The sequence below is a fragment of the Kitasatospora xanthocidica genome (assembly GCF_014656195.1).
GTDB lineage: Bacteria > Actinomycetota > Actinomycetes > Streptomycetales > Streptomycetaceae > Kitasatospora > Kitasatospora xanthocidica.
On record NZ_BNBY01000008.1, the window covers coordinates 1 to 57,330 of the forward strand.

General features: G+C 72.6%; 53 protein-coding genes and 2 tRNA genes (1 of these 55 only partly in view). 46 read left to right on the forward strand and 9 right to left on the reverse strand.

Going from position 1 to position 57,330, the window contains the following annotated elements; genetic code table 11:
• Window positions 1-207: 207 nt before the first annotated feature.
• On the reverse strand, window positions 208-621 hold the full coding sequence (locus IE332_RS16205; protein ID WP_030056266.1) for an SsgA family sporulation/cell division regulator: 414 nt from the start codon (window positions 619-621) through the stop codon (window positions 208-210).
• A gap of 195 nt (window positions 622-816) precedes the next feature.
• On the opposite strand from IE332_RS16205, the gene IE332_RS16210 reads away from it, so the two are divergent.
• The 3 genes from IE332_RS16210 to IE332_RS16220 all read left to right on the forward strand — a co-directional run bounded on the left by IE332_RS16210 (window position 817) and on the right by IE332_RS16220 (window position 1,712).
• Window positions 817-1,281, forward strand: coding sequence for a TIGR02611 family protein (locus IE332_RS16210; RefSeq protein ID WP_189916587.1), 465 nt, complete (start codon window positions 817-819; stop codon window positions 1,279-1,281).
• A 78-nt stretch (window positions 1,282-1,359) separates the two neighbouring features.
• Window positions 1,360-1,431: transfer RNA gene (locus IE332_RS16215), tRNA-Val, on the forward strand.
• Window positions 1,432-1,640: 209 nt separating this feature from the next.
• Window positions 1,641-1,712: transfer RNA gene (locus tag IE332_RS16220), tRNA-Val, on the forward strand.
• A gap of 80 nt (window positions 1,713-1,792) precedes the next feature.
• On the opposite strand, the gene IE332_RS16225 is transcribed toward IE332_RS16220, so the two are convergent.
• On the reverse strand, window positions 1,793-2,560 hold the full coding sequence (locus tag IE332_RS16225; protein WP_189916589.1) for a 3'-5' exonuclease: 768 nt from the start codon (window positions 2,558-2,560) through the stop codon (window positions 1,793-1,795).
• A gap of 168 nt (window positions 2,561-2,728) precedes the next feature.
• On the opposite strand from IE332_RS16225, the gene IE332_RS16230 reads away from it, so the two are divergent.
• From IE332_RS16230 to IE332_RS16245, 4 genes are all read left to right on the forward strand, one after another.
• Window positions 2,729-3,283, forward strand: coding sequence for a DUF4365 domain-containing protein (locus IE332_RS16230; RefSeq protein WP_189916592.1), 555 nt, complete (start codon window positions 2,729-2,731; stop codon window positions 3,281-3,283).
• Between the two features lie 34 nt (window positions 3,284-3,317).
• A complete protein-coding gene (locus IE332_RS16235; RefSeq protein ID WP_189916594.1) occupies window positions 3,318-4,481 on the forward strand; it encodes a hypothetical protein in 1,164 nt (387 codons plus the stop codon).
• A gap of 88 nt (window positions 4,482-4,569) precedes the next feature.
• Window positions 4,570-6,549, forward strand: a complete 1,980-nt coding sequence (thrS, locus tag IE332_RS16240; protein WP_189916596.1) for a threonine--tRNA ligase — start codon at window positions 4,570-4,572, stop codon at window positions 6,547-6,549.
• 146 nt (window positions 6,550-6,695) lie between these two features.
• Window positions 6,696-7,256, forward strand: a complete 561-nt coding sequence (locus IE332_RS16245) for an HIT family protein (protein WP_189916598.1) — start codon at window positions 6,696-6,698, stop codon at window positions 7,254-7,256.
• A gap of 77 nt (window positions 7,257-7,333) precedes the next feature.
• On the opposite strand, the gene IE332_RS16250 is transcribed toward IE332_RS16245, so the two are convergent.
• A complete protein-coding gene (locus IE332_RS16250; RefSeq protein WP_189916600.1) occupies window positions 7,334-8,980 on the reverse strand; it encodes an AbeC-like domain-containing protein in 1,647 nt (548 codons plus the stop codon).
• Between the two features lie 281 nt (window positions 8,981-9,261).
• On the opposite strand from IE332_RS16250, the gene IE332_RS16255 reads away from it, so the two are divergent.
• On the forward strand, window positions 9,262-9,612 hold the full coding sequence (locus IE332_RS16255; protein ID WP_373313743.1) for a thiol-disulfide oxidoreductase DCC family protein: 351 nt from the start codon (window positions 9,262-9,264) through the stop codon (window positions 9,610-9,612).
• 32 nt (window positions 9,613-9,644) lie between these two features.
• Here the strand turns inward: IE332_RS16255 and IE332_RS16260 are convergent, their stop codons facing one another.
• Complete coding sequence (locus tag IE332_RS16260) at window positions 9,645-11,693, reverse strand: elongation factor G-like protein EF-G2 (protein ID WP_189916604.1); 2,049 nt, start codon at window positions 11,691-11,693, stop codon at window positions 9,645-9,647.
• 277 nt (window positions 11,694-11,970) lie between these two features.
• Here IE332_RS16260 and pgsA point away from each other — a divergent pair, with 277 nt between their 5' ends.
• From pgsA to IE332_RS16340, 16 genes are all read left to right on the forward strand, one after another.
• The gene (gene pgsA / locus IE332_RS16265; RefSeq protein WP_189916606.1) at window positions 11,971-12,618 is read left to right on the forward strand and encodes a phosphatidylinositol phosphate synthase; all 648 of its coding nucleotides are present in this window, start codon (window positions 11,971-11,973) and stop codon (window positions 12,616-12,618) included.
• A 16-nt stretch (window positions 12,619-12,634) separates the two neighbouring features.
• Window positions 12,635-13,597 (forward strand): phosphatidylinositol mannoside acyltransferase, encoded by a 963-nt coding sequence (locus IE332_RS16270; RefSeq protein ID WP_229928644.1) that lies wholly within the window; start codon window positions 12,635-12,637, stop codon window positions 13,595-13,597.
• 90 nt (window positions 13,598-13,687) lie between these two features.
• On the forward strand, window positions 13,688-14,872 hold the full coding sequence (locus tag IE332_RS16275; RefSeq protein WP_189916608.1) for a glycosyltransferase family 4 protein: 1,185 nt from the start codon (window positions 13,688-13,690) through the stop codon (window positions 14,870-14,872).
• A gap of 102 nt (window positions 14,873-14,974) precedes the next feature.
• Window positions 14,975-15,343: a 5-carboxymethyl-2-hydroxymuconate Delta-isomerase gene (locus IE332_RS16280; RefSeq protein WP_189916610.1), complete on the forward strand. Its 369-nt coding sequence runs from the start codon at window positions 14,975-14,977 to the stop codon at window positions 15,341-15,343.
• Window positions 15,344-15,431: 88 nt separating this feature from the next.
• A complete protein-coding gene (locus tag IE332_RS16285; protein WP_189917272.1) occupies window positions 15,432-15,932 on the forward strand; it encodes a hypothetical protein in 501 nt (166 codons plus the stop codon).
• A 128-nt stretch (window positions 15,933-16,060) separates the two neighbouring features.
• Complete coding sequence (gene pdxS, locus IE332_RS16290) at window positions 16,061-16,972, forward strand: pyridoxal 5'-phosphate synthase lyase subunit PdxS (RefSeq protein WP_189916612.1); 912 nt, start codon at window positions 16,061-16,063, stop codon at window positions 16,970-16,972.
• A gap of 103 nt (window positions 16,973-17,075) precedes the next feature.
• The gene (gene pdxT, locus IE332_RS16295; protein WP_189916614.1) at window positions 17,076-17,699 is read left to right on the forward strand and encodes a pyridoxal 5'-phosphate synthase glutaminase subunit PdxT; all 624 of its coding nucleotides are present in this window, start codon (window positions 17,076-17,078) and stop codon (window positions 17,697-17,699) included.
• A 110-nt stretch (window positions 17,700-17,809) separates the two neighbouring features.
• The gene (locus IE332_RS16300) at window positions 17,810-18,568 is read left to right on the forward strand and encodes a YebC/PmpR family DNA-binding transcriptional regulator (RefSeq protein ID WP_189916616.1); all 759 of its coding nucleotides are present in this window, start codon (window positions 17,810-17,812) and stop codon (window positions 18,566-18,568) included.
• Window positions 18,569-18,713: 145 nt separating this feature from the next.
• Window positions 18,714-19,319, forward strand: a complete 606-nt coding sequence (gene ruvC, locus IE332_RS16305) for a crossover junction endodeoxyribonuclease RuvC (RefSeq protein WP_189917274.1) — start codon at window positions 18,714-18,716, stop codon at window positions 19,317-19,319.
• On the forward strand, window positions 19,316-19,927 hold the full coding sequence (ruvA, locus tag IE332_RS16310) for a Holliday junction branch migration protein RuvA (RefSeq protein WP_189916618.1): 612 nt from the start codon (window positions 19,316-19,318) through the stop codon (window positions 19,925-19,927). Before ruvC ends, ruvA begins: the two co-directional genes overlap by 4 nt.
• Window positions 19,928-19,982: 55 nt before the next feature.
• Window positions 19,983-21,053: a Holliday junction branch migration DNA helicase RuvB gene (gene ruvB, locus IE332_RS16315; RefSeq protein WP_189916621.1), complete on the forward strand. Its 1,071-nt coding sequence runs from the start codon at window positions 19,983-19,985 to the stop codon at window positions 21,051-21,053.
• Between the two features lie 260 nt (window positions 21,054-21,313).
• On the forward strand, window positions 21,314-21,721 hold the full coding sequence (gene yajC / locus IE332_RS16320) for a preprotein translocase subunit YajC (protein ID WP_189916623.1): 408 nt from the start codon (window positions 21,314-21,316) through the stop codon (window positions 21,719-21,721).
• Window positions 21,722-21,870: 149 nt separating this feature from the next.
• Window positions 21,871-23,712, forward strand: a complete 1,842-nt coding sequence (gene secD / locus IE332_RS16325; protein WP_229928645.1) for a protein translocase subunit SecD — start codon at window positions 21,871-21,873, stop codon at window positions 23,710-23,712.
• 4 nt (window positions 23,713-23,716) lie between these two features.
• Window positions 23,717-24,805, forward strand: a complete 1,089-nt coding sequence (secF, locus tag IE332_RS16330) for a protein translocase subunit SecF (RefSeq protein WP_189916625.1) — start codon at window positions 23,717-23,719, stop codon at window positions 24,803-24,805.
• Between the two features lie 27 nt (window positions 24,806-24,832).
• Window positions 24,833-25,384 carry an adenine phosphoribosyltransferase gene (locus IE332_RS16335; protein ID WP_097238690.1) on the forward strand — a complete coding sequence of 184 codons (552 nt, stop codon included), beginning with the start codon at window positions 24,833-24,835 and terminating at the stop codon, window positions 25,382-25,384.
• A 169-nt stretch (window positions 25,385-25,553) separates the two neighbouring features.
• A complete protein-coding gene (locus IE332_RS16340) occupies window positions 25,554-27,989 on the forward strand; it encodes a RelA/SpoT family protein (RefSeq protein ID WP_189916627.1) in 2,436 nt (811 codons plus the stop codon).
• Window positions 27,990-28,072: 83 nt separating this feature from the next.
• Here IE332_RS16340 and IE332_RS16345 read toward each other — a convergent pair whose 3' ends face one another.
• A complete protein-coding gene (locus IE332_RS16345) occupies window positions 28,073-29,302 on the reverse strand; it encodes a DUF349 domain-containing protein (RefSeq protein ID WP_189916629.1) in 1,230 nt (409 codons plus the stop codon).
• Window positions 29,303-29,566: 264 nt separating this feature from the next.
• Window positions 29,567-30,412, reverse strand: coding sequence for a peptidylprolyl isomerase (locus IE332_RS16350; protein WP_189916631.1), 846 nt, complete (start codon window positions 30,410-30,412; stop codon window positions 29,567-29,569).
• Window positions 30,413-30,645: 233 nt separating this feature from the next.
• Here IE332_RS16350 and IE332_RS16355 point away from each other — a divergent pair, with 233 nt between their 5' ends.
• From IE332_RS16355 to rpsD, 8 genes are all read left to right on the forward strand, one after another.
• The gene (locus IE332_RS16355) at window positions 30,646-31,353 is read left to right on the forward strand and encodes an MBL fold metallo-hydrolase (RefSeq protein WP_189916633.1); all 708 of its coding nucleotides are present in this window, start codon (window positions 30,646-30,648) and stop codon (window positions 31,351-31,353) included.
• An 11-nt stretch (window positions 31,354-31,364) separates the two neighbouring features.
• The gene (hisS, locus tag IE332_RS16360) at window positions 31,365-32,627 is read left to right on the forward strand and encodes a histidine--tRNA ligase (RefSeq protein WP_189916635.1); all 1,263 of its coding nucleotides are present in this window, start codon (window positions 31,365-31,367) and stop codon (window positions 32,625-32,627) included.
• Window positions 32,624-34,414, forward strand: coding sequence for an aspartate--tRNA ligase (gene aspS, locus IE332_RS16365; RefSeq protein WP_189916637.1), 1,791 nt, complete (start codon window positions 32,624-32,626; stop codon window positions 34,412-34,414). Before hisS ends, aspS begins: the two co-directional genes overlap by 4 nt.
• A 97-nt stretch (window positions 34,415-34,511) precedes the next feature.
• Window positions 34,512-35,018, forward strand: coding sequence for a GNAT family N-acetyltransferase (locus IE332_RS16370; protein WP_189916643.1), 507 nt, complete (start codon window positions 34,512-34,514; stop codon window positions 35,016-35,018).
• A 170-nt stretch (window positions 35,019-35,188) separates the two neighbouring features.
• Window positions 35,189-36,007, forward strand: coding sequence for a polyphosphate kinase 2 (ppk2, locus tag IE332_RS16375; RefSeq protein WP_189916649.1), 819 nt, complete (start codon window positions 35,189-35,191; stop codon window positions 36,005-36,007).
• 134 nt (window positions 36,008-36,141) lie between these two features.
• Window positions 36,142-36,759 (forward strand): hypothetical protein, encoded by a 618-nt coding sequence (locus tag IE332_RS16380; protein ID WP_189916652.1) that lies wholly within the window; start codon window positions 36,142-36,144, stop codon window positions 36,757-36,759.
• A gap of 32 nt (window positions 36,760-36,791) precedes the next feature.
• A complete protein-coding gene (locus tag IE332_RS16385; protein ID WP_229928647.1) occupies window positions 36,792-38,222 on the forward strand; it encodes a replication-associated recombination protein A in 1,431 nt (476 codons plus the stop codon).
• A gap of 320 nt (window positions 38,223-38,542) precedes the next feature.
• Window positions 38,543-39,157, forward strand: a complete 615-nt coding sequence (gene rpsD / locus IE332_RS16390) for a 30S ribosomal protein S4 (RefSeq protein WP_063346792.1) — start codon at window positions 38,543-38,545, stop codon at window positions 39,155-39,157.
• 99 nt (window positions 39,158-39,256) lie between these two features.
• Here rpsD and IE332_RS16395 read toward each other — a convergent pair whose 3' ends face one another.
• Complete coding sequence (locus IE332_RS16395; RefSeq protein WP_189916654.1) at window positions 39,257-39,583, reverse strand: tetratricopeptide repeat protein; 327 nt, start codon at window positions 39,581-39,583, stop codon at window positions 39,257-39,259.
• 81 nt (window positions 39,584-39,664) lie between these two features.
• The gene (locus IE332_RS16400) at window positions 39,665-41,893 is read right to left on the reverse strand and encodes an ATP-binding protein (protein WP_189916656.1); all 2,229 of its coding nucleotides are present in this window, start codon (window positions 41,891-41,893) and stop codon (window positions 39,665-39,667) included.
• A 220-nt stretch (window positions 41,894-42,113) separates the two neighbouring features.
• Here IE332_RS16400 and IE332_RS16405 point away from each other — a divergent pair, with 220 nt between their 5' ends.
• From IE332_RS16405 to mltG (IE332_RS16425), 5 genes are all read left to right on the forward strand, one after another.
• Window positions 42,114-42,593 carry a DUF948 domain-containing protein gene (locus IE332_RS16405; protein ID WP_189916658.1) on the forward strand — a complete coding sequence of 160 codons (480 nt, stop codon included), beginning with the start codon at window positions 42,114-42,116 and terminating at the stop codon, window positions 42,591-42,593.
• A gap of 5 nt (window positions 42,594-42,598) precedes the next feature.
• Window positions 42,599-43,018, forward strand: a complete 420-nt coding sequence (locus IE332_RS16410) for a DUF6167 family protein (RefSeq protein ID WP_189916660.1) — start codon at window positions 42,599-42,601, stop codon at window positions 43,016-43,018.
• A complete protein-coding gene (alaS, locus tag IE332_RS16415) occupies window positions 43,018-45,687 on the forward strand; it encodes an alanine--tRNA ligase (RefSeq protein WP_189916662.1) in 2,670 nt (889 codons plus the stop codon). Before IE332_RS16410 ends, alaS begins: the two co-directional genes overlap by 1 nt.
• Window positions 45,687-46,172, forward strand: a complete 486-nt coding sequence (gene ruvX / locus IE332_RS16420; RefSeq protein WP_189916664.1) for a Holliday junction resolvase RuvX — start codon at window positions 45,687-45,689, stop codon at window positions 46,170-46,172. Before alaS ends, ruvX begins: the two co-directional genes overlap by 1 nt.
• A gap of 138 nt (window positions 46,173-46,310) precedes the next feature.
• Window positions 46,311-47,594: an endolytic transglycosylase MltG gene (gene mltG / locus IE332_RS16425; RefSeq protein ID WP_189916666.1), complete on the forward strand. Its 1,284-nt coding sequence runs from the start codon at window positions 46,311-46,313 to the stop codon at window positions 47,592-47,594.
• A 184-nt stretch (window positions 47,595-47,778) separates the two neighbouring features.
• Here the strand turns inward: mltG (IE332_RS16425) and IE332_RS16430 are convergent, their stop codons facing one another.
• Window positions 47,779-48,345 (reverse strand): hypothetical protein, encoded by a 567-nt coding sequence (locus IE332_RS16430; protein WP_189916668.1) that lies wholly within the window; start codon window positions 48,343-48,345, stop codon window positions 47,779-47,781.
• Between IE332_RS16430 and mltG (IE332_RS16435) the strand changes: the two genes are divergently transcribed.
• The 9 genes from mltG (IE332_RS16435) to IE332_RS16475 form a co-directional block, all read left to right on the forward strand.
• Window positions 48,319-49,710 (forward strand): endolytic transglycosylase MltG, encoded by a 1,392-nt coding sequence (gene mltG, locus IE332_RS16435; protein ID WP_189916676.1) that lies wholly within the window; start codon window positions 48,319-48,321, stop codon window positions 49,708-49,710. The two genes, IE332_RS16430 and mltG (IE332_RS16435), sit on opposite strands and share 27 nt — an antisense overlap.
• Window positions 49,711-49,744: 34 nt before the next feature.
• Window positions 49,745-50,575: a shikimate dehydrogenase gene (locus tag IE332_RS16440; RefSeq protein WP_189916678.1), complete on the forward strand. Its 831-nt coding sequence runs from the start codon at window positions 49,745-49,747 to the stop codon at window positions 50,573-50,575.
• A 242-nt stretch (window positions 50,576-50,817) separates the two neighbouring features.
• A complete protein-coding gene (aroC, locus tag IE332_RS16445; protein WP_189916680.1) occupies window positions 50,818-52,002 on the forward strand; it encodes a chorismate synthase in 1,185 nt (394 codons plus the stop codon).
• A complete protein-coding gene (locus IE332_RS16450; protein WP_189916682.1) occupies window positions 51,999-52,520 on the forward strand; it encodes a shikimate kinase in 522 nt (173 codons plus the stop codon). Before aroC ends, IE332_RS16450 begins: the two co-directional genes overlap by 4 nt.
• Complete coding sequence (gene aroB / locus IE332_RS16455; protein WP_189916684.1) at window positions 52,513-53,604, forward strand: 3-dehydroquinate synthase; 1,092 nt, start codon at window positions 52,513-52,515, stop codon at window positions 53,602-53,604. Before IE332_RS16450 ends, aroB begins: the two co-directional genes overlap by 8 nt.
• An 8-nt stretch (window positions 53,605-53,612) precedes the next feature.
• Window positions 53,613-54,041, forward strand: a complete 429-nt coding sequence (gene aroQ, locus IE332_RS16460) for a type II 3-dehydroquinate dehydratase (RefSeq protein ID WP_189917278.1) — start codon at window positions 53,613-53,615, stop codon at window positions 54,039-54,041.
• Between the two features lie 71 nt (window positions 54,042-54,112).
• Window positions 54,113-55,027, forward strand: coding sequence for an AAA family ATPase (locus IE332_RS16465; protein WP_373313745.1), 915 nt, complete (start codon window positions 54,113-54,115; stop codon window positions 55,025-55,027).
• 102 nt (window positions 55,028-55,129) lie between these two features.
• Window positions 55,130-55,939, forward strand: a complete 810-nt coding sequence (locus tag IE332_RS16470) for an Fpg/Nei family DNA glycosylase (protein ID WP_189916688.1) — start codon at window positions 55,130-55,132, stop codon at window positions 55,937-55,939.
• 72 nt (window positions 55,940-56,011) lie between these two features.
• Window positions 56,012-57,330 carry the 5' portion of an AAA family ATPase gene (locus IE332_RS16475; protein WP_189916690.1) on the forward strand. 688 nt of this gene lie beyond the right edge of the window, so the window shows 1,319 of its 2,007 coding nt (coding positions 1-1,319); its start codon is at window positions 56,012-56,014; its stop codon lies beyond the right edge, outside the window.

Consider the following 57,330-nt stretch of genomic DNA (forward strand, 5'->3'; position numbering starts at 1 on the left):
GGGCCGGCCACCCGCTTGGGTGGCCGGCCCCGATGCCGGGCGCTCGCGGTGCCGCGGACCCGCTCCGGTGGGAGCGGGCCGTCCACCGGCCCCGAGACCGCGTCGTGCGCGGCTGAGTCCGCTGCCGTGCCCCCGAGTAGGACGGCTGCGATGACGGCAGGGGGTGCGGCCCCGCCGTCGGCGGGGCTTGACCGCCTCCGGTCGAGTTCAGCTTTCGGCGAGGATGTGGGACAGCTCCCGGTCGAGGTCGAAGTGGCGGTGTTCGGTGCCGGGTGGCACCGCGGCGTCCGTCCGCTTGAGGAACGACTCAAGCGCGCGGGCAGGGGCCTCCAGCAGCGCTTCTCCTTCCGGAGAGCTCAACGCGATGCAGACCACCCCTTGCCCGTGACTGCGCGACGGCCACACCCGGACGTCGCCGGTACCGGTGGGTCGGTGCAGCCCCTCCGCGAGGAGATCTCGGGCGAACACCCACTCCACGGTCTCGTCGGCGCCCGTGTGGAACGTGGCGTGCACGGCGTAGGGGTCGGCGGTGTCGTAGCGCAGGCCCGCGGGGACGGGCAGTGAGGACTCGCTGGACACGATGAGGCGCAGGTGCAGCTCGCAGCTGACCGTGGTGTTCATAAGCGCCATGGCCTTTCGCTCAGTGTGCGCTCGGGGAATCGCACGTCGGCGAACGGACCATCCCACCCCCAAGACCGATGTAAACCCCTCTGTCCCGATTCGGGCGCGAGTCGTACCCCTTACGGCGCATTGCGGAATCGTCCCGGTGCGGCCGGGCCGGGCATTACCGAGGCACTTCTTGGTTAGTTTCCTGGCATGACTGTGCGAAACGACAAGACGGGCGGGAACACGAGAACGGGTGAAGGTCTCCATCCGGATGACGCGGCGGGCGCGGGCGCGGGCGGACGGGCGGCCGGCTCCCGGGCCCCGGCCTTCGTGCGCCGCTCCCCGGCGCTGCACCGGGCCTGGCAGGCGGCGGTCTTCCTGGCCGGCCTGGTGGTGGTCGGGCTCGGGGTGGTCATGCTGCCGATGCCCGGCCCCGGCTGGGTGGTGATCTTCCTGGGCATGGGGATCTGGGCCACCGAGTTCGCCTGGGCCCGGCTGGTCCTGAGCTGGACCCGCCGCAAGGTGGCGGAGGCGGCCCAGCGGGCCCTGGACCCCAGGGTGCGCCGCCGCAACCTGACGATCACCGCGATCGGGCTGGCCGTCCTCGCCGGCGCGGGCGGCTGGTACTTCGCCCGCTACGGCCTGGCCGTCCCCTGGCGGCTGAGTGAGAGCTGAGCGGCCGGGCCCGGGCCGGGGGAGCCGGGAGGGTGTTCGGACCACCCTCCTGGATGCGGTAATGTTTTCCCTGCACCCGGGCGATTAGCTCAGCGGGAGAGCACTTCGTTCACACCGAAGGGGTCACTGGTTCGATCCCAGTATCGCCCACCGGAATGCATTGTGATACGTGAGGCCCAGCCGATTATCGGCTGGGCCTCACGTGTATTTCCGGAATCCGCCTGAAGGGCCGTCGGTAATCGCCTGAGGCACAGTCACCTTCCGCGCCCGGCGCGAGTTCTGCGGATGCGTCGGCGCACCCCCGGAAGGGCGAGTTGTACGACGACCCCCGAATGGTGCTAGAGTTCATCTCGTTGCCCGGGCGATTAGCTCAGCGGGAGAGCACTTCGTTCACACCGAAGGGGTCACTGGTTCGATCCCAGTATCGCCCACCGGACAGCACGCAGGCCCTGACCAGGAAATCGGTCAGGGCCTGCGGCGCGTTCGGGCCCGATGCCGTCGGAACCGCCCGCTACGCCGCCGCCTCGCAGCCGTGCTCCGGCTCCAGCCGGCGCCCGCAGCCGCACCGGGCCGGCCGCAACGGCCAGGAGAGGTCCACCCGCTCCGCCACCCCCGAGCGGTCGAACCAGCTCTGCAGCCCGCGCGCCTGCGCCGCGTGCCAGACCGCCTGCCGCAGGTGCAGCTCCGCCGCCGTCAGTTCGCCGAGCGCCGCCGGGTAGCGGGCGCCTATTCGGCGGGTCAGCGCCAGCGCCGCCGCCGCGTCCGCCGCCGCCTCGTGCGCCCCGGTCAGCTCCACCCCGTAGTGGGCGCACAGGTCGGTCAGCGTCCGGCGGCCCTTGCGGTAGCGGTCCACGTGCTTGTCCAGCACCCGCGGATCCAGCACCAGCAGCCCGGCCGCCTCCAGGCCGCCGATCAGCGTCAGCCCGTGGTGCCGGCGCAACTCCCGGTCCAGCAGCGTCAGGTCGTACGGCGCGTTCATCACCACCACCGGACGGCCGGCCCGCGCCTGCGCCGCCAGCGCGCGGGTGACCTCCGCCACCACCGTGCGGGCGGGCCGGCCGTGCAGCCGGACCTGTTCGTCGGTGATGCCGTGCACCGCACGGGCGCCGTCCGGGATCGGGACGCCCGGATCGGCGAGCCAGGTGGTGGTCCGCACCGGTGCGCCCGGGGCGAGTTGGACGACCAGGGCGGCAGAGACGATCCGGTCGTTCTCCACGTCCACGCCGGTGGTCTCGGTGTCGAAGGAGGCGAGTGGGCCGGTGTACCAGTGCTGCTGCATGACTGCCCCTCAGGCGTGCGTTCCGCGCCCGGTTGATACCCGGTTCTGACGCTCCTTCAACCCGTTTGGCCCAGGCGGGACCGGGGATCCTGCCCTTGACTGTCCCGTTCGAATCGACCCGCCCGTTCGAATCCGGACGGGCCCGGAGCCGGGGGAGGCGACGGGGCGATGGCACTGACACAGCCGCAGCCCGACGAGGCGGCGGCCGTCCTGCGGGGGAACCTCGCGGTCACCGCCTGCATGGAGACGCTGCAGGTCGGCTACCTGCACGCGGTCGCCGCGGCGGCCGGCTGCTCGCTCTCCCAGCCGTTCCCGGACAACGGCATCGACTGGCAGGTCAACCACGGCTCCCGGGCGCACGAGGTGGACGACGAGGTCACCATCAAGATCCAGCTCAAGGCCACCCAGCAGATCGCCCCCGACCCGGCCGGCCGGTTCTTCAGCTTCACCCTGGACAACGACCACCTGCGCAAGCTCGCCCGCTCCCGGGTCGCCGTGCCCCGGATCCTGGTCGTGATGCTGCTGCCGAGCCGGGTCGACCACTGGCTCCGGGCCCGCCCGGACGCCCTGGAGCTGCGGCACTGCTGCTACTGGGTCAACCTGGCCGGCCACCCGGTCACCGGACAGCGGCGCACCAACGTCCGGGTGCCCACCGACAAGGTCTTCGACGACCGCGCGCTCTGCGACATCATGGCCCGGGTCGGCGCGGGTGGAAGCCCGTGACCGCGCCCGGCCCCCACAGCGAGGAGCCGACCCCATGACACCGTCGTACGAACCGGGCGAGCCGCCCCGGGCCCTGCCCGACCCGGCCACCGTGGACCCCGCGGTGCTGGCCACCCTGCTCGCCCGGCACGGCTGGGTCCGCCGGGGCGGCCCGGCCGCCCGCTACGGCCGCTGGACCCCGCCCGACGGCGAACCCGGCACCAGCCTCCTGGTCCCGGCCGGGGAGGGATTCGACGACGCCGTCGACCTCCTCGCCGACGCCGTCACCGCGCTCTCCCGCTCCCGCACCCCCTCCGCCCGCTCGATCCTGCTCGCCCTCGCCGTGCCGGGCGACGAACTGCGCTGGCGCCGCGAAGCCCCCGGCCCCGCCGAGGCCACCCCCTGGGACGACGCCGAGCGGCTCCGGCAGGCCGCGCGCGGGATGCTCGCCGCCGGGGCCAAGGCCGCCCGCACCAGGGCCGCCTACTTCGGCGCCCGGCTGGACGGCCCCGCCGGGGACTTCCTGGACCGCGTCCTCGTGGTCGAACAGGGCGCCGCCCTCACCGCCTACACCCCCGCCCCCGAGGGCCGGGCCGCCGTCACCACCCTGGTGCGCGCCCTGGAGGCGCTGCGCGACGCGGTCGACTACCGCCGGGTCAGCGGCGGGCCCGAGGCCTTCGAGAACGCCGTCCAGGCCGGGGTCAGCCGGGAGCTCGTGCAGTCCGTCGAGGAGCTCGTGCGCGGTACGACGGCGGCCCGGCTCACCGTCGCCTGGTCGCCCGCCGCCGGGACACCGGGCGGCTTCGGGGACCGCCGGGTCGTCCTCGACTTCTCGCCCGGCGACCTGCCCGCCCTCACCGAGGCCGCCGAACTGCTGGAACGGATCGAACCCGCGGTCGCCGTCACCGTGGTCGGCGTGGTCACCCGGCTCAAGCGCGCCGACCCGGCCGGACCGGGCTCGGTACGGCTGCGGGTGCTCGGCGGCGCCGAGGTCCGCGAACTCAAGCTCCGGCTGCCCGACCCCGACTACCGGCTCGCCGCCGAGGCCCACCTGGCCGGCCTCCCGGTCCGGGTCTCCGGCCGGCTGGAGCGGCACGGCGGCTTCCGCCGGTTGACCCGCCCGCACGGGCTGGAGCTGTGCGGCTGGGAGGAAGGGGACCGCGAGCGACTGCTGAAGGCGCTCGGGGAGGGGCCGGAAGAAGGGGGAGCAGGGGCGTAGGTGGACGGCGGGGGCGGCGCTCTCGGTACCATCGTCACGCGCAGCGCAGTGTTGCGTCCTCTGAAATCCAGCACGTCAGGAGAGACCGGTGACGGACGTCCGGGTAATCATCAGCCGCGAACCCGATCGGGAAGAGCGCGTGGTGACGACGGGCACCACGGCCGCCGAGCTCTTCGCCGACGACCGCTCGATCATCGCCGCCCGCGTCGGCGGCCAGCTCAAGGACCTCGCCTACGCCGTCCAGGACGGCGACGAGGTCGAGCCGGTCGAGATCGGCAGCAAGGACGGCCTCGACATCCTGCGCCACTCCACCGCGCACGTCATGGCCCAGGCCGTGCAGCAGCTCTACCCCGAGGCCAAGCTGGGCATCGGCCCGCCGGTCAAGGACGGCTTCTACTACGACTTCGACGTCGAGAAGCCCTTCCACCCCGATGACCTCAAGGCCATCGAGAAGAAGATGCAGGAGATCATCAAGCGCGGGCAGAAGTTCTCCCGCCGCGTGGTCACCGACGAGTCCGCCCGCGAGGAGCTGGCCGCCGAGCCGTACAAGCTCGAACTGATCGGCCTCAAGGGCTCCGCCGCCACCGCCGGCGAGGGCGCCGACGTCGAGGTCGGCGCCGGCGAGCTCACCATCTACGACAACCTGGACGCCAAGAGCGGCGAGCAGTGCTGGGGCGACCTGTGCCGCGGCCCGCACCTGCCCAGCACCCGCCACATCCCGGCGTTCAAGCTGATGCGCAACGCGGCCGCCTACTGGCGCGGCAGCGAGAAGAACCCGATGCTCCAGCGCATCTACGGCACCGCCTGGCCGACCAAGGACGAGCTCAAGGCCCACCTCGACTTCCTGGTCGAGGCCGAGAAGCGCGACCACCGCAAGCTCGGCAACGAGCTCGACCTCTTCTCCATCCCCGAGGAGATCGGCTCCGGCCTCGCCGTCTTCCACCCCAAGGGCGGCATCATCCGCCGGGCCATGGAGGACTACTCGCGCAAGCGGCACGAGGAAGAGGGCTACGAGTTCGTCTACACCCCGCACGCCACCAAGGGGAAGCTCTTCGAGAAGAGCGGCCACCTCGACTGGTACGCGGACGGTATGTACCCGCCCATGCAGCTCGACGAGGGCGTGGACTACTACCTCAAGCCGATGAACTGCCCGATGCACAACCTGATCTTCGACGCGCGCGGCCGCTCGTACCGTGAACTGCCGCTGCGCCTCTTCGAGTTCGGGACGGTGTACCGCTACGAGAAGTCCGGCGTGGTGCACGGCCTGACCCGGGCCCGCGGCTTCACGCAGGACGACGCCCACATCTACTGCACCCGCGAGCAGATGGCGGAGGAGCTCGACTCCACGCTGACCTTCGTGCTCAACCTGCTCCGCGACTACGGTCTGACCGACTTCTACCTGGAGCTGTCGACCAAGGACGAGCAGAAGTTCGTCGGCAGCGACGAGACCTGGGAGGAGGCCACCGCCGTCCTGGCGGCCGTGGCCGAGAAGCAGGGCCTGCCGCTGGTCCCGGACCCGGGCGGCGCGGCCTTCTACGGCCCGAAGATCTCGGTGCAGGCGCGGGACGCCATCGGGCGCACCTGGCAGATGAGCACCATCCAGCTCGACTTCAACCTGCCCGAGCGCTTCGATCTCGAGTACACCGCGGCGGACGGCTCGCGCCAGCGGCCGGTCATGATCCACCGCGCGCTGTTCGGCTCGATCGAGCGCTTCTTCGCGGTGCTGCTGGAGCACTACGCCGGCGCCATGCCGCCGTGGCTGGCCCCGGTCACCGTGACCGGCATCCCGATCACCGACGAGCACGTGCCGTACCTGCTGGAGGTCGCGGCCGAGCTGAAGAAGCAGGGGATCCGGGTCGAGGTGGACACCTCGGACGACCGGATGCAGAAGAAGATCCGCAACGCCCAGCGCAGCAAGGTGCCGTTCATGCTGATCGCCGGCAACGACGACGTCGAGGCGGGTGCGGTCTCCTTCCGCTACCGCAACGGCGAGCAGAAGAACGGCGTCCCGCGTGACCAGGCGATCGCCGAGATCGTGGACGCTGTGGCGCGCCGTATCCAGGTGTGACGTGGTCCCCGCATCAGCGGGGGTGGCCCGGACCCGGTCAAGTACGTGGGTTGGGACGACACGTAGGCCCCGCCCACGCGGGGGTGCGCGGGGCAGGCTCTCGATGAGTCTGCCCCGCGCGGCTTTGCATCCACCGTCGGGCGAATATGCTGATCAGCATGACGACTGAGCCGGAACTGCAGCGGGGCGTCGGGGAGCCGGACGGCTTCCGCCGCCTGTGGACCCCCCATCGGATGGCGTACATCCAGGGTGAGAACAAGCCCACCGGCCCGGCTCCGGACGACGGTTGTCCGTTCTGCTCGATCCCGTCGCTGAGCGACGAGGACGGGCTGGTCGTCGCCCGGGGGAGCGCCGTGTTCGCGGTGCTGAACCTGTACCCGTACAACGGCGGGCACCTCATGGTGGTCCCGTACCGGCACGTGGCCGACTACACCGAGCTGGACGGGGCGGAGACGGCCGAGCTGGCGGACTTCACCAAGAAGGCGATGACGGCCCTGCGGGCGGCCTCCGGGGCGCACGGGTTCAACATCGGGATGAACCAGGGCACGGCGGCCGGTGCCGGGATCGCGGCGCACCTGCACCAGCACGTGGTGCCGCGCTGGGGCGGGGACACCAACTTCATGCCGGTGGTCGGCCACACCAAGGTGCTGCCGCAGCTGCTGGCGGACACCCGGAAGATGCTGGCCGAGGTCTGGCCGCAGGGCTGACCCGGAACGTGCGCGAAGGGGCCCGTCACCGAGGAGATCGGTGGCGGGCCCCTTCGTCCGTCCGGCGCCGGCCGGGCTCAGCCGGCGTTGAAGGTGTCTACGTCGTACGGCCGGGGGCTCTGCGCCTCGGACTTGATGATCGAGGTGCGGGTCTTGAAGAAGCGGTCGGCGTCGAGGTCGTGCTCCCTGAGGAACTCCAGGGTGGCGGTGTGGACGGCGTTGAGCACCGGGACGGAGGCGTTCATGGCGTTGTCGACCATGGAGCGGTTGTCCCAGGCGCGGCCGGCCCAGACGTGCCGCAGACCGAACGGTTCGGGCAGGCCGAGCCCGCCGCCGAGCCAGCCGAGCAGGCCGGGCATCCGGTAGAAGGGGGCGCGGACGGCCTGGCGGACGACCTCGTCGTTGTCGATCAGGGGGAGCTTGATGGTGCGCTCCTCCCAGAACTTCACGGTCTTGGAGACCGTTTTCTCCTTGTCCTTCGGCTTGTCGAAGAAGACGCCCTTGACCGGGCCGAGCGCGTAGCCGGCGACCGAGATGTTCAGCACGTCGGCGAGCAGGGTCACCGTGATGGTGAAGGTGAGGACCAGCTTGCCGTCGTGGGTGATGAACTGGGTGGCGAGGTAGTGCCGGGGGCCGCCGGAGAAGGTCTGCTTGTCGGCGATGCTCTGGACGGCGAAGTCGCGCATCCGGTCGCCGTCCATGTCGGCGTTGCCGGGGCGGCTGATCTCGTCGGCGCCCTCGCCGATGTCGAAGACCACCCACTGCTTGATGGTGACGTTGGGCATGCCGCTGTTGGCGACATGGCTGATTCCGAGGCCCTTGAGGTGGGAGGAGATCCGGCGGATCAGGTCCCAGGGGTGGAAGGCCCGGAAGTCGGCGTGGCCCTCGGCGGGGTGGAGGGTGTCGGCGAGGCGCCACTCGCCCCAGCGGCGGCCGGCGCCGAGGATGCCCTTGGGGCCGGCGTAGTGGTGGACGTTGGTCTCCTGCTCGCCGTCCAGGCGGCCGAGCTTGTCGCGCAGCGCGGTGGCCTTCTTGTCGAGGTCGTCGCGGGGGACGGCCTTGGCGACGGTGGCGGCGACGGCGGAGCCCTCGACCAGGGACTGCCAGCGGCCCCGCAGGTCCTTGGCGGAGCGCTCGACGATCCGGCGGGCGAGGTACCAGCCGATGACCGGGGCGAGCATGGTGACCCGCAGGTAGACGCCGAGGACGCCGGCGGCCGGCGGGCGCAGCACCAGGAAGACGGCGAGGGCGGCGGTCAGGGCGAGCACGATTCCGCCGTAGGCCGCGGCGTTCTTGGGGTTGTCCCGTTTGAGCCAGGCGCGCACCTGGAAGGCGGCGAGCCAGAGCAGGGTGCCGGGGAGGAAGAGCGCGCCGGTGACGAGGGTGACGGTGGTGAGCTGCCGGTCACGGGTGTTGCGCAGTTCCTCGGCGGCGAGGCAGTGTTCGACGACCTGGCGGGTGTCGACGCCGAAGGCGGGGACGATGGGTTTGCGCTCCCCGCCGAGGGCGCGCGAGACCAGGGCCTTGCTGAAGGCCTCGCCGAGGTTGGGGCGGAAGAGGGCGAAGCGGCCCTTCTTCTCCTTGGCGTCGGTGACGGCCGTGACGAAGCCGCCGATCTCGCCGTCGCGGTACGCGGCCGAGGAGAGCGCCTGGGTGACGGCGGTCTGCGGGCCGGCGTCGGTCCGGGGTATCTGCGCACCCGGGGTCATGTCGAGTGTGGTCACGGTGGCGTCCCCTCCTCCCCTTGTCAGCGGCAGGTTACCGTGCTGCGGCACCCCCGCGCGGATGATCGTCTGAAGTACCGTCACGATCGAGCCGCACCGGGCCCGGGAGGCATGATGCCCATGTTCGGGCAGGTCGATACCCGCGGGAGCGGGTCGGTGTGGGGTGGAGGAGGATGGTGGGTGGAGGCGAGGAAAGGGGAACCGCTGTGAAGGATCCGGTGCTGGTCTTCGACGGGGACTGCGCGTTCTGTTCGTCGTGCGTGCGGTGGGGGGAGCGGTACTTGAGGCAGACCTTGGCCTCGGGGGGCTGGGAGCCGGTGGCGTTCCAGTTCGCGGACCTCGACGCCCTGGACGCGCGGGCCGGCGGCCGGGGTGAGGTGTCGGCGGAGCGGGCGGAGCGCGAGGTGCTGTGGGTGACGCCGGCCGGGCGGGTTTACGGGGGCGCGCAGGCGGTCGCGCGGCTGCTGATGCGCTCCGGCGGGGTGTGGGCGTACCTGGGCGCGGTGTTGACGCTGGCGCCGGTGCGGCCGGTGGCGGGTCTGGCCTACCGGTGGGTGGCGCGCAACCGGCACCGGATGCCGGGGGGTACGGCGGCCTGTGCGCTGCCCGACCGCGGCGTCGGCCGGGCGTAGGTGCGGGTAAGTCCGGTCGTCCGTACGGTCGTTCAGCCGGTGTGGCGCTCGGCCAGGGCGGCCGGCATGGGTTCGTGGCGCAGGTAGGCGCGGGTGAACTCGGCGGTGCCGTGGGTGAGGGCGCGCAGGTCGACCGGGTAGCGGGTGAGTTCGAGCTCGGGGACCTCGGCGCGCAGCAGGGTGAGGCCGGGGCCGCCGGTCTCGGTGCCGAGGACGCGGCCGCGCCGGGCGGAGAGGTCGCCGAGGACGGCGCCGAGGTAGTCGTCGGGCGCCAGGACGCTGACGGCGGCGACGGGTTCGAGCAGGCGGATGACGGCGTGTTCGGCGGCGTCGCGCAGGGCGAGGGCGGCGGCGTTCTGGAAGGACGCGTCGGAGGAGTCGACGGAGTGGGCCTTGCCGTCGGTGAGGGTGACCCGGACGTCGACGAGCGGGTAGCCGGTGGAGACGCCCTTGGCGAGCTGGGCGCGGACGCCCTTCTCGACCGAGGGGATGAAGTGCTTGGGGACGGCGCCGCCGACGACGTGTTCCTGGAACTCGAAGCCGGAGCCGGCCGGGAGGGGTTCGACCTCCAGGTCGCAGATGGCGTACTGGCCGTGGCCGCCGGACTGTTTGACGAGCCGGCCGTGGCCGGCGGCGGCGGTGCCGAAGGTCTCGCGCAGGGCGACCTTGGGTTCGACGGTGTCGACGTGGACGCCGTGGCGGCTGCGCAGCCGGTCGAGGACGACTTCGGCGTGGGCCTCGCCGGTGCACCAGAGGACGAGCTGGTGGGTGTCCGGGTTCTGTTCGAGGCGTAGCGCCGGGTCCTCGGCGGCGAGGCGGGTGAGGGCCTGGGAGAGCTTGTCGTCGTCGGCCTTGCTGTGGGCTTCGACGGCGATCGGGAGCAGCGGCTCGGGGAGGGTCCAGCCGTCGAGTTCGACGGGGTGTCCGGGGTCGTGGACGGTGTCGCCGGCCCGGGCGGTGGTGAGTTTGGCGGCGCAGACGAAGTCGCCGGCGACGGCGTGCGGGACGGGGCGCTGGAGTTTGCCGAAGGGGCTGGTGAGCGCGGTGACGCGTTCGTCGCCGTTCTGGTCGGCGGTGTGGGCGGGGCCGACGAGGTGGATCTTGGTGTCGGGGCGCAGGGTGCCGGCGTACACGCGCAGCAGGCTGATCCGGCCCACGTAGGCGTCGCCGGTGACGCGGACGACCTGGGCGGCGAGCGGGGCGTCGGGGTCGCAGTCGGGGCCGGGGCGGGTGCGTTCGGTGGGGTCGGGGAAGGTGTGCGCGATGAGGTCGAGGAGTTCGGCGGCGCCGAGGCCGTTGTCGCTGGTGGGGACGGCGGGGTGGAGGGCGCAGTCGAGGACTTCGCGGCGCAGGCCGGCTTCGAGGGAGTCGGCGTCGAGGGTGTCGCCGGCGAGGTAGCGCTCCATGAGGGTGTCGTCCTGGCCGGAGATGGCCTCGACGAGGCTGTCGTGGGCGGGGCCGGTGTCGGGGAGCGGGGTGGCGTCGCCGTAGGTGTCGCCGGTGAGCAGGTCGACGCTGCCGTCGGGCCGGCCGTCGTGGAGGACGGGCAGGAACAGCGGGCGGAGGGTGTCCGGGCCGAGTTCGAAGGCGTCGTGGCAGGTGGTGAGGATGTCGTCGAAGCCGGTGCGGGCGAGGTCGAGCTTGGCGACGGCGATGGCCCGGGGGATGCCCTCGGCGGCGCATTCGCGCCACAGGGCGCGGGTGGGGGCGGTGACCGGGTCGGTGGCGGAGACGACGAAGACGGCGGCGTCGGCGGCGTGCAGGGCGGCGCGCAGGTCGGCGCCGAAGTCGGGGTGGCCGGGCGGGTCGATCAGGTTGATCTTGACGCCCTTCCATTCGAGCGGCAGGAGCGCGAGCTGGACGGAGCGCTGCTGCTGGTGCTCGATGGGTTCGTGGTCGGAGACGGTGGTGCCGTCGGTGACGCGGCCGGCGCGGCCGGTGGCGCCGGCGGCGTGGGCGAGGGATTCGGCGAGGGTGGTCTTTCCCACACCGCTGGAGCCGATGAGGACGACGTTGCGCAGGTCCCGGGGGCCGGTGACGGCGGGCGCCTGGCCGGCTCGTGCCGTGCTGCGGTCGGGCATCGGGGTCTCCTCCCGTAGCGCCGAGGCTGTCCATCGCAGTCTAGGGTCGGGTCCTGTCCGGGCGCGTGCCGTGCGGCTGACCGGGGTACGTGTCGTACGGCCGGCCGGTGACCGTACGTGTGCGTGTCGTGGCGGGGCGGCGTCCGGCGGTGCGTGCGGTCGAGCGTGTCGTCGGCGTGGCTACGATGGGTGCGCCGGGCGGGCTGATCCGTCGGGCCGTCTGCCGCGTGTGTTGCGCCAGGCGGGTATCTGGAAGATCGGGGCGGCTGGGAAGGCCATGCTCAACAAATACGCGCGTGCCTTCTTCACACGTGTTCTGACCCCGTTCGCCGCGTTCCTGATCCGGCTGGGCGTGAGCCCGGACGCCGTGACGCTGGTCGGTACCGCCGGTTCGGTGGCCGGTGCGCTGGTGTTCTTCCCGCGTGGGGAGTTCTTCTGGGGCACCATCACGATCACGCTGTTCATCTTCTCGGACCTGGTGGACGGGAACATGGCGCGGCAGCTGGGCCGGAGCAGCAAGTGGGGGGCCTTCCTGGACTCCACGCTGGACCGGGTCGCGGACGCGGCGATCTTCGGCGGCCTGGCCATGTGGTACGCGGGCAAGGGCGACAACGACCTGCTGTGCGCGGTGTCGATCTTCTGCCTGGCGAGCGGCCTGGTGGTGTCGTACACCAAGGCGCGGGCGGAGAGCCAGGGCCTGCCGTGTGACGTGTCGGGGCTGGTGGAGCGGGCCGAGCGGCTGGTGGCCAGCCTGGTGGCGGCCGGTGTCGCGGGTCTGCACACGTTCGGTGTGCCGTACGTGGAGTGGCTGCTGCCGGTGGCGCTGTGGCTGGTGGCGGTGGGCAGCCTGGTGACGGTGTTCCAGCGGATGCTGACCGTGCGCCGCGAGGCGTTCGAGGCCGACCGAGCGGCGGCCGGGAGCTGATGGGGGGCGTCCTGCGGTGACGGACCGACTGGTGTACTGGGCGTACGCACTGGGCTGGGGGCTGTTGAAGCACCTGCCGGAGCGGGTGGCCCGGGGCCTGTTCGACCGGCTGGCGGACTACGCGTGGCGCAAGCGCGGCAAGCGGGTGCTGCAGCTGGAGGCGAACCTGCGCCGGATCCGTCCGGGCTTGGACGAGGCCGGGCTGCGGTCGCTGTCGCGGGCCGGGATGCGGTCGTACCTGCGGTACTGGATGGAGTCGTTCCGGCTGCCGGTGTGGAGCCGGGAGCGGGTGGCCCGGGACGTGCGGGTGGACGGCTTCGAGCACCTGCGGGGGGCGCTGGAGTCCGGTCGCGGCGCGGTGATAGCGCTGCCGCACATGGGCAACTGGGACCTGGCCGGTACCTGGGTGGCGCAGCAGGGCTACCCGTTCACCACGGTCGCGGAGCGGTTGAAGCCGGAGCGGCTGTTCGACCGGTTCGTGGCGTTCCGGGAGGGCCAGGGCATGGAGGTCCTGGCGCTGACCGGTGGTTCGGTGAACGTGATCGGCACGCTGGCGCGGCGGCTGCGCGAGGGCCGGCTGGTCTGCCTGGTGGGGGACCGGGACCTGTCGGAGGCGGGCATCGAGGTGACCTTCTTCGGTGAGGCGACCCGGATGCCGGCCGGTCCGGCGGCGCTCTGCCAGCGGACCGGGGCGGCGCTGCTGCCGGTGACGCTCTGGTACGAGGGCCCGGTGCTGCGGGCGCTGATCCACCCCGAGGTGACGGTGCCCGAGGAGGGCGACCGCAAGGAGCGGACCCGGGCGATGACCCAGGCGATGGCCGGGGTGTGGGAGCGGGGGATCCGCGAGTACCCGCAGGACTGGCACATGCTGCAGAAGTTCTGGCTGGCCGACCTTCCGGCCCGTGAGACGGTGGAGGAGCCCGCCGCGGTGCGCGCGGAGGCGGCGCCGGAGCCCGCGGCCGAGGCTTCCGGGTCCTGAGTCCGACCTGTCCTGAGCCCGTGCCGAGCCCCGTGCTGAGCCCGACCCGTCCTGAGCCCGTACGACCGTCCGAAGGAGCTTGAGGTATCCGTGAAGATCGGCATCGTCTGCCCGTACGACTGGGACGTCCCCGGTGGGGTGCAGTTCCACATCCGGGATCTGGCCGAGCACCTGATCGGCCTGGGGCACCAGGTGTCGGTGCTGGCGCCGGCCGAGGACGACGAGGCGCTGCCGCCGTACGTGGTCTCGGCCGGGCGGGCGGTGGCGGTGCCGTACAACGGGTCGGTGGCCCGGCTGAGCTTCGGCATCCTGTCGGCGGCGCGGGTGCGGCGGTGGCTGCACGACGGGCGCTTCGACATCCTGCACGTGCACGAGCCGGCCTCACCGAGCCTGTCGATGCTGGCGGCCTGGTCGGCGACCGGGCCGATGGTGGGGACGTTCCACACCTCCAACCCGCGGTCGCGGGCGATGATCGCGGCCTCGCCGATCCTGCAGCCGGGCCTGGAGAAGATGCGGGCCCGGATCGCGGTCTCGGAGTACGCCCGGCGCACCCTGGTGGAGCACCTGGGCGGGGACGCGGTGGTGATCCCCAACGGCGTGGACGTGGGCTTCTTCGCGGAGGCCGAGGCGGACGAGCGGTGGACGGGCCACGCGGCGAAGGGCGAGCCGGGCACGATCGGCTTCATCGGCCGGATCAACGAGCCGCGCAAGGGCCTGCCGACGCTGCTGGCGGCGCTGCCGAGGATCCTGGCGGAGCGGCCGGGGGTGCGGCTGCTGGTGGCGGGCAAGGGCGACGAGGAGGAGGCCGTCGCGGGCCTCGCGCCGGAGGTGCGCCGGCAGGTGGAGTTCCTCGGCATGGTGAGCGACGCGGAGAAGGCCCGGCTGCTGCGCAGCGTGGACCTGTACGTGGCGCCGAACACCGGTGGTGAGAGCTTCGGGATCATCCTGGTCGAGGCGATGTCGGCGGGCGCCCCGGTGCTGGCGAGCGATCTGGACGCGTTCAAGCAGGTGCTGGACGGCGGGGACGCCGGCGAGCTGTTCCCGGTGGAGGACGCGGACGCGCTGGCCCGTACGGCGCTGCGGCTGCTGGGTGATCCGGCGCGGCTGGAGGAGCTGCGGAAGGCGGCTTCGCGGCACGTGCGGCGGTTCGACTGGTCGACGGTGGGCGCGGACATCCTGGCGGTGTACGAGACGGTGACGGCCGGGGCCGCGGCGGTGGTCGAGGAGGACGTGCGCAGCGGGCGGCGCGGCCGGTTCGGGCTGGCCCGGGACTGATCCGGTGGCCGCCGGCCGGTCGCGGCGGGGTCGGCCTCGGCCCGGCTGTAGGTGGGGTTAGGGTCGGGCGCGACCATACCGCCTGACCGCATGGGGGAACCGATGCCGCAGATCTCCGTGGACTACTCGGCCGGCCTGGCCGGCACCTTCGACCGCCGGGCGCTGGGCCTGGCGATCAACCGGCTCGCCGAGGAGACGATCGACGCGAAGCCGGAGTCCTGCAAGACGGTGTTCCGGCCGAGCGAGGAGCTGGTGGTCGGGACCAGCGGGATGAGCGGGGACGTCCAGGTGTTCGTGGAGTTCCAGATCTTCCCGGGGCGCTCGCCGGAGGCGAAGGCCGCGCTGGCCGAGGGCGTGCTGAAGCTGGTGGCCCGGTACGTGCGGCCGCGGCCCGGTGCCCGGCTGTTCAGCGCGGTGGACATCGCGGACATCGACCGGGACTGCTACCGCAACGCGGTGGTGCTGGGCTGACGCCGGTCGGGGCGGCCGGTGACACCCGGTAACGTAGCGGCCCGTGACTACCTGGATCTGGGCCGGCGTGGCCGTGGTGCTCTTCGGCATGTACCTGAGTTGGACGGCCGGCCGGCTGGACCGGCTGCACGCCCGGATCGACGCCGCGCGGGCGGCGCTCGACGCGCAGCTGGTCCGCCGGGCGTCGGTGGCGATCGAGCTCGCGACGTCCTCGCTGCTGGATCCGGCGGCCTCGCTGCTGCTGCTGGACGCGGCGCACGCGGCCCGGCAGGCCGAGGACGAGCACCGCGAGGTGGCGGAGAGCCAGCTGAGCCTGGCGCTGCGGGCGGTGCTGGAGGAGCCGGAGCAGGTGGCGGCGCTGGTGGCCGAGCCGGGCGGCGAGGAGGCGGTTCGTGAGCTGACGGCCGCGGTGCGCCGGGTGCCGATGGCCCGCCGGTTCCACAACGACGCGGTGCGGGCGGCGCGGGCGGTGCGCGAGCACCGGCTGGTGCGGTACTTCCGGCTGGCGGGGAAGGCGCCGTTCCCGATGGCCTTCGAGATGGACGACGCTCCGCCGCCCGCTCTCACGCCCGAGGGGGCGCCTGCTTAGGGTGGCCACGGATACGGCCCGTTTGTCGTGTCCCGTCGTCCTGGCTGGACTCGGTGGCGCATGGATGGGCCACCTGTTCCGCCTACCATAGGGCGATAGCACTGGTTCATCTTCGAGTGAGGTCTCACGTGTCCACCACCCCCACCACCGCAGACCAGCCGCAGATCGGCACCGCCCGGGTCAAGCGGGGCATGGCCGAGCAGCTCAAGGGCGGTGTGATCATGGACGTGGTCAACGCCGAGCAGGCCAAGATCGCCGAGGACGCCGGCGCGGTGGCCGTCATGGCGCTCGAGCGGGTTCCGGCCGACATCCGCAAGGACGGCGGCGTGGCCCGTATGTCCGACCCCAACATGATCGAGGAGATCATCGAGGCGGTCTCCATCCCGGTGATGGCCAAGTCCCGCATCGGCCACTTCGTCGAGGCCCAGGTCCTGCAGTCGCTCGGTGTCGACTACATCGACGAGTCCGAGGTGCTGACCCCGGCCGACGAGGTGAACCACTCGGACAAGTTCGCCTTCACCACCCCCTTCGTGTGCGGCGCCACCAACCTGGGCGAGGCGCTGCGCCGCATCGCCGAGGGCGCGGCCATGATCCGCTCGAAGGGCGAGGCCGGCACCGGCAACGTCGTCGAGGCCGTCCGCCACCTGCGCCAGATCAAGAACGAGATCGGCCAGCTGCGCGCCCTGGACAACAACGAGCTGTACGCCGCCGCCAAGGAGCTGCGCGCCCCGTACGAGCTGGTCAAGGAGGTCGCCGAGCTCGGCAAGCTGCCGGTCGTGCTGTTCTCCGCCGGTGGCGTGGCCACCCCGGCCGACGCCGCGCTGATGCGCCAGCTGGGCGCCGAGGGCGTCTTCGTCGGCTCCGGCATCTTCAAGTCGGGCGACCCGGCCAAGCGCGCCGCCGCCATCGTGAAGGCCACCACCTTCTTCGACGACCCGAAGGTCATCGCGGACGCCTCCCGCAACCTGGGCGAGGCCATGGTCGGCATCAACTGCGACACCCTGCCGGAGACCGAGCGCTACGCCAAGCGCGGCTGGTAGTCGCCCCGCAGGTTCCGAGGGCACGGGCCCGCCGCAGCGTTCCGGCGCTGCGGCGGGCCGCGCCACGTAGTCCCGTAGTAACGATCGATTGAGGTTGAAGACCGTGAGCACTCCAGTCATCGGCGTCCTCGCCCTGCAGGGCGACGTCCGCGAGCACCTGGTGGCGCTGGCCGAGGCCGACGCGCTCGCCCGTCCGGTGCGCCGGGCGGAGGAACTGGCCGAGGTCGACGCGCTGGTGATCCCCGGCGGGGAGTCCACCACCATGTCCAAGCTGGCGCTGCTGTTCGGCGTGATGGACCCGGTGCGCGAGCGGGTCGCCGCCGGCATGCCGGTCTACGGCACCTGCGCGGGCATGATCATGCTGGCCGACAAGATCCTGGACGGCCGCGAGGACCAGGAGACCGTCGGCGGCATCGACATGACGGTGCGCCGCAACGCCTTCGGCCGCCAGAACGAGTCCTTCGAGTCCGGGATCGCCTTCGCGGGCCTGGACGACGCGCCGGTGCACGGCGTCTTCATCCGCGCCCCCTGGGTCGAGGCGGTCGGCGCGGGCGTCGAGGTGCTGGCCGAGCTGCCCGCCGCGGACGGTCCGGACAGCCGGATCGTGGCCGTGCGCCAGGGCAACCTGCTGGCCACCTCCTTCCACCCGGAACTGACCGGCGACCACCGGGTGCACGCGTACTTCGTGCGGATGGTCGAGGAGCACCTCGCGGCGGCCGCGCGCTGACCCGCACCGGGCGCGCCATCACCGCGTGCTGACCGTGTGCGCCTCACCGGTGACGACACCGGTAAGATCTCATCTGTTCATTTCCCTTTGGCGACGTAAAGGAGCTGGCGATGTCCGGCCACTCTAAGTGGGCTACCACCAAGCACAAGAAGGCCGTGATCGACGCCAAGCGCGGCAAGCTCTTCGCCAAGATGATCAAGAACATCGAGGTGGCGGCGCGCACCGGCGGTCCCGACCCGGCGGGCAACCCGACCCTGTACGACGCCATCCAGAAGGCGAAGAAGAGCTCGGTCCCGATCGACAACATCAACCGCGCCGTCAAGCGCGGTGGCGGCCTGGAGGCCGGCGGCGCCGACTACCAGACCATCATGTACGAGGGCTACGGCCCGAACGGCGTCGCCGTCCTGATCGAGTGCCTCACCGACAACCGCAACCGCGCGGCCTCCGACGTGCGCGTCGCGATGACCCGCAACGGCGGCTCGATGGCCGACCCGGGCTCGGTGTCGTACCTGTTCGCCCGCAAGGGCGTCGTCATCGTCCCCAAGGCCGACGGCGTGGACGAGGACAAGCTCTTCGAGGTCGTCCTGGACCAGGAGCCCGAGGAGATCAACGACCTCGGCGACACGTTCGAGATCGTCTCCGAGGCCTCCAAGATGGTCGCCGTGCGCACCGCGCTGGTGGACGCCGGCGTCGACTACGACTCGGCCGAGGCCAACTTCCTCCCGAGCATGCAGGTCGAGCTGGACGTCGACGGCGCCCGCAAGATCCTCAAGCTGATCGACGCCCTCGAGGACAGCGACGACGTGCAGAACGTCTTCGCCAACTTCGACATCTCCGACGAGGTCGGTGCGCAGCTCGACGCCGAGTAACGGCACGAGTGGTCGTTCTCACTGCCCGGCCCGGTGGTCCCAGGACCGCCGGGCCGGTGTCGTCGGCCGGGTTGTCGGACCCGGGCGGTAGCCTGCGGAAGTTCACCCGCCACAGCCGGCGGGTCACGGGAGGCGGGGCGAAGTGGTGCGGGTACTGGGTGTGGACCCGGGGCTGACCAGGTGCGGGGTCGGCGTGGTCGAGGGCGCGCCGGGCCGGCCGCTGCGGATGGTCGGGGTCGGGGTGGTGCGCACGCCCGCCGACGCCGAGATCGGTCAGCGGCTGGTCCAGGTCGAGCAGGGCATCGAGGCCTGGCTGGACGAGCACCGGCCCGACCTGGTCGCCGTCGAGCGGGTCTTCGCCCAGCACAACGTGCGCACCGTGATGGGGACGGCCCAGGCCAGCGCGGTGGCGATGCTCTGCGCGACGCGGCGCGGCATCCCGGTCACCCTGCACACCCCCAGCGAGGTCAAGGCGGCCGTCACCGGCTCCGGCCGGGCCGACAAGGCGCAGGTCACGGCCATGGTGCAGCGGCTGCTGCGGCTGGACGCGCCGCCCAAGCCGGCGGACGCCGCGGACGCGCTGGCGCTCGCGATCTGCCACATCTGGCGCGGCGGGGCGACCAACCGCCTGGAGGCCGCCGTCCTGGCGGCCCGCGCCACGTCCGGGTCCGCCACGTCCGGGTCCGCCACGTCCGGGTCCGCTCCCCGTTCCACCCCCCGATCCACCCCCGTGAGAGGAACAGTCCGGTGATCGCCTTCGTGCAAGGGCCCGTGGCGGCCGTCGCCGCCGGTACGGCGGTGGTCGAGGTCGGCGGGATCGGGATGGCCGTGCAGTGCACCCCGAACACCCTGGCCGGTCTGCGGCTGGGCGAGCCGGCCCGGCTGGCGACCTCGCTGGTGGTCCGGGAGGACTCGCTGACGCTCTTCGGTTTCGCGGACGACGACGAGCGCGCCGTCTTCGAGATCCTCCAGGCCGCGCCGGGCGTCGGCCCCAAGCTGGCGCAGGCGATCCTCGGCGTGCACAGCCCGGACGCGCTGCGGGCCGCGATCGCGGGCGGCGACGAGAAGGCGCTGGTCGCGGTCCCCGGCATCGGCAAGGCGAAGGCCGCCAAGCTGCTGCTGGAGTACAAGGACAAGCTGGGCGCCCCGCACGGCGCGGTGCCGGCGCAGAAGCCGATCGCGAGCGGCCCGGCGCCGTGGAGCGAGCAGCTGCACTCCGCGCTGACCGGCCTTGGCTACGCCCCGCGCGAGGCGGACGAGGCGGTCGCGGCCGTCGCCCCGGAGGCGGAGGCCCAGCAGACGCCGGACGTCGGCGCCCTGCTCCGGCTCGCGCTGCGCGGTCTCAACCGCGCCCGCTGACGCCATCTGACGATCTGTCCGTTTGTCGACTCTGAGGACTCGGGAGCCCGCAACGATGTACGACTCGGAACCCGCCGACCGGCTGGTGACGGCCGCCGCCGACGGTGAGGACCAGGCGGTGGAGGCGGCGCTGCGCCCCAAGCTGCTGGACGAGTTCATCGGCCAGGAGCGGGTGCGCGAGCAGCTGTCCCTGGTGCTCCAGGCCGCCCGCAAGCGCGGCAGCGCGCCCGACCACGTGCTGCTGAGCGGTCCGCCCGGGCTGGGCAAGACCACCCTGTCCATGATCATCGCGGCCGAGCTGGGCGCCCCGATCCGGATCACCTCCGGCCCGGCCATCCAGCACGCGGGCGACCTCGCGGCGATCCTCTCCTCGCTGACCGAGGGGGAGGTGCTCTTCCTCGACGAGATCCACCGGATGTCCCGGCCCGCCGAGGAGATGCTCTACATGGCGATGGAGGACTTCCGGGTCGACGTGATCGTCGGCAAGGGGCCGGGCGCCACCGCCATCCCGCTGGAGCTGCCGCCCTTCACGCTCGTCGGCGCCACCACCCGGGCCGGCCTGCTGCCGCCGCCGCTGCGCGACCGCTTCGGCTTCACCGGCCACATGGAGTTCTATGCCCCGGCCGAGCTGCAGCGGGTGGTGCACCGCTCGGCCGCGCTGCTGGACGTGGAGATAGACCCGGCCGGTGCCGCCGAGATCGCCGGGCGTTCGCGCGGCACCCCGCGGATCGCCAACCGGCTGCTGCGGCGGGTCCGCGACTACGCGCAGGTCCGGCACGACGGCCTGGTCGACGCCGAGATCGCGGCCCAGGCGCTGGCCGTCTACGAGGTGGACGCCCGCGGCCTGGACCGGCTGGACCGCGCGGTGCTGGACGCGCTGCTGCGGCTGTTCGGCGGCGGGCCGGTCGGTTTGTCGACACTGGCCGTCGCGGTGGGCGAGGAGTCCGAGACGGTCGAGGAGGTGGCCGAGCCCTTCCTGGTCCGCGAGGGACTGCTCGCCCGGACCCCGCGCGGCCGGATCGCCACCGCCGCGGCCTGGCAGCACCTCGGCCTGACCCCGCCGGTCCAGACCGCCCGGGGCACAGTTCCGCCCCAGCCGGAGCTGTTCCCGGCCGACGAAGGTTGACCGCCATCGGCTGAACGGGTGAGACGGGGCCGTACGTTCCCGCCCGGTGCGGTCGGCGCACGGCATGGGGGAGCCGGGAAGGGAGCCCGGGGAAACTGTGCAGGCGGAGGGTCGCCACTTTCGGCGGCAGGATGCGATGCTTGGCGTTGTCCGATCAGTTCGGGGTTGCATAGACTCCGCCGGACCGCCCCTCTCACCTGACGGGCCGACCCATACCACACAGGCCGCCGGCCGGCGGCCCGTAAAGGACCCTGGCTGCAGTGAACCTCATCATCCTTCTCCTCCCGATCATCGCGATCGTGCTCATGTTCCGGTCGCAGAAGAAGCGCCAGCAGCAGCAGCAGAGCATGCAGACCTCGCTGGAGCCCGGGGCGGGAGTGCGCACCATCGGCGGTCTGTATGCCCAGGTGAAGGCGGTCAATGACGAGACCGTCGAGCTGGAGATCGCGCCCGGCGTGGTCACCCACTTCACCAAGAGCGCGATCGCGGCCGTCCTGGACCCCCAGGAGTACGACGCGATCATCAACGGTCGCCCCGCCGACGACGAGCTCCCCGAGCCGGAGGCCGAGGACGCCGACGCCGAGCCGGTCGAGGACAAGCCGCTGACGCTCACCAAGGACAGCGCCGCGAAGGGCGACGTCGAGGGCGGGGCTCCCGCGAGCAAGTAGTACGGACGGGCAACCCGCCCGGCCGCGCGGCAACAGTTGCCGCGAGCCCACAGGACCTCAGGGCCGCAGCACCGCCGGACCCCTGTCCCGCCACGAGCCGGACGGGGGTCCGGTCGGGGAAGTGGCATGGACAGGGAGAAACGAGCAAGGTGGCAACACCCAAGTCGCGCCCGCGCGACGGCTACCCAGGGCGGGCGCTGGCCCTCATCCTGGTCGTCACCGTCGGACTGGTCGCCCTCATGTTCGGGACGGGCAACACCAAGCCCCGGCTCGGGATCGACCTCGCCGGTGGCACCAGCATCACGCTGACCGCGAAGTCGACCGACCCCAAGGCGATCAACAAGTCCAACATGGACATCGCTACCGGGATCATCGAGCGCCGCGTCAACGGCATGGGTGTCTCCGAGGCGGAGGTCCAGACCCAGGGCGACAACACGATCATCGTGAACATCCCCAAGGGCGGCGACCGGCAGAACGCGGCGGACCAGGTCGGTACCACCGCCCAGCTGTTCTTCCGCCCGGTCCTGGCCGTGGCCCCCAGCGGCGTCACCGCCCCGGCTCCCACCGGCACCCCGTCCGCGGGCGCCACCGGCACCCCGTCGGCGACCCCGTCGGCCGGTGCCACTCCGTCGGCCACCGCCGGCGCCTCCGCGCCCGGCTCGCCGTCCGCGTCCGCGAGCGCCACCAAGCAGGGCCGCACCGTCGGTGAGGCGCTGGCCGCCGAGGGCACCAGCCCGTCGCCCGCCGCCACCGGCGCGAGCACGGCCCCGTCCGCCGCCGCCACCGGCAGCGCCGCCCCGGCCGCCACCGGCGCCCCGAGCGCCCCGGCGACCCCGCCGGCCGCCGCCGACCTCAGCGCCGCGATGACCCAGGGCACCGTCCCGCCGGAGCTGGCCGCCGCGTTCGCCGCGGTCGACTGCTCCAAGCCCGAGGTCCGCGCCGCCCAGACCGGTCCCGAGGACAAGGCCGTCATCGCCTGCTCCCAGAAGCCCGAGAACGGCTACTACGAGAAGCTGGCGCTCGGCCCGGTGGCCGTGAAGGGCAAGGACGTCTCCAAGGCCCAGCCCAGCCTCGACACCCAGACCGGCGCCGGCTGGCAGGTCCAGCTGCAGTTCAACGGCACCGGCACCGACGCCTTCGCCAAGGTCACCGGCCAGCTGGCCACCCAGGCCCCGCCGACCAACCAGTTCGCCATCGTGCTGGACAACCAGGTCGTCTCGCACCCGCAGGTCAACGGCTCGATCCCGGGCGGCAGCGCGGTCATCACCGGTCGCTTCACCCAGACCGAGGCGCAGGACCTGTCCAACGTGCTGGGCTACGGCGCCCTGCCGCTGGAGTTCGCCAAGAGCGACATCACCACCGTCTCCCCGGCGCTCGGCAGCGACCAGCTCAAGGCCGGCCTGGTCGCCGGCCTGATCGGCATGGTGCTGGTCGTCGCCTACTCGCTGATCTACTACCGCGGCCTCGGCCTGGTCTCGATCGCCGGTCTGATCGTCTCGGCGATCATGACCTACTCGATCATGAGCCTGCTCGGCGGCGGGATCGGCTTCGCGCTGAACCTGCCCGCGGTCTGCGGCGCGATCGTCGCGATCGGCATCACCGCGGACTCCTTCATCGTGTACTTCGAGCGCATCCGCGACGAGGTCCGCGAGGGCGCCCCGCTGCGCCCGGCGGTCCAGCGGGCCTGGCCGCGCGCCCGGCGCACCATCCTGGTCTCGGACTTCGTGTCCTTCCTCTGTGCCGCCGTGCTCTACGTGGTCTCGGTCGGCAAGGTCCAGGGCTTCGCGTTCACCCTGGGTCTGACCACGGCGCTCGACGTCGTGGTGATCTTCCTCTTCACCAAGCCGCTGATCACGCTGCTGGCCCGCCGGAAGTTCTTCCTCAACGGTCACCCGTGGTCCGGCCTGGACCCGAAGCGGCTGGGCGCCCGCCCGCCGCTGCGCAGCAGCCGTCGTCGTAACCCCTCCTCTGCCGCCGTGAAGGAGGCCTGACACCGTGTCGCGCTTCTCCAACCTGGGACACCGGCTCTACCAGGGCGAGGTCAGCTTCGACTTCGTCGGCCGCCGCAAGCTCTGGTACTCCATCTCCGGCGTGATCGTGCTGGTCGCGGCGATCGGCCTTGCCATGGGCCTGCACCTGGGCATCGAGTTCAAGGGCGGCTCGGTCTACACCGTGGCCAAGCCCGGCCTGACCGTCTCGCAGGCGCAGGAGAAGGCCGACCAGGTCGTCTCCTCGCACCCGCTGGTGCAGTCCACCGACAACGGCAAGATCCGCATCCAGGTCAGCACCGAGGAGCCGAAGAGCTCGGACGAGGTGCGCTCGCAGCTCGCCGAGAAGATCGGCGTTCCGCTGGACACCGTCGAGGCCCAGGTGATCGGCCCCAGCTGGGGCAAGCAGATCTCCAGCAAGGCCCTCACGGGTCTGATCATCTTCATGATCCTGGTGACGGTCTACCTGGCGATCGCCTTCGAGTGGCGGATGGCGGTGGCCGCCCTGGTCGCCCTCATCCACGACCTCCTGATCACCATCGGGGTCTACGCCCTGGTGGGCTTCGAGGTCACCCCCGGTACGGTGATCGGCTTCCTGACGATCCTCGGGTACTCGCTCTACGACACGGTCGTCGTCTTCGACACCGTGAAGGAGAACACCAAGGGGCTCACCAAGCAGAACAAGCTCACCTACAGCGAGGCGGCCAACGCGGGCCTCAACCAGACCCTGGTGCGCTCGCTCAACACCACCGTGGTGGCGCTGCTGCCGGTCGCCGCGCTGCTGTTCATCGGTGGCGGCATCCTGGGCGCCGGCACCCTGAACGACATCTCGCTCGCGCTCTTCATCGGCCTCGCGGCCGGTGCCTACTCCTCGATCTGCGTCGCCACCCCGCTGCTGGCGCAGCTCAAGGAGGAGCAGCCGGAGATGAAGGCGCTGCGCAAGCGGGTCCTGCAGCACCGGGCCGCCGCCGACAAGGTCGAGGACGCGGTCGCCGGTGACGAGCTCGCGGACGAGGGCCAGCCCGCGGGTATGGTCGGTCAGCGTGGCCGTGCGGCCGGCACCCGTGCCAAGGGCCGTCCGTCCACCAAGCGCTGACCCGTACCACGACCCCGAGGACTCACCGTGACCACCGCCGACATCGCCCTGGCCGAGCTGCTGAACAGCCGGATCCGGGACGTTCCGGACTACCCGAAGCCGGGCGTGCTGTTCAAGGACATCGCGCCGCTGCTCGCCGACGCCGAGGCCTTCGGCGCCCTGACCCGGGCGCTGGCGGACCGGGCGAAGGAGCTCGGGGCGACCAAGGTGGTGGGCCTGGAGGCGCGCGGCTTCGTGCTGGCGGCTCCGGCGGCCTTCGCGGCCGGGCTCGGCTTCGTGCCGATCCGCAAGCAGGGCAAGCTGCCCGGCGAGGTGTTCCGCCGCTCGTACGAGCTGGAGTACGGCTCGGCGACGCTGGAGGTGCAGTGCGACGCCTTCGCGCCCGGTGAGCGGGTGCTGGTGGTGGACGACGTGCTGGCCACCGGCGGGACGATCGGGGCCTCGCTGGACCTGGTCAAGGAGGCCGGCGCCGAGCTGGCCGGCGTCGTGGTGCTGATGGAGCTGGGCTTCCTGGACGGCCGCGAGCGGCTGGCCGGGCACCTGGCCGGCGCTCCGCTGGAGACGCTGGTCACGGTCTGAGGCACCTGCGCGGAGGGCGGCGGTCGGAGCATCCGACCGCCGCCCTTCCGTTTGCGGCCCGGCCGGATGAACGCCGGGGCGCCGGGCTCGGTACCATGAAGATTCATCCCCTCCCGGTCGGGTCCTCCCGTTCGGACCGCGGCAGGGGCCGGCCCGGTGCCCCGAGGAGTTGTCCTTGCCCGACGAGGTTGTGCCCACGGCCGCAGCGGCCGCCCCCGAAGACCGTCCCGCGCCCTCGGGGGCCACCCCGGCACGTCCGGCGCCGACCTCCTCGCGTTCGCTCGCCCCGTCCGGCCGGGGCTCCACCGGTGGCATGCGCGCCCGCCTGGCCCGCCTCGGCGGCCAGCGCTCCAGCGTGCTCAACCCCGTCCTGGAGCCGCTGTTCCGCTCGATCCGGGCGAACGACCCCAAGGCCGACCCGGCGCTGCTGCGCGACATCGAGAAGGCGTACGCGGTCGCCGAGAAGTGGCACCGGGGGCAGAAGCGCAAGAGCGGCGACCCGTACATCACCCACCCGCTGGCCGTCGCGACGATCCTCGCCGAGCTCGGCATGGACGCCCCGACGCTGATGGCCGGGCTGCTGCACGACACCGTCGAGGACACCGACTACGGCCTGGAGACCCTGCGCAAGGACTTCGGCGACTCGGTGGCCCTGCTGGTGGACGGCGTCACCAAGCTGGACCGGGTCAAGTTCGGCGAGGCCGCGCAGGCCGAGACCGTCCGCAAGATGGTCGTCGCGATGGCCAAGGACCCGCGGGTCCTGGTGATCAAGCTGGCCGACCGCCTGCACAACATGCGCACGATGCGCTACCTCAAGCGGGAGAAGCAGGAGAAGAAGGCCCGCGAGACGCTGGAGATCTACGCCCCGCTGGCGCACCGGCTGGGCATGAACACCATCAAGTGGGAGCTGGAGGACCTCGCCTTCGCGATCCTCTACCCCAAGATGTACGACGAGATCGTCCGGCTGGTCGCCGAGCGCGCCCCCAAGCGGGACGAGTACCTGGCGACCGTCATCGACCAGGTCCAGACGGACCTGCGCGGCGCCCGGATCACCGCCTCCGTCACCGGCCGGCCGAAGCACTACTACTCGGTCTACCAGAAGATGATCGTCCGGGGCCGGGACTTCGCCGAGATCTACGACCTGGTGGGCATCCGGGTCCTGGTCGACACCGTCCGCGACTGCTACGCGGCGCTGGGCACCATCCACGCGCGGTGGAACCCGGTGCCGGGGCGGTTCAAGGACTACATCGCGATGCCCAAGTTCAACATGTACCAGTCGCTGCACACGACGGTGATCGGCCCCGGCGGCAAGCCCGTCGAGCTCCAGATCCGCACCTTCGACATGCACCGGCGGGCCGAGTACGGCATCGCCGCGCACTGGAAGTACAAGCAGCGCGCGGTGGCCGGGGCGTCCAAGGTCCGCACCGACACCCCGACCCAGACCCGCAAGGACGACAAGGCCGGCGCCGTCAACGAGATGGCCTGGCTGCGGCAGCTGCTGGACTGGCAGAAGGAGACCGCCGACCCGGGCGAGTTCCTGGAGTCGCTCCGCTTCGACCTGGCCAGCAACGAGGTCTTCGTCTTCACCCCCAAGGGTGACGTGATAGCCCTGCCGGCCGGCGCGACCCCGGTCGACTTCGCCTTCGCGGTGCACACCGAGGTCGGCTACCGGACGATAGGCGCCCGGGTGAACGGGCGGCTGGTGCCGCTGGAGTCGACCCTGGAGAACGGCGACGCCGTCGAGGTGTTCACCTCCAAGGCGGAGAACGCCGGTCCGTCCCGGGACTGGCTGGGCTTCGTCAAGTCGCCGCGCGCCCGCAACAAGATCCGCGCCTGGTTCTCCAAGGAGCGCCGCGAGGAGGCGATCGAGCACGGCAAGGAGGCGATCGTCCGGGCGATGCGCAAGCAGGGCCTGCCGATCCAGCGGATCCTGACCGGCGACTCGCTGGTCACCCTGGCCCACGAGATGCGCTACCCCGACATCTCCTCGCTCTACGCCGCGATCGGCGAGGGCCACGTCGCCGCGCAGAACATCGTGCAGAAGCTGGTCCAGGCGCTCGGCGGCGAGGAGGGCGCGACCGAGGACCTGGCGGAGACCGCCACCCCGACGCACGACAACCGCCGTGCGGTGCGCCGCCGGGCCAAGGGCGACCCGGGCGTGATCGTCAAGGGCGTCGAGGACGTCTGGGTCAAGCTCTCCCGCTGCTGCACCCCGGTGCCGGGCGACCCGATCGTCGGCTTCGTGACCCGCGGCAACGGCGTCTCGGTGCACCGCGCCGACTGCGTCAACGTGGAGGCGCTGAGCCAGCAGCCGGAACGCATGATCGACGTCGAGTGGGCGGCCACCCAGTCCTCGGTCTTCCTGGTGGCCATCCAGGTCGAGGCGCTGGACCGCTCCCGGCTGCTCTCCGACGTCACCCGGGTGCTCTCCGACCAGCACGTCAACATCCTGTCGGCGGCGGTGCAGACCTCCCGCGACCGGGTGGCGATGAGCCGGTTCACCTTCGAGATGGGCGACCCGAAGCACCTCGGCCACGTGCTCAAGGCGGTGCGCGGCGTCGAGGGCGTGTACGACGTCTACCGCGTCACCTCCGCGCGGAAGTGACGACGGTCTGACGGCGCGTCCGTACGGCGAAGGCCCCCGGGGAGCTCCCCGGGGGCCTTCGCCGTACGGACGGTTCGGCGGGATCAGCCGCTGAACTCCTCCTGGCTCTTGTGCGCCTGCTCCAGCAGGGTCTGCACGCCGGCCAGCTCGGACTCGAGCTTGGCCGTCCGGGAGGCGTTGCCGGCCGCGCGGGCCTTGTCCAGGTCGGCCTGGATCTTGTCGGCCTTGGCCTGGAAGAGCCCGACCATGCCGGCCGCGCGGGCCTTGGCCTCGGGGTTGGAGCGCTTCCACTCGCTCTCCTCGGCCTCGCGGATGGCCCGCTCGACCGTGTTCAGCCGGCCGTCCAGCTTCGGACGGACCTCGCGCGGCACGTGCCCGATCGCCTCCCAGCGCTCGTTGACCTCGCGCAGCGCGGCCTTGGCGGCCTTCAGGTCGGTGATCGGCAGGATCGCCTCGGCCTCGGCGGCCAGCGCCTCCTTGAGCTTCTGGTTCTCCACCTGCTCGGCGTCGCGCTCGCTGAACACCGCGGAGCGGGCCTGGAAGAAGACGTCCTGCGCGCCGCGGAACCGCGCCCACAGCTCGTCCTCGATGTCCCGCTGGGCGCGGCCGGCGCCCTTCCACCGCGCCATCAGGTCGCGGTAGGCGGCCGCGGTGGTGCCCCAGTCCGTGGACGAGGACAGCGTCTCGGCCTCGGCGACCAGCGCCTCCTTGGTCTGCCGGGCCTTGTCGCGCTCGGCGTCCAGGGTGGCGAAGTGCGCCTTGCGGTGCTTGGAGAAGACCGAGCGGGCGTGCGAGAAGCGGTGCCACAGCTCGTCGTCGCTCTTGCGGTCCAGGCGGGGCAGGCCCTTCCAGGTGTCCACCAGGGCGCGCAGCCGGTCCCCGGCCTCCCGCCACTGGGTGGACTCGGCGAGCTGCTCGGCCTCGGTGACCAGGGCCTCCTTGGCCGCGCGGGCCTCGTCCTGCGCCTTGGCGCGGGCGGCCTTGCGCTCCTCGCGCCGACTCTCGATCTCGCCGGCGAGCGTGTCCAGCCGCTTGGCCAGGGCCTCCAGGTCACCGACCGCGTGCCCCTCGACCACCTGCGCGCGCAGGTGCTCCAGCGCGGTCTGGGCGTCCTTGGCGGCCAGGTCGGTGGTGCGCACCCGCTTCTCCAGCAGGCCGATCTCCACCTCGATGCCCTGGTACTTGCGCTCGAAGTAGGCGAGGGCCTCCTCGGGCGAGCCGGCCTGCCAGGAACCCACGACGCGTTCGCCGTCGGCCGTCCTGACGTAGACCGTGCCCTGCTCGTCCACACGGCCCCACGGGTCGCTGCTCATAGCGCGTCCTCCACATGACGTCGCGCCCACGCCGGGGCGGCGCGCGACCGTCGTCCACAGTTGATGTGCGGCGGACCGATGAGTCCGCCGTCCCCGTCCGCCCTGCCCTGCTGCCGAGGGTGACGGCTGGGCGGATCCGGGCACCCTATACAACGCCAACATAGGCGACCAGGCCCGGTGCTGTCCGCATCCGGGCCGGGCGATTTCGGCCCGGGGCCGGGCGAGCGCGCCGCGCGGGACGGCTGCCGACGGCCCCGGGATCGGTCAACCCTTCGACACCGTAACGGAGTTGAAGGTCACGTCGGCCATCGGGTGGCCGTCCGGGGAGCCCTCCAGGGTGCCGGCCGCGGCGATCTTCTGCACCACGTCCAGGCCGCCGGTGATCTTGCCGAAGGGGGTGTACTTCGGCGGCAGCTTGGTGTCCTTGTAGACCAGGAAGAACTGGCTGCCGTTCGTGCCGGGGCCGGAGTTGGCCATCGCCACGGTGCCCGCCGGGTAGGTCGCGCCGTCCAGGTTCTCGTCCGCGAACTTGTAGCCCGGGTCGCCGGTGCCGCCCGGGACGGTCGCGCTGGCGGTCGGGTCACCGCACTGCAGCACGAAGATGCCGTCGGTGGTGAGGCGGTGGCACTTGGTGTGGTCGAAGTACTGCTCGCCGGCCAGGAAGGAGAACGAGTTCACCGTGTGCGGGGCCTTGGCCGCGTCCAGCGCGATCGTCACCTTGCCGCAGTTGGTGTCCAGCGCCATCGTGTACGCCGAGCCCGGCTCGATCGACATGGCCGGCTCGGCCTGCCACTTCTTGCCGTTGGGGGCGCCCGGCGCCGGAGCGGCGCAGCCCTCGACCGGCTTGCGGGTCGGGGTCGTCGGCTCGGCGGCCTTGGTCGGCGCGGCCTGCGGGCTGTTCGCCGCGGACGCGCTCTTGTCCTTGTCGTCCGAGCTGAACGCGCCGGTGGCGATCAGGGTGCCACCGCCGGCCAGGACCACCACGGCCAGCGCGGCGCCCAGGATCGTGGTGCGACGCTTACGGGCGGCCTCGGCCTCGGCCCGGCGCTCCATCTGGCGATCGTACTTCTCGCGGGCGAGCTGCCGCCGCCGCTGTTCGCTGCTGACCACCGGCCGTGTCTCCTACGGATGTGCGGGGAAAGTGGAGGGGATTCCGGAGCGGATCATCGCATCCCTCGGCGGCCAAGTGTAGGGACCGGGCCCGTAAGGACGCGGTGAACCTGTCAGACGGCCGCGTCCGGGCGCCGATCTGGTTCGCAACCGGAGGCGCACCGCCGGTAGGCTGCCCTTACACCACTTGACTTCCATCCTCGTCGCCACCGACCGCATCACGAAGGACGCGCGTGTTCATCGCCGGATTCCCCGCTGGAGCCTGGGGCACCAACTGCTACCTGGTCGCTCCGGCGGCGGGCGAGGAGTGCGTCATCGTCGACCCCGGCCACCAGGCCGCCCGCGGCGTCGAGGAACTGGTCCGCGAGCACCGGCTCAAGCCCGTCGCCGTGCTGCTCACCCACGGCCACATCGACCACGTGGCCTCGGTGGTCCCGGTCTGCGGCGCCCGCGGCGTCCCGGCCTGGATCCACCCCGAGGACCGGTACATGATGGCCGACCCGGAGAAGGCGCTCGGCCGCTCCCTGGGCACCCAGCTGATGGGCGAGCTCACCGTCGGCGAGCCCGACGACGTGCGCGAACTCACCGACGGCAGCGTGCTGGAGCTGGCCGGCCTGCGACTGACCGTGGACCACGCCCCGGGCCATACCGGGGGGTCGGTGACCTTCCGGACGCCCGGTGCCGAGGACCTCCCCCCGGTGCTGTTCTCGGGCGACCTGCTGTTCGCCGGCTCCATCGGGCGTACCGACCTCCCGGGCGGGGATAGCGAGGCGATCATGACGTCGCTGGCCCGGGTGTGCCTGCCCCTCGACGACTCCACCGTGGTCCTCTCCGGCCACGGCGGTCAGACCACCATCGGCCGCGAGCGCGCCACCAACCCCTACCTCCGACAGGCAGCGGGGGCGGTCGGCGCCCCGGACTTCCCTCGACGAGGAATGTGACGGAAGAGAAGTTGAACACCTTCACCGCCCCCAAGGGCACCTACGACCTGCTGCCCCCCAGCTCCGCGACGTTCCTGGCGATCCGCGAGCGCATCGCCGCGCCCGCCCGCCGGGCCGGCTACGGCTACATCGAGACCCCGGTCTTCGAGGACGTGAAGCTGTTCTCCCGCGGTGTCGGCGAGTCCACCGACATCGTCAGCAAGGAGATGTACACCCTCACCACCAAGGGTGGCGACGAGCTCGCGCTGCGCCCGGAGGGCACCGCCTCGGTGCTGCGGGCCGCGCTCCAGGCGAACCTGCACAAGCAGGGCAACCTGCCGGTCAAGCTCTGGTACTCCGGCTCGTACTACCGCTACGAGCGCGCCCAGAAGGGCCGCTACCGCCAGTTCTCCCAGGTCGGCGCCGAGGCGATCGGCGCCGAGGACCCGGCGCTGGACGCCGAGCTGATCATCCTGGCCGACGACGCCTTCCGCGGGCTCGGCCTGCGGAACTACTCGCTGCTGCTCAACAGCCTCGGCGACAAGCAGTGCCGCCCGGTGTACCGCGCGGCGCTGATCGACTTCCTCTCCGGCCTCGACCTGGACGAGGAGACCCGCCGCCGCGCCGAGATCAACCCGCTGCGGGTGCTGGACGACAAGCGCGAGTCGGTGCAGGCCCAGCTCGCCGACGCCCCGATGCTCCGCGACTACCTGTGCGAGGAGTGCAAGGCGTACGACGAGAAGGTCCGCGAGCTGCTCACCGCCAACGGCGTCGCCTTCGTCGACGACCCGAAGCTGGTCCGCGGCCTGGACTACTACACCCGCACCACCTTCGAGTTCGTGCACAACGGCCTCGGCGCGCAGTCCGCGATCGGCGGCGGCGGCCGCTACGACGGCCTGTCCGAGATGATCGGCGGCCCGGCGCTGCCCTCCGTCGGCTGGGCGCTCGGCGTGGACCGCACCTACCTGGCCCTGGAGGCCGAGGGCGTCGCCCTCGATCTGCCGGCCGCCACCTCCGTGTACGCCGTCGCGCTCGGCGAGGAGGCCAAGAACACCCTGTTCGCCAAGGTGGTCGAGCTGCGCCGGGCCGGCGTCGCCACCGACCTCGCCTTCGGCGTCAAGAGCATCAAGAACGCCATGAAGTCCGCCGACCGGTCCGGCGCCCGCTTCGCCCTGATCGCCGGGGACCGGGACCTCGCCGAGGGCGTCGTCCAGCTCAAGGACATGAGCACCGGCGAGCAGAACCCCGTCGCCCTCGACGCACTCGTCACCACCCTGAAGGAGAAGCAGCTGTGATCCGCACGCACGACGCGGGCACGCTCCGCCCGGAGCACGCAGACACCACCGTCACCCTGGCCGGCTGGGTCGCCCGCCGCCGCGACCACGGCGGCGTGGCCTTCATCGACCTGCGCGACGCCTCCGGCACCGTGCAGATCGTGGTCCGCGACCTCGACTCGGTGCACGGCCTGCGCGCCGAGTACTGCGTCAAGGTCGTCGGCGACGTCCGCGTCCGCCCCGAGGGCAACGAGAACCCGGACATCCCGACCGGTGCCGTCGAGGTCGTGGTCAGCGCGATCGAGGTGCTCTCCGAGGCCGCCCCGCTGCCCTTCCCGGTCGCCGAGTACGAGCCGGGCACGGTCAACGAGGAGGTCCGGCTGCGCTACCGCTACCTGGACCTGCGCCGTGAGGGCCCGGCCAAGGGCCTGCGCCTGCGCTCCAAGGTCAACAACATCATCCGCCGGGTGATGGAGGAGAACGACTACCTCGACATCGAGACGCCGTACCTCACCCGCTCCACCCCCGAGGGCGCCCGCGACTTCCTCGTCCCGGTCCGCCTGCAGCCCGGCCACTGGTACGCGCTGCCGCAGTCGCCCCAGCTGTTCAAGCAGCTGCTGATGGTGGCCGGCATGGAGCGCTACTACCAGATCGCCCGCTGCTTCCGCGACGAGGACTTCCGCGCCGACCGGCAGCCGGAGTTCACCCAGCTGGACATCGAGGCCTCCTTCGTCGACCAGGAGGACATCCTGGCCCTCGGCGAGAAGATCGTCGGCTCGATCTGGCGCGACGTGCACGGCTACGAGATCCCGAACCCGCTGCCCCGGATGACCTACGCGGACGCCATGGGCCGCTACGGCTCCGACAAGCCGGACGTCCGCTTCGGCCAGGAACTCACCGACCTCACCGAGTACTTCAAGGGCACCGAGTTCCGCGTCTTCCAGGCCCCGTACGTCGGCGCGGTGGTCATGCCCGGCGGTGCCTCGCAGCCGCGCAAGCAGCTGGACGCCTGGCAGGACTGGGCCAAGGCGCGCGGCGCCAAGGGCCTCGCCTACGTGCTCATCGACGCCGAGACGGGCGAGCTGCGCGGCCCGGTCGCCAAGAACCTCTCCGCCGAGCACCTGGCCGGCCTGGCCGCCGCCGCCGGCGCCAAGAACGGCGACGCGGTCTTCTTCGCGGCCGGCAAGGAGCGCGCCTCGCAGGAGCTGCTCGGCGCCGCCCGTCTGGAGATCGGCAAGCGCTGCGAGCTGATCGACGAGTCCCAGTGGGCCTTCCTCTGGGTCGTCGACTTCCCGATGTTCGAGCCGATCGAGGACGACAAGGGCCAGTTCCAGGGCTGGCACGCGGTGCACCACCCGTTCACCGCCCCGACCGCGGAGTCGCTGGACACCTTCGACACCGACCCCGGCTCGGCGCTGTCCAACGCGTACGACCTGGTCCTCAACGGCTCGGAGCTGGGCGGCGGTTCGATCCGTATCCACCAGCGCGACGTGCAGAAGCGGGCGTTCGACGCGATCGGCCTCTCCGAGGAGGAGGCGGCCTCGCAGTTCGGCTTCCTGCTGGACGCCTTCAACTACGGCCCGCCGCCGCACGGTGGCGTCGCCTTCGGCCTGGACCGGATCGTCACCCTGCTCGGCGGGTACGACACCATCCGCGACGTCATCGCCTTCCCGAAGACGTCCACCGGTGGCGACCCGCTGACCGGTGCGCCGACCCCGATCACCCCGGCGCAGCGCCGCGAGGCCGGCGTGGACGCCCAGCCCAAGGTCCGCGAGGACGCCAAGGCCGAGGCTCAGCCCAAGTCCTGACGAAGCGTCACATCCGCTAACCTGCAACGGCCCCGGACGGTCCACCCACCGTCCGGGGCCGGTCCACAACGGTGTGCGACACAGGGAGGGTTGACTCATGCGGGTCGCAACGAGAATCGAATGTCCGGAGGACGCCCCGGCGACCAGACGCGTCCACATGGCCGCGTTCCCCGGGCCGGACGAGGCGGACCTGGTGGACGCGCTGCGGCGCGATCCCGCCTGGCTGCCCGGGCTGTCCGTGGTCGCGGTCGACGCGACCGGGCTGGTCGTCGGGCACGCGCTGCTGACCCGGCTGCGGGTCGGGGACGGCCAGGCGCTGGCGCTCGCGCCGGTCGCGGTGGCGCCCGAGTGGCAGCGCCGGGGCGTCGGCGAGCTCGTCGTCCGGGCCGCGCTGGCGGCGGCCGAGGACGCGGGGGAGAAGCTCGTGGTCGTCCTCGGCGATCCGGAGTACTACGGCCGGTTCGGCTTCACGCCGGCCGGGGGCCACGAGGTCGTCGGCCCGTTCGAGGTGCCGGAGCCCTACTTCCAGGCGCTGCCGCTGGCGTCGTACGACGGCGGCCCGCGCGGGCTCTGCCGCTACCCCGAGCCCTTCGTCTCCGTTTAGGGCGTGCCCTGCCCGCTGGGCCCGCTGCCGTGACCTCCCGGCCGGGCCCGCCCGTCCCGACGCGTTCCGGGCTCCCCGTCCCTGTCCGGTCCGCCGCACCGACCTGCGAATCCGCGGCCCTGGGCCTACGGTGAGTGTGCATCAGCAGCAGTCGGACGGAGGACCAGAGGGTGGCCGAGGAGCAGCGGACCGCGAAGCCGGGGCGACTGGCGAAGAAGCCGTACGAGCGGGAGCTGCTGCGGCTGCAGCAGGAGCTGGTGAAGCTCCAGGAGTGGGTGCGGGTCGAGGGCGCCCGGGTGGTGGTGGTCTTCGAGGGACGTGACGCCGCGGGCAAGGGCGGAGCGATCAAGCGGGTGACGGAGTACCTGAACCCGCGCATCGCCCGGGTCGCGGCGCTGCCCACGCCGACCGAGCGGCAGAAGACCCAGTGGTACTTCCAGCGGTACGTCGAGCACCTGCCGGCGGCCGGGGAGATCGTGCTGTTCGACCGCAGCTGGTACAACCGGGCCGGCGTCGAGCGGGTGATGGGCTTCTGCACCGACGAGGAGTACTGGCAGTTCCTGCACCAGTGCCCGACCTTCGAGCGGATGCTGATCGAGGCGGGCATCGTGCTGCGCAAGTACTGGTTCTCGGTGAGCGACACCGAGCAGGAACGGCGCTTCCGGGACCGGCTGGAATCCCCGATGAAGCGCTGGAAGCTCTCCCCGATGGACGTCGAGTCGATCACCCGCTGGGAGGACTACTCGCGGGCCAAGGACGAGATGTTCATCCACACCGACATCCCCGAGTCGCCCTGGCACGTGGTGGAGAGCGACGACAAGCGCCGGGCCCGGATCAACATGATCGCCCACCTGCTCTCCACCGTGGAGTACCACGAGATCAAGGCGCGGCAGATCGAGCTGCCGCCCCGGCCGGCCTCGCGCGGCTACCAGCGGCCACCGCGCGACCTGCAGAAGTACGTCCCGGACCACGCCGCCAAGCTCGACTAGCGGGTGCCCCCGGGCCGTCGCCCGAACGGACCCGTGGCGTTGCCGGTGCCCGGGCCGGGCCGTGCGATGGACGTGGCCACACCCGGCGCGGGCGTCCGACGCGCGGCGCCCGCCGGACGTCAGGAGACCCGCCCATGTTCGTGCGCACCGGCTACTTCACCGGCGACCCGGCCCGCCTCGGCAGAGCCCTCGACGGGCTGAGCGCCGAAGCCGTCGGCCTGCTCTCCGCCGAGCCCGGCTACCGGGGCTTCGGGCTCTTCGCCAACCGCGAGCTGGGGATCATCACGATGGGCTCCTGGTGGGAGAGCGCCCAGGCCGAACGGGACAGCGACGCCAAGCTGGGCGGGCGGCGCGCCGAGCTGGTGGCGCCCTTCGCCGGGACGGTGGCCGTCGACGTCTGGGAGGCCGCGGCGTTCGCGCCGCCCCGGGAGGGCGGGCCGGGCGCCGGCTTCCGGCTGGTCCGGGCCGAGTTCGACCCCGCCGCGGCCGACCGGCTGGTCGGGATCTTCCGGGAGCAGGCCCTGCCCGCCCTGGAGCGGATGGACGGCTTCGTCGGCGGCGCCCTGCTGATCCAGCGGGACCGGGGGCGGGGCTCGGTGGGCGCGATCTTCAGCGACCGGGCCGCACTGGCGGCCTCCCGCGGTCCGCAGGCCGAGGCGCGGGCCAAGGTGACCGCCGCGGCGGGCGTGACGGTGCGCTCCGTGGAGGAGTTCGAGGTGGTCGTCCTGGACCGCCGCCCGCCGCAGGGCTGAGCCCTGTCACCGCCCTCGCATAGGCTTCCGGTGTGGACGAACCGGACCTCTTCACCGCCGCCGCCGAGGAACGCCAGGCCAAGGAGCCCGGCCGGGCGCCCCTGGCCGTACGGATGCGCCCGCGCACCCTGGACGAGGTGGCCGGGCAGCGGCAGCTGCTGAAGCCCGGCTCGCCCCTGCGACGGCTGGTCACGGGCTCGCGGGGGCCGGCCGCCACCAGCTCGGTGATCCTCTGGGGGCCGCCCGGCACCGGCAAGACCACCCTGGCGCACGTGATCAGCCAGGCCGTCGAGGGGCGCTTCGTCGAGCTGTCCGCGATCACCGCCGGGGTCAAGGAGGTCCGGGCGGTGATCGACGGCGCCCGGCGGGCGGTCGGGATGTCCGGCCGGGAGACGGTGCTCTTCCTCGACGAGATCCACCGCTTCTCCAAGGCCCAGCAGGACTCGCTGCTGCCGGCCGTGGAGAACCGCTGGGTCACCCTGATCGCGGCGACCACCGAGAACCCGTACTTCTCGGTGATCTCCCCGCTGCTGTCCCGCTCGCTGCTGCTCACCCTGGAGTCGCTGACCGACGAGGACGTCCGGGCGCTGCTGCGCCGGGCGGTGGCCGACGAGCGCGGCCTGGAGGGCGCGCTGGAGCTGACCGGGGAGGCCGAGGACCACCTGGTGCGGCTGGCCGGCGGCGACGCCCGGCGGGCGCTCACCACGCTGGAGGCGGCGGCCGGGGCGGCGCTGGAGAAGGGCGAGCCGGCCATCACGCTGGCCACCACCGAGACGGCCGTCAACCAGGCGGCGGTGCGCTACGACAAGGACGGCGACCAGCACTACGACGTGGCGAGCGCGCTGATCAAGTCGATCCGCGGCAGCGACGTGGACGCCACCCTGCACTACCTGGCCCGGATGATCGAGGCGGGGGAGGACCCGCGGTTCATCGCCCGACGGCTGATGATCTCGGCCAGCGAGGACGTCGGCCTGGCGGACCCGACGGCGCTGCAGACGGCGGTGGCGGCCGCGCAGGCGGTGGCGCTGATCGGCTTCCCGGAGGCGCGGATCATCCTCTCCCAGGCGGCGATCGCGCTGGCCCTGGCGCCCAAGTCCAACGCGGCCTACCTGGCGATCGACGCGGCGCTGGCGGACGTCCGGCAGGGCCTGGCGGGCGCGGTGCCGGCCCATCTGCGGGACGCGCACTACGGCGGCGCGGGCAAGCTCGGCCACGGCAAGGGCTACCAGTACCCGCACGACCTGCCGGAGGGCATCGCCGCCCAGCAGTACGCGCCGGACGCGGTGCACGGCCGGGAGTACTACCAGCCGACCAGGCGCGGCGGCGAGGCCCGGTATGCGGACGTCGTGGACTGGACCCGGGGGCGGCTGCGCGGGGAGCGGCGGAGCGAGAAGCGGGCGGAGAAGAAGGCGGAGACGGCGGAGAAGGCGGCCGAGCGGAGCCCCGGGGAAAAGGGCGAGTGATCGGCGGCTATACTCGATCGGAGTGCCATGTCCCGGGACGGCGGCGGGGGAGACCCCACCGACCGGCCGCACCAGCGGGACACCGGCCGTAGGCCCCTTCCGAGGGGCCCGCACCAGGAGCGTCGCGCACCGTTTCGGTGTCGCGTGCAGCCCGCCAGCCTCGGTTCGGTGGGCCACACGTGTGACAAGCACTCTCGTGCCCGGCTCCGGAGAGCGGCTGATCCCATCGCGCAGGCGGCGGGGTTTTCTCCGGGTCGCGACGTGCGACCTCCGTCAACACCTGGTGAAAGCCGTATTCGTAAGCAAGGAAGGTTTGGTTCATGGCGAACCAGAAGCGTCCCAAGGTCAAGATCGCGCGTGCGCTCGGCGTGCCGCTGACCCCGAAGTCCGTCAAGTACTTCGAGGCCCGCCCGTACCCGCCCGGCCAGCACGGCCGTGGTCGCAAGCAGAACTCGGACTACAAGGTCCGTCTGCTCGAGAAGCAGCGTCTGCGCGCTCAGTACGACCTGAGCGAGAAGCAGATGGCGCGCGCGTTCGACCGCGCGAAGAAGGCCGAGGGCAAGACCGGTGAGGCGCTCGTCGCCGAGCTGGAGACCCGTCTGGACTCCCTGGTCCTGCGTTCGGGCATCGCCCGCACCATCTACCAGGCCCGCCAGATGGTCGTCCACGGCCACATCGAGGTCAACGGTGGCAAGGTCAACAAGCCGTCGTACCAGATGAAGCCGGGCTTCGTGGTGACCGTCCGCGAGCGCAGCAAGGAGAAGGTCCCCTTCCAGGTCGCCCGTGAGGGTGGCTACGCGGGTGAGGGCCAGACCCCGAAGTACCTCGAGGTCAACCTGAAGGCCCTGGCCTTCCGCCTGGACCGTGCGCCGCAGCGCAAGGAGGTCCCGGTGATCTGTGACGAGCAGCTGGTCGTCGAGTACTACTCGCGCTGACCCGCGTCCGCTCTTCGCGAGACCGCGAACGAGCCCCCGTCGCCTTTCGAGGCGGCGGGGGCTCGTCCGTTTCTCCGGCCGTTCCGGTCCGGGCGGAGCTCAGAGGTTCTCGCCGGTCATCGCGGCGGCCAGCCGCAGGTGCGGCCGGGCCTCCTCGGCGCGGCCCTGGCGCTCCAGGGTGCGGCCGAGCATCAGCCGGGCGTAGTCCTCGGCCGGGTCGGCCTCCAGGATCCGGTTCAACTCGGCCTCGGCGCGGCGGAGTTGGGCGGAGTGGAAGTAGCTGCGGGCGAGCATCAGCCGGACGGAGAGGTTGGCCGGCTCCTCGGCCAGCACGCCTTCGAGCAGGCGGGCGGCATCGGTGTACGCCTTGGAGTCGAAGTAGAACATCGCCATGCGGTACTCGTCGGCGGTGTTGTGGACGGCCATGGTGCTCCTTCCGGGTGGATCCTTGCCTCCTCAAGCAACGGGCAAGTTTCAACTATTCCGGGGCACCCGCTCCGGTCCGCCTCAGCTGTGGCGGACCGCCGCGGCCGCCGGTGCGGGCGGCGCCGGACAGGGCCCCGGGCCCGGCTCCGGGTCCTCCGCCGAGCCCCCGCCGTCGAGCGCCCGGCAGACCGCCGCGTCCACGTCCAGCCGGGCGCCGGCCTCGTAGCACTCCTCGTACTCCCGCTCGCCGAGCCCGGCCCGGGCCCGCTCGGCGCACTGCTGGTGGGTGCCGAAGAAGCTCCGCGAGCCCAGGAACGGGGTGCCGACCGTGCGCCAGATCCGGTGCGCGGCGCCCTGCAGCACCCGGGCCTCGCGCAGGTTGCCCGGCTCGCCCGGGCCGCTCGGCTCGGTCTCCAGCAGTGCCAGCAGGTCGATGCCCAGCACGATGCCGAGCAGGTCGTGGAAGAGGTGGTTCAGCCGGACGCACTCCCGGGCCAGCACCCGGGCCGGCTGGACGGCGCCGTCCAGCCAGTGCGAGTAGGCCGTCGCGTACAGCACGTACGCGTACGCCCACTGCTCGCCGTGCTCCTCGCACAGCTCGCGGGCCTGGCCGAACCAGAGCTCGCCGCTGTCCAGGTCGCCCTGGAACAGGTAGGCCAGGCCCAGTTCGAGCATGGCCATCACCACGTTGCTGTTGAGCTCGCCGATGGTCCGGTAGTGCCAGAGCGCCTCCTCGAACAGCTCGGCGGCACGCTCCGGGTCGTCGCCGATCAGGGCGACGCAGCCCTGGCGGTGGACGGCGTAGGCGAGGGCCCGGTCGTCGCCGGTGTCCAGGGCCTGGCGGCGGCACTCCTCCAGGGCCGGCCGGGCGGCCCCCAGGTCCCCCTGGAGGGTGGCCATGTAGCCGGTCACCCAGAGCGCCTTGGCGCGGGCCTCGGTCGGTTCGCGGTCCAGGGCGAGCGCGCGGTCCAGCCAGTGCCGGCCCTCGCCGAGGTGGCCGCAGCCGACCCAGTAGAACCAGAGGGTGCCGGCCAGCAGCAGGGCGATCTGCTCCTCGCCCGGCTCGGCGAGGCAGAACTCCAGGGCCGCGCGCAGGTTGGTGTGGGCCAGTTCGGTGCGCTCGGCGGTCTCGGCCTGCCGGGGGCCGAACCACTCGACCTCGCCCCAGGTGGCGACGCCCAGGTACCAGTCCCGGTGGCGGCGCAGCAGCCGCTGCTCCTCGCCGGCGGCGCGCAGCCAGTGGCCGCCGTACTCGCGCAGGGTGTCCAGCAGCCGGAAGCGGACGCCGAAGGCGCTGTCCTCGCGCAGCACCACGGACTTGGCGACCAGCTCGTCCAGCAGGTCCAGCACGTCCTCGGACTCGATGCCGCCGCCGGCGCAGACGTACTCGGCGGCCTCCAGGTCGAAGCTGCCGGCGAAGACCGACAGGCGGGCCCAGAGTAAACGTTCCTGCACCGTGCAGAGCTCATGACTCCAGCCGATCGTCGTCCGCAGCGTCTGGTGCCGCGGCAGGGCCGTCCGGGACCCGCCGGTGAGCAGCCGGAAGCGGTCGTCCAGCCGGGCGGTGATCTGCTCCACCGACAGCGCCCGCAGCCGTCCGGCGGCCAGCTCCACGGCCAGCGGGATGCCGTCCAGCCGGCGGCAGAGCAGGCCGACCGCCTCCGCGTTGGCCTCCGTCACCTCGAAGGACGGCAGCACCGCCCGGGCCCGGTCGGCGAACAGCCGCACCGCGTCCGGCAGCGCGCCTGCGGGCACCGGACCGTCCGGCGCCGGATCGACCGGCAGCGGCGCCAGGGTCAGCAGGTGCTCGCCCGAGGCCCGCAGGGCGGCGCGGCTGGTGGCCAGCAGCCGCAGGCCGGGCAGCGCCCGCAGCAGCGCGTCGGCCAGCTCGGCGCAGGCCTCCACCAGGTGCTCGCAGCCGTCCAGCACCAGCAGCAGGCGCCGGCCGGCCAGCCGCTCGGTCAGGACGTCCAGCGGCGGACGGGCGGTGCCGTCGGTCAGCCGCAGGGCCTCCAGCAGGGCGTGGCCGAGCAGCAGCGGGTCCTGCACCGGGGCCACGTCCACCAGCCAGGTGCCGTCCGGGAACCCCTCGCCCGCCCGGGCCGCCGCGCGCAGCGCCAGCCGGCTCTTGCCCACCCCGCCCGGGCCGGTCACCGTCACCAGCCGGGCGGCGGCCAGCAGCTCCGCCAGCGCGGCCAGTTCCCGCTGCCGCCCGACGAAGCCCGTCACCTCGGCCGGCAGCCGGCCGTGCTCCGGTTCGGGTGGGTCCGCCTCGGGCTCCCCGGGCTGTGCTGTCCAGTCGCCGGCCAAGCGCTGCTCCCGCCGTTCCAGGCCGGACCGTCGCGGTCCGGACGTGCTCGGGCCGTACGCGCGACGGCCTGCCTGGCAGAACGAGGTGACCGGCCGGTAGGTTACGCCCGCGGTTCGCACACCCGGTCGGATCGCCCGCGCCGACGACCCGGTCCGGAAACGGCGCGTGGGCGCGATAGGGTTCCGTCTGGAGAACTGCAAGGTGAGGGAGCGCGCAAAGGTGTCCGTGGGAGAGCTGGCCGGATTGCTCGTCGCCGTGTTCTGGGCGGTCCTGGTCACCCTGCTCGCCGTCGTGCTGGTCCGCCTCTCCCGGGTGCTGAAGGAAGCCACCGTCCTGGTCTCCGCGGTCACCGAACAGGCCGTGCCGCTGCTGGCCGACGCGGGCACCGCGGTGCGCAGCGCCAACGAGCAGCTGGAGCGGGTGGACGAGATCACCGCCAACGTGCAGGACGCCGCCGCCAACGCCAACGCGCTCTCCTCCACCGTGGCCGCCACCCTGGGCGGACCGCTGGTGAAGGTCGCGGCCTTCAGCTACGGCGTCCGCAAGGCCGTCGCCAAGCAGCAGGGCGGCCTGCCGTCCGTACCGCTGCAGACCGGCGAGCGCGAGGAACTGGCCCGGCTGATCCGGGCCGAGGTGCGCGCCGCGACCGCGCCCAGGGGCGGTTTCCTCTCCAGGGTCCGGCGAGCGGTGAGGGGCTGACGGGCATGGCACGCATCTTCTGGATGGCGGTCGGTGCCGGCGCCGCCGTGTGGGCCATGAACAAGGCCAACGGCGCCGTGCAGAAGCTCACCCCGGACAGCCTCTCCGGCACCGCCGCGCGCGGTGCGCTGCACCTGGGCGACCTCGCCAAGCAGTTCGCCCAGGACGTGAAGGCCGGCATGGCCGAGCGCGAGGAGCAGCTCAAGGACGACCTCGGGCTGCACGGCACCGCCGTGGTGGAGCCGCGGCAGCGCCGGGTGCTCAGGGGAGAGCCCCAGTACCGAGCTATCTCGGCGGCGCCCGGCAGCCCGGCCGCCGCCCTGCCCCCCGCCCGCAGTGCCCGCACCACCCCCAGGACCACTGAAGAAACGCCCCGCCGCGCCCTGCCGCAGCGGGGCGGCACCCCGAACCGGAAGGACCAATAATGGAGTCGGCTGAGATCCGCCGCCGCTGGCTGCGCTTCTTCGAGGAGCGCGGCCACACCGTCGTTCCGTCGGCGTCCCTGGTCGCCGACGACCCCACCCTGCTGCTCGTCAACGCCGGCATGGTGCCGTTCAAGCCCTACTTCCTGGGCGAGGTCAAGCCGCAGTTCTCGCGCGCCACCAGCGTCCAGAAGTGCGTGCGCACCCTGGACATCGAGGAGGTCGGGAAGACCACCCGGCACGGCTCCTTCTTCCAGATGTGCGGCAACTTCTCCTTCGGCGACTACTTCAAGGAAGGAGCCATCAAGTTCGCGTGGGAGCTGCTCACCACGCCCGTCGCGGACGGTGGCTACGGCCTGGAGAAGGAGAAGCTCTGGATCACCGTCTACAAGGACGACGACGAGGCCGAGCTGATCTGGCGTGACGTCATCGGCGTCCCCTCCGAGCGCATCCAGCGCCTCGGCATGAAGGACAACTTCTGGTCGATGGGCGTCCCCGGCCCGTGCGGCCCGTGCTCGGAGATCAACTACGACCGCGGCCCCGCGTACGGCGAGGAGGGCGGCCCGGCCGTCAACGGCGAGCGCTACCTGGAGATCTGGAACCTGGTCTTCATGCAGTACGAGCGCGGCCACGGCGACGGGAAGGACGGCTTCGAGATCCTCGGCGACCTGCCGAGCAAGAACATCGACACCGGCCTCGGCCTGGAGCGCCTCGCCGCCATCCTGCAGGGCGTCGACAACCTCTTCGAGATCGACACCAGCCGGATGATCCTCGACCGCGCCGCCGAGCTCACCGGCCACACCTACGGTGCCGACCACAAGGCGGACGTCTCGCTGCGCGTGGTCACCGACCACATCCGCACCGCGCTGATGCTGATCGGCGACGGCGTCACCCCCGGCAACGAGGGCCGCGGCTACGTGCTGCGCCGCATCCTGCGCCGCGCCATCCGCAACATGCGCCTGCTGGGCGCGACCGGAGTGGTGGCCAAGGACCTCACGGACATCGCGATCAAGGCGATGGCGCCGCAGTACCCGGAGCTGGAGACCGAGCGCAAGCGCATCGAGACGGTCGTCGCCGGCGAGGAGGCGGCCTTCCTGCAGACCCTGAAGGCCGGCACCAGCCTGCTGGACACCGCGGTCACCGAGACCAAGCAGGCCGGCGGCGCGGTGCTCTCCGGCGAGCAGGCGTTCAAGCTGCACGACACCTACGGCTTCCCGATCGACCTCACCCTGGAGATGGCCGAGGAGCAGGGCCTCCAGGTCGACGAGGCCGGCTTCCGCCGCCTGATGCAGGAGCAGCGGGACCGGGCCAAGGCGGACGCCAAGGCCAAGAAGATGGGCCACGCCGACGTCGCCGCGTACCGCGAGGTCGCCGACAAGTCCGGCGCGAGCGTCTTCACCGGCTACAACCTGACCGAGGGTGAGGCCACCGTCGTCGGCCTGCTGGTGGACGGCGTCCCGTCGCCGGCCGCCTCCGAGGGCGACGAGGTCGAGCTCATCCTCGACCGCACCCCGTTCTACGCCGAGGGCGGCGGCCAGCTCGCCGACCACGGCCGGATCCGGCTGGAGTCCGGCGCGGTGGTGGAGATCCGCGACGTGCAGCAGCCCGTCCCGGGCGTCATCGTGCACTCGGGCGGCGTGCTGTTCGGCGAGGTCGTGCTGGGCGCCGCGGCGTACGCCACGATCGACACCGAGCGCCGCCGGGCGATCGCCCGCGCCCACTCGGCCACCCACCTGACCCACCAGGCGCTGCGCGACGCGCTCGGCCCGACGGCCGCCCAGGCCGGCTCCGAGAACGCCCCCGGCCGTTTCCGTTTCGACTTCGGCTCGCCCGCCGCCGTCCCGGGCAGTGTGCTGGTCGACGTCGAGCAGAAGATCAACGACGTGCTGGGCCGCGAGCTCGACGTCACCGCCGAGGTCATGACGATGGACCAGGCCCGCAAGGCCGGCGCCATCGCGATGTTCGGTGAGAAGTACGGCGACGAGGTCCGGGTCGTCACCATCGGCGACTTCTCCAAGGAGCTGTGCGGTGGCACCCACGTCGGCAACACCGCCCAGCTGGGCCTGGTGAAGCTGCTCGGCGAGTCCTCGATCGGCTCCGGCGTGCGCCGGGTGGAGGCGCTGGTCGGCGTCGACGCGTACAAGTTCCTGGCCCGTGAGCACACCGTGGTCGCCCAGCTCACCGAGCTGGTCAAGGGCCGCCCGGAGGAGCTGCCGGAGAAGATCTCGGGCATGCTCGCCAAGCTCAAGGACGCCGAGAAGGAGATCGAGCGCTTCCGCGCCGAGAAGGTGCTGGCCGCCGCGGCGGGCCTGGCCGACTCGGCCGAGGACGTGCACGGCATCGCCGTGGTCGCCGCCCAGGTCGCCGACGGCGTGGGCGCCGACGAGCTGCGCAAGCTGGTCCTGGACGTGCGCGGCCGGCTGGGCTCGCGTCCGGCCGTGGTCGCCGCGTTCACGGTGGCCAACGACCGTCCGCTGACCGTGATCGCCACCAACGAGGACGCCCGCGGCCGCGGCATCAAGGCCGGCGAGCTGGTCCGGACCGCCGCCAAGACCCTCGGCGGCGGCGGTGGCGGCAAGGACGACGTCGCCCAGGGCGGCGGCTCCAACGCGGCCGCGGTCGGCGAGGCCATCGCCGCGGTGCGCGGCCTGGTCGCGGAGCGCGCCAGCTGATGGAGCCCGTCCAGGAGGAGCGCCCCTTCCGGCGTGGGCGGCGGATCGCCGTCGACGTCGGTGACGCCCGGATCGGGGTCGCGTCCTGCGACCCCGACGGGGTGCTCGCCACGCCCGTGGAGACCGTGCCGGCGGGGGTGAAGTCGCAGGCCAGGATCGCCGCCATCGTCGAGGAGTACGACGCGGTGGAGGTGATCGTCGGGCTGCCCCGCTCGCTGAGCGGCAAGGAGGGCCCGGCGGCGGAGAAGGTCCGCGCGTACGCGGTGCGGCTGGCCAACCGGCTCTACCCGGTGCCGGTGCGGCTGGTGGACGAGCGGATGTCGACCGTCACCGCGACCCACGGGCTGCGCGCCTCCGGGGTCAAGGCGAAGAAGGGCCGCTCGGTGGTCGACCAGGCCGCCGCGGTGGTGATCCTGCAGACCGCCCTTGAGTCCGAACGGGTGAGCGGACGCCCGCCCGGTGAGAGCGTCGAGGCGGTCGGCTGAGCAGCCTGATCTAACGTCCCGTTGAGGGGTCCGTGCGGACGCGTCCGCACGGACCCCTCTTTCGTTCGTTTCCGATGTCGTCGTGGATCGATGGAGATCGATCCGGACCGATCTGGGACCGCCGAGGGGACGCGCGCCATGACCGACCAGGACTTCCACCCGGGGCTCACCCCCGGACACCTGGGTGCGCCGGTACTGGAGCCGGAGGGCCGCCCGCCGTCCGCGCCCCGTCCGCGCTTCGATGCGCCGGATCCGCACCGACGGCGTAACGGGCTGGCCTGCGGGCTCACCGCGCTCGCCCTGATCGCGGTGTTCGGCGGGATCGGACTGACCGGGTACACCTGGTTCCAGGCGCAGCGCCGGCCGCCGGCCGCCGCCGACTTCGGCGGGCAGGGCACCGGCAGCGTCCAGGTCTCGGTGCCGGAGGGCGCGGGCCTGTCCCAGATCGCGTCCGCGCTGGTCCGCAACGGCGTGGTGGCCAGCTCGCTCGCCTTCACCCGGGCCGCGAAGGGCAGCGCGGCCGCGGCCGGGCGGATCCAGCCCGGGACGTACACGCTGAAGCAGAAGATGTCGGCGGTGGCGGCGCTCGCCGTCCTGATCGACCCGGCCAACGCCAACGGCCTGACCATCCCCGAGGGCTGGCGCGGCTACCAGATCTACGCGGCCGTCGACAAGAAGCTCGGCCTCCCGGACGGCACCACCCAGCGCGCCGCCCAGGAGCAGGGCGCCGAGCTGGGCCTGCCCGACTTCACCAACGGCAGCCCCGAGGGCTACCTGTTCCCGGCGACGTACAGCGTCACCGACGGGACCACCGCGATCGACCTGCTGAAACAGATGGTGGAGCGGGCCGGCAAGGAGTACAGCCGGGACGACGCCGGCGTCGTCGCCCAGAACCTCGGGCAGAGCGTGTACGGGCTGGTCACCGTGGCCAGCATGGTCCAGGGCGAGGCCGACAACACCGAGGACATGGGCAAGGTGGCCCGGGTCATCTACAACCGGCTGGCCAAGGGCATGCCGCTGCAGCTGGACTCCACGATCAACTACGCGCTCGGCCGGTCGACCCTGAACACCAGCGTCACCGAGACCAGGCTGGACTCCCCGTACAACACCTACCTGCACCCCGGGCTGCCGCCGACCCCGATCTCCAACCCGGGGCGGCAGGCGATCATGGCGGCGCTGGACCCGACGCCGGGGGACTGGCTGTACTTCGTCACCGTGAAGCCCGGGGACACCCGGTTCACCGACAGCTTCGACGTGCAGCAGCGCAACGTCGCGGAGTTCAACGCCAACCGGGCGGCGGCGAAGCCGAGCGCCCCGGCCTCGGCGCCCGCGTCGGCTGCCGCGTCCGTGCCCGGAGCTTCTGTACCCGCGCCCGGAACGGCGCCCGGGGCTCCCTCCGGCGCGGGTGCGGCGACCCCGTAGTGATCTTGTGTCCCCTCCGTGAGGTCGCCCGCTGACGGCACGTTCGCCCGGCCGGGGGTAAGGCTGCGGTACGGTAACGTCTCTCCCCAGGCGCTGCGCTAGCACGCCGGTTCGAGAATCAGCCGGGACGGATCCGTCCCGGACGGCCGGTCCGATCCGCCGGCCGTCACGTCGGTTAAGGGGATCAATGACCGATCTGGGTGGGGGCTACGCCCCCCAGGGCGAGCCGTGGCACCCCGGTGATCCCGGGTACGACGGCCGGCAGCCGGTCCCCGGCCAGCAGGACGGCCAGTGGCAGCAGCAGTACCCGCAGCAGGAGCACCAGGGCCAGCACGGACAGCACGGCCAGCAGGTCCAACAGCCGTACGGGGACGCGCAGCAGGGGTATCCGCAGCAGCAGATGCAGCAGGGCTACCCGCAGCAGCCCGGCATGCAGCAGCAGGCGTTCCAGCAGCAGGGGTACCAGCAGCAGGGGTACCCGGGCGGTCAGCAGGGCTTCGTCCCGCAGGGCCACGCGCAGCAGGGGTATCCGCAGCAGCAGATGCAGCAGGGCTACCCGCAGCAGCAGATGCCGGAGCAGGCGTTCCAGCAGCAGGGTTACCAGCAGCAGGGGTACCCGGGCGGTCAGCAGGGCGGCATGCCGCAGCCCGGCATGCAGCAGCAGCCGGGGATGCCGCAGCAGCCCGGAGTGCAGCAGCAGCCGGGTATGCAGCAGCAGCCGGGTATGCAGCAGCAGGCCGTGCCGCAGCAACAGCAGCAGGCCCGGCCGCAGGCGGCCCCGGCGCCCGCGCCCGCTTCGGGCCCCGGTCCGGACGGCATCGACTGGGAGGCCGAGGCCGCCGCGCTGGAGTCCGGCGCCGACCCGGTCGGCGGTGCGCACGACGGCGCGACGGACGAGTGGGACGGCCACCAGGACGGCCACCACGAGGACGGCGGGTACCTGGAGCAGGAGGCCGAGCACCAGGAGTCCGGCTTCCTCGGTGAGCAGGACGACTCCCGCGAGGCGAAGAAGAAGCGCAAGGAGAAGGGCAAGCAGTCGGGCCGCCGCAACGGCGGCGCCTGCCTGTTGGTCGCCGTGGTGCTGCTCGGCGCCGTGGGCGGCGCCGGCTGGTGGGGCTACGGCTTCTACCAGAGCCACTTCGGCCCGGCGCCGGACTTCACCGGCGAGGGCACCGGCTCCGTCCAGTTCGAGGTCAAGAAGGACGCGGTCGCCGGGCAGATCGGCCTGGCGCTGAAGAACGCCGGCGTGGTCAAGAGCGTCGACGCGTTCTCCGACGCCTGCAAGGCCGAGCCCAAGTGCGTCACCGTCCAGCCGGGCTTCTACGGGCTGAAGAAGGAGATGCCGGCCGCCGCCGCGCTCAAGGAGCTGCTCGCACAGGCGGGCGGCGCGGCGGTCGTGGTCCCCGAGGGCAAGAACTCCACCGAGATCTACGCCCTGATCGACACCAAGCTGAAGCTGCAGAAGGGCGCCACGGCCGCCGTCGCCCAGGCCCAGATCAACGACCTCGGCCTGCCGGCGTACGCCAACGGCAAGATCGAGGGCTTCCTCTGGCCGACCCGCTACAACATCGCCGACGGCATGAAGCCCGAGGACCTGCTCAAGCAGATGGTGAAGAACGCCACCGAGAAGTACGCCGGCCTGGACGCCCAGGCCGCCTCGGTGGGCCTGAAGACCGGGTACGAGGTGGTCATCGAGGCGAGCATCCTGCAGCGCGAGGGCAACAACGTCGCCGACTTCGCCAAGATGGCCAAGACCATCCAGAACCGGCTGGCCGCCGGCGGCGAGATCAACCACCGCCTGGGGATGGACACCACCCTGCAGTACTCGCTCGGCCGCAAGGACCTCAACAAGGGCGACATGGACGACGCGTCCAACAAGTACAACACCTACGTCAACCCGGGCCTGCCGCCGACGCCGATCTCCAACCCCGGCGACGACGCGCTCAACGCGACGCTCCACCCGGCCGACGGCAAGTGGCTGTACTTCATCGCGATGTCCCCGACCAACACGCGTTTCGCCGAGACGAGCAAGGAGCACTACGCCAACGTCAAGGAGTACTGCCAGGCGGCCGGGCAGGGCTTCGACGAGGCCCGTGGCCACTGCACCACCAAGTAGCCCCGGCCGGACGGTAGTCGATGGAGAGGCAGCGTTGACCAGCAAGCACCGGGCGGCCGTCCTCGGCTCGCCGATCGCCCACTCGCTCTCGCCGGACCTGCACCGGGCGGCCTTCGCGGCGCTCGGGCTGGACGGCTGGCGCTACGACCGCTTCGAGGTCGACGAGGCCGCGCTGCCCGGCTTCGTCGCCGGGCTGGACGAGGCCGAGTGGGCGGGGCTGTCGCTGACCATGCCGTTGAAGCGGGCGATCATCCCGCTGCTCGACGAGGTCAGCGCGACGGCCCGCTCGGTCGACGCGGTCAACACCGTGGTGTTCACCGCCGACGGCCGGCGCACCGGGGACAACACCGACGTCCCCGGGCTGGTCAACGCGCTGCGCGAGCGCGGGATCACCGAGGTGTCCGCCGCCGCCGTGCTGGGCGCCGGGGCCACCGCCTCCTCGGCGCTGGCCGCGCTCGCCCAGATCTGCACCGGCGAGGTGACGGTCTACGTGCGCAGCCCCGAGCGGGCCCGGGAGATGGCCGAGCTGGGCGAGCGGCTGGGCGTGGTCGTGCGCACCGCCGACTGGGAGCGCGGCGCCGAGGCACTGGAGCGGCCGCTGACCGTCTCGACCACGCCGGTCGGCGCGACGGACGGCTTCGCGGCCGCGCTGCCCGCCGCGCCCGGGGCGCTGTTCGACGTGCTGTACCACCCGTGGCCGACGGCGCTGGCCGCCGCCTGCGCCGAGCGCGGCTCGACCGTCCTCGGCGGGCTGGACCTGCTGGTGCACCAGGCGGTGCTGCAGAGCGAGGCCTTCACCGGGCGGACGCCCGGGCCGCTGGCGGCGATGCGCGAGGCGGGGGAGAAGGCGCTCGCCCGGCACTGAGCCCGGCGGCCGGACGGCCCCCCGGGCCGGTCGTGGCACCCTGCCGTGCCGCCGGGTGTCCGCCATCCGGACGTCCGGCCGTCGCCGCCCGGCCGTCCGCCGCACGGTTCGTGGCCGGTTGCCGTCCGTCACGCGGACTCTGGCCCCCGGGCGCCGCCGGGGCATGAAAGGATTCGGGCAGAAGGCACGCTCGGGCGGGCCCCGGCGGTGCCGTGGGCCGGCCCGCTGATGAAGGAGCTCCGTTGGGTACGTTGCGCTGGCTGACGGCGGGGGAGTCGCACGGTCCCGCACTCGTCGCGACGCTGGAAGGCCTGCCCGCCGGTGTACCGGTCACCACCGCCGTGGTGGCCGACGCGCTGGCGCGCCGTCGGCTCGGTTACGGCCGCGGGGCGCGGATGAAGTTCGAGCAGGACGAGGTGACCTTCCTCGGCGGTGTCCGGCACGGCCTGTCCATGGGCAGCCCGGTCGCGATCATGGTCGGCAACACCGAGTGGCCGAAGTGGGAGCAGGTCATGTCGGCCGACCCGGTCGACCCCGAGGTGCTGGCGGGCCTGGCCCGCAACGAGGCGCTCACCCGCCCCCGGCCCGGCCACGCCGACCTGGCGGGCATGCAGAAGTACTCGATCGAGGAGGCCCGGCCGATCCTGGAGCGCGCCAGCGCCCGGGAGACGGCCGCGCGGGTCGCGCTGGGCGCCGTCGCCCGCGCCTACCTGCGCGAGGTGGCCGGGATCGAGATCGTCAGCCACGTGGTCGAGCTGGCCGCCGCCAAGGCGCCGGCCGGCGTGCTGCCGCTGCCCTCGGACGAGGCCCGGCTGGACGCCGACCCGGTGCGCTGCCTGGACGCCGACGCCTCGAAGGCGATGGTCGCCGAGATCGACCAGGCCCACAAGGACGGCGACACCCTCGGCGGCGTGGTCGAGGTGCTCGCGTACGGCGTGCCGGTGGGCCTCGGCTCGCACGTGCACTGGGACCGCCGGCTGGACGCCCGGCTGGCCGCCGCGCTGATGGGCATCCAGGCGATCAAGGGCGTCGAGGTCGGCGACGGCTTCGACCTGGCCCGGGTGCCGGGCTCCAAGGCGCACGACGAGATCGTCCCGACCCCCGAGGGCGTCAAGCGCACCTCCGGCCGCTCCGGCGGCACCGAGGGCGGCCTGTCCACCGGTGAGGTGCTGCGGGTGCGCGCCGCGATGAAGCCGATCGCCACCGTGCCGCGGGCGCTGCAGACCCTGGACGTGCGCACCGGTGAGCCGGCCAAGGCGCACCACCAGCGCTCGGACGTCTGCGCCGTGCCGGCCGCGGGCATCGTCGCCGAGGCGATGGTCGCGCTGGTGCTCGCCGACGCGGTCAACGAGAAGTTCGGCGGCGACCACGTCTCCGAGACCCGCCGCAACGTGCAGGGCTACCTCGACCACCTGATCATCCGATGACGCACCCCGTGGTCGTGCTGGTCGGTCCGCCCGGCAGTGGCAAGTCCACCGTCGGGCGGGCCCTGGCCGAGCGCCTGGGCGTCGGCTTCCGGGACACCGACGCCGACATCGAGGCCACCGCCGGCAAGCCCATCCCGGAGATCTTCGTCGACGAGGGCGAGCCCCACTTCCGCGCGCTGGAGGTGACGGCCGTCCGCGAAGCCGCCACCGGACACGACGGGGTGCTGGCGCTCGGCGGCGGCGCGGTGATGGCCGACGCCACCCGCGAGCTGCTGCGCGAACTCCCGGTGGTCTTCCTGGAGGTCCCGCTGGGCGACGCGGTCAAGCGGGTCGGCCTGGACGCCCCGCGCCCGCTGCTGGCCGTCAACCCGCGGGCCCGCTGGCGCGAGCTGATGGAGGCCCGCCGCCCCCTCTACCTGGAGGTGGCCACCGCCGTGGTCGACACCGCCGGGCGCACCCCCGAGCAGGTCGCGGACGCCGTACTGGAAGCACTGGAGCTGAAGACCCCCCATGAGTGACACCACCGTCAGGATCCACGTCGGCGGAAGCGCCGGCCACGACCCGTACGACGTGCTGATCGGGCACCAGCTGCTCGGTGAGCTGGCACCGCTGATCGGGACCCGGGCGAAGCGGGTCGCGATCATCCACCCGGAGGCGCTGGCCGCCACCGCCGACGCCATCCGCGAGGACCTGGCCGGCGAGGGCTACGAGGCCATCGGGCTGCAGGTGCCCAACGCCGAGGAGGCCAAGAGCGCCGAGGTCGCCGCGTACTGCTGGTCGGTGCTCGGGCAGACCGGGTTCACCCGCAGCGACGTCGTCGTCGGTCTCGGCGGCGGTGCCACCACCGACCTGGCCGGCTTCGTCGCCGCCACCTGGCTGCGCGGCGTGCGCTGGGTCTCCATGCCCACCACGCTGCTCGGCATGGTCGACGCCGCCGTCGGCGGCAAGACCGGCATCAACATCGCCGAGGGCAAGAACATGGTCGGCGCCTTCCACCCGCCGGTGGGCGTGCTGGCCGACCTCGGCACCCTGGAGACCGTGCCCAAGCACGACTACGTCTCCGGGCTCGCCGAGGTCATCAAGTGCGGCTTCATCGCCGACCCGGTCATCCTCGACCTGATCGAGGCCGACCCCGAGGGTGCCAAGACCCCGGCCGGGCCGCACACCGTCGAGCTGATCCGCCGCGCCATCCAGGTCAAGGCCGACGTGGTCTCCGGAGACCTCAAGGAATCCGGGCAGCGCGAGATCCTCAACTACGGCCACACCCTCGGCCACGCCATCGAGCGCAACGAGCGGTACAAGTGGCGGCACGGCGCCGCGATCTCCATCGGCATGGTCTACGCCGCCGAACTCGGCCGCCTGGCGGGCCGGTTGGACGACGCGACGGCCGACCGGCACCGCACCGTGCTGGCCTCCGTCGGCCTGCCGCTGAGCTACCGGGCGGACGCCTGGCCGAAGTTGCTGGACGCGATGAAGATCGACAAGAAGTCGCGCGGCGACCTGATCCGCTTCATCGTCCTGGACGGCCTCGCCAAGACCTCCGTGCTGGAGGGCCCCGACCCGTCCCTGCTGGTCGCCGCCTACGCGGAGGTCTCGGCGTGACCCGGGTGATGGTGCTCAACGGCCCCAACCTCGGGCGGCTGGGCAGCCGCGAGCCGGACGTCTACGGCGCCACCTCGTACGCCGGGCTGGTCGAGCGCTGCACCGCGCTCGGCAAGGAGTTCGGCTTCGAGGTCGAGGTGCACGAGACCAACTCCGAGCAGCGGATGGTGGAGTGGCTGCACGAGGCGGCCGACGGGAAGGTGCCCGTGGTGATCAACCCGGGCGCGTTCACCCACTACTCGTACGCGATGCGGGACGCCGCCGCGCAGCGCACCGCGCCGCTGATCGAGGTGCACATCTCCAACCCGTACGCCCGGGAGGCTTTCCGGCACACCTCGGTGATCGCCGCGGTGGCCTCCGGCACCATCGCCGGTTTCGGGCTCGGCTCGTACGAACTGGCGCTGCGCGCGCTGGCCGAGCAGCTGACCACGCGCTGAGAGTGGCCGGCCACGGCCCGGCGGCGGACTGTGCCCGCCGCCGGGCCGCCGTGTAGTGTCCCCGCTGAGAGGTGTCGGGAGGTGCCGTGACGCAGTACGCCGGAGGTGGGCCCGTCCCGCCGCGTCCCGCCGCTCCGCCGGTGCCGCCGGGGAGCGCCGCGGGGGTGAACCCGCCGGTTCCGCCTCCTCCTCCGCCGCCGGTGCGGCCCGCGCCGGCCGGACCGTCCGCGCCCGCGCCCGCCACTTCGCCCGCGCCCGGCCCGACTCAGGCCCCGGTACCGGCTTCGGTGCCGGCTCCCGCGCCCGCCGCCGCCGTCGCGCCCGCCCCGGTGGCCGGACCGCCGGTCCCCCCGGGCGGCACCGGGCACTTCGTCCTGCCGTCCGGGACGCCGGTCCAGCTGCCCGCCCACCCGCAGCAGCACGCGCCCACCGGGCCGATCGCCGTCCTGCTGATCGGTCCCGCCGGGGCCGGGAAGACCACCGTCGCCCGGTACTGGGCCGAGCGCCGGCCCACCCCGACCGCGCACATCAGCCTGGACGACGTACGGGAGTGGGTGCAGTCCGGCTTCGCCAACCCGCAGTCCGGCTGGAACAACGCCTCCGAAGCGCAGTACCGGCTGGCCCGCCGCACCTGCGGCTTCGCCTGCCGCAACTACCTGGCCAACGGCATCTCGTGCATCATCGACGACGCCGTCTTCCCCGACCGCCCGGCGATCGGCCTCGGCGGCTGGAAGCGGCACATCGGCCCCGGCATGCTCCCGGTCGTGCTGCTGCCCAGCCTGGACTCGGTGCTGCGCCGCAACGCCCGGCGCAACGGCAACCGGCGCCTCGGGGACGAGGAGGTGGCGCGGATCCACGGGCGGATGGCCGGCTGGTACAACTCCGGGCTGCCGATCATCGACAACTCCTACCTGGACGTGGCCGGGACGGCCGCCGAGCTGGACCGCGTCATCCTGGCCCGGCTGATGGGCATGCCGGTCCGCTGACCAGCGGCTTCGCGGGGGTGTCGGAGCCGGCTGCGATGATGGAGGCGTCCTCGGGCCCGCCCAGCGGCCCGTCCTGTCGAACGCCCCGGGGAGCTGACGCCCGTGCCGGAAGGCCACATCATCCACCGCCTCGCCGCCGAGAACCGGAACGCCTTCGGCGGCCGCCCGGTCCGGGTCTCCAGCCCGCAGGGCCGGTTCGCCGACGAGGCCAAGGTGATCGACGGACAGCTGCTCACCGGCGCCGAGGCCACCGGCAAGCACCTCTTCCTCGGCTTCGAGGAGGGCGCCTGGGTGCACATCCACCTCGGCCTCTACGGCGGCTTCACCTTCGGCACCGGCCCGGCGCCCGAGCCGGTCGGCCTGGTCCGGCTGCGACTGGAGGGCGAGGACGGCTACGCGGACCTGCGCGGCCCCAACACCTGCGCGCTCGTCACCGACGACCAGAAGGCCGCCGTCGCCGCCCGGCTCGGCCCCGACCCGCTGCGCGCCGACGCCGACCCGGAGGCCGCCTGGCGCCGGGTCACGGGCAGCCGCACCACGGTCGCCGCGCTGCTGATGGACCAGAAAGTGCTGGCCGGGGTGGGCAACGTCTACCGGGCCGAGGTGCTGTTCCGGCACGGCATCGACCCGCACCGGGCCGGGCGCGACCTCACCCGCCGGGAATGGGACGCGATCTGGGCCGACCTGGTCGCGCTGATGCGCGAGGGCGTCACGGCCGGCCGGATCGACACCGTCCGCCCCGAACACACCCCCGAGGCGATGGGCCGCCCGCCCCGCGTGGACGACCACGGCGGCGAGGTGTACGTCTACCGCCGGGCCGCCATGCCCTGCCTGGTCTGCGGCACGGACGTCCGGACGGAGGAGCACGCCGCGCGCAACCTCTTCTGGTGCCCGACCTGCCAGACGGCCTGAGGCGGGGATTCCGGCCGTCGGGCCGGTCCGCAGCCCGTAGGCTGGGGCCGACCGGCCGGAGGGAGCAGGCTGATGGAGCGGCGGGACGTGGCCAACACCGTGTCAGGCACCACGGTGGGCGGCCACCTGGTGCAGGCCCAGCACATCGGCTCGGTGCACCTCCACCAGCCCGAGGAGCTGCCGAGACCGCATCAGGTCCGGCGGCCGCACGGCCCGTTCGTCAACCGTGAGCCGGAACTCGCCGCGCTGAACGCCGCCCTGGGCCGGGTCGAGACGGGCGAGCTCGGTGTCGTGGTGTTCACCGGCCTCGGCGGGGTCGGGAAGACCGAACTGATCGCCAGGTTCACGGAGGAGCACCGGGCGCGCTTCCCGGGCGGGGACCTCTACGCGGACCTCCAGGCCTACCGGCACCAGGGCGGGGTGGATCTGCCGGAGCTGCTGGCGGGCTTCCTGCGCGCACTCGGCACCGAGTCCCCCGCCGTGGAGGCCGAGCGGTTCACCAAGTTCCGGACGGTCACCGCCGGGCGCCGGTGCCTGTTCTTCCTCGACAACGTCGAGCACGCCGCCGAGGTCAGAGCGCTACTCCCCTCCGGCGGGCTGGTGGTGGTCGCGAGCCGGCGACGGCTGCCCGCCCTGCGGATGAACGGCGCCGAGGTGCGGCAGCTCGGGCCGCTGAGCCCGGAGGCCGGCGCCGAGCTGGTGCGGACCTGGCCGGGCTCCGAGCACGGCACCGAGGAGGAGCTCTCGGCGCTGGTCGAGCTGTGCGGCGGGCTTCCGCTCGCGCTGAGCGTGGTCGGCAGCCAGCTGCTGGACCACGAGAACCTGCCGATCGGTGAGGTGGTGGCCGAACTCCACGACCGGGAGGGCCGGTCGGCCGTGCTGAACGATGAGGACAGTGACCTCGGCCCCACCTACGACGCGGTGTACGAGCGGCTGCCGGAGCAGGGCAAGGCGCTCTACCACCTGATCGGCGTGCACCCCGGCCCGTTCCTGTCGGCCGGACTCGCCCAGGCGGCGGGCATCGAGCGGGCCGCGCGGGTGCTGTCGGAGCTGCGCGCCACCCACCTGGTGGACGAGGTGGAGGACGACGACCCGTCCGAGAAGCGCTTCCGCGCCCACGACGTGGTGCGGCTGCACGCCTACGGCCGGGCCCGGGAACTGCCGGACCGGGCCGAACTGCTCGCCCGGGTGGTGGCGTACTTCCGGGGCCGGGCCTCGCGGGCGGACCGGGCGATGGGGCCCCGGCTGCGGTTGCAGGACCCGAGCGGCGACGGGCTGCCGGGATTCCCGTCCGGCGCCGCCGCGCTGGAGTGGCTGCACGCCGAGCGGGCCAACCTGCGCGCGGTGGTGGAGGCGGCGGCCGAGCAGGGCTGGCACGGCGAGGTGTGGCG

Coding starts and splice junctions, on each gene's coding strand:
- IE332_RS16260 (WP_189916604.1), bottom strand. CDS start 11,693: ATGCCCGACCGCAGCACGGCACGAGCCGGCCAGGCGCCCGCCGTCACC.
- ruvB (WP_189916621.1), top strand. CDS start 19,983: ATGTACGACTCGGAACCCGCCGACCGGCTGGTGACGGCCGCCGCCGAC.
- IE332_RS16380 (WP_189916652.1), top strand. CDS start 36,142: ATGTTCGTGCGCACCGGCTACTTCACCGGCGACCCGGCCCGCCTCGGC.
- IE332_RS16225 (WP_189916589.1), bottom strand. CDS start 2,560: ATGCAGCAGCACTGGTACACCGGCCCACTCGCCTCCTTCGACACCGAG.
- ruvX (WP_189916664.1), top strand. CDS start 45,687: ATGGAGCCCGTCCAGGAGGAGCGCCCCTTCCGGCGTGGGCGGCGGATC.
- IE332_RS16345 (WP_189916629.1), bottom strand. CDS start 29,302: ATGAGCAGCGACCCGTGGGGCCGTGTGGACGAGCAGGGCACGGTCTAC.
- IE332_RS16210 (WP_189916587.1), top strand. CDS start 817: ATGACTGTGCGAAACGACAAGACGGGCGGGAACACGAGAACGGGTGAA.
- IE332_RS16235 (WP_189916594.1), top strand. CDS start 3,318: ATGACACCGTCGTACGAACCGGGCGAGCCGCCCCGGGCCCTGCCCGAC.
- IE332_RS16245 (WP_189916598.1), top strand. CDS start 6,696: ATGCTGATCAGCATGACGACTGAGCCGGAACTGCAGCGGGGCGTCGGG.
- IE332_RS16450 (WP_189916682.1), top strand. CDS start 51,999: ATGACGCACCCCGTGGTCGTGCTGGTCGGTCCGCCCGGCAGTGGCAAG.
- IE332_RS16370 (WP_189916643.1), top strand. CDS start 34,512: ATGCGGGTCGCAACGAGAATCGAATGTCCGGAGGACGCCCCGGCGACC.
- IE332_RS16205 (WP_030056266.1), bottom strand. CDS start 621: ATGAACACCACGGTCAGCTGCGAGCTGCACCTGCGCCTCATCGTGTCC.
- aroQ (WP_189917278.1), top strand. CDS start 53,613: ATGGTGCTCAACGGCCCCAACCTCGGGCGGCTGGGCAGCCGCGAGCCG.
- aroB (WP_189916684.1), top strand. CDS start 52,513: ATGAGTGACACCACCGTCAGGATCCACGTCGGCGGAAGCGCCGGCCAC.
- pgsA (WP_189916606.1), top strand. CDS start 11,971: ATGCTCAACAAATACGCGCGTGCCTTCTTCACACGTGTTCTGACCCCG.
- IE332_RS16410 (WP_189916660.1), top strand. CDS start 42,599: ATGGCACGCATCTTCTGGATGGCGGTCGGTGCCGGCGCCGCCGTGTGG.
- IE332_RS16230 (WP_189916592.1), top strand. CDS start 2,729: ATGGCACTGACACAGCCGCAGCCCGACGAGGCGGCGGCCGTCCTGCGG.
- rpsD (WP_063346792.1), top strand. CDS start 38,543: ATGGCGAACCAGAAGCGTCCCAAGGTCAAGATCGCGCGTGCGCTCGGC.
- mltG (WP_189916666.1), top strand. CDS start 46,311: ATGACCGACCAGGACTTCCACCCGGGGCTCACCCCCGGACACCTGGGT.
- IE332_RS16395 (WP_189916654.1), bottom strand. CDS start 39,583: ATGGCCGTCCACAACACCGCCGACGAGTACCGCATGGCGATGTTCTAC.
- IE332_RS16300 (WP_189916616.1), top strand. CDS start 17,810: ATGTCCGGCCACTCTAAGTGGGCTACCACCAAGCACAAGAAGGCCGTG.
- alaS (WP_189916662.1), top strand. CDS start 43,018: ATGGAGTCGGCTGAGATCCGCCGCCGCTGGCTGCGCTTCTTCGAGGAG.
- IE332_RS16285 (WP_189917272.1), top strand. CDS start 15,432: ATGTACCTGAGTTGGACGGCCGGCCGGCTGGACCGGCTGCACGCCCGG.
- mltG (WP_189916676.1), top strand. CDS start 48,319: ATGCAGCAGCAGGCCGTGCCGCAGCAACAGCAGCAGGCCCGGCCGCAG.
- IE332_RS16280 (WP_189916610.1), top strand. CDS start 14,975: ATGCCGCAGATCTCCGTGGACTACTCGGCCGGCCTGGCCGGCACCTTC.